Annotated in this window: 45 protein-coding genes and 2 tRNA genes (1 of these 47 running past the window's edge); 22 read left to right on the top strand and 25 right to left on the bottom strand. The window is 65.8% G+C overall.

Going from position 1 to position 57,671, the window contains the following annotated elements; genetic code table 11:
- From A5753_RS15330 to dnaA, 10 genes are all read right to left on the bottom strand, one after another.
- A partial coding sequence (locus tag A5753_RS15330) for a type I polyketide synthase (protein WP_197694706.1) occupies positions 1 to 1,593 on the bottom strand: 1,593 nt, incomplete at its 3' end.
- A gap of 247 nt (positions 1,594 to 1,840) precedes the next feature.
- Positions 1,841 to 1,913 (bottom strand) — tRNA-Ala (locus A5753_RS15335).
- A gap of 145 nt (positions 1,914 to 2,058) precedes the next feature.
- Positions 2,059 to 2,132: transfer RNA gene (locus A5753_RS15340), tRNA-Ile, on the bottom strand.
- 70 nt (positions 2,133 to 2,202) lie between these two features.
- Positions 2,203 to 3,096 (bottom strand): DUF3566 domain-containing protein, encoded by an 894-nt coding sequence (locus tag A5753_RS15345; protein WP_067129580.1) that lies wholly within the window; start codon positions 3,094 to 3,096, stop codon positions 2,203 to 2,205.
- A gap of 89 nt (positions 3,097 to 3,185) precedes the next feature.
- A complete protein-coding gene (gyrA, locus tag A5753_RS15350) occupies positions 3,186 to 6,962 on the bottom strand; it encodes an intein-containing DNA gyrase subunit A (protein ID WP_067129582.1) in 3,777 nt (1,258 codons plus the stop codon).
- 41 nt (positions 6,963 to 7,003) lie between these two features.
- Complete coding sequence (gene gyrB, locus A5753_RS15355; protein ID WP_067129585.1) at positions 7,004 to 9,037, bottom strand: DNA topoisomerase (ATP-hydrolyzing) subunit B; 2,034 nt, start codon at positions 9,035 to 9,037, stop codon at positions 7,004 to 7,006.
- A gap of 256 nt (positions 9,038 to 9,293) precedes the next feature.
- The gene (locus A5753_RS15360) at positions 9,294 to 9,851 is read right to left on the bottom strand and encodes a DUF721 family protein (protein WP_067129589.1); all 558 of its coding nucleotides are present in this window, start codon (positions 9,849 to 9,851) and stop codon (positions 9,294 to 9,296) included.
- A complete protein-coding gene (gene recF, locus A5753_RS15365) occupies positions 9,848 to 11,005 on the bottom strand; it encodes a DNA replication/repair protein RecF (RefSeq protein ID WP_067129592.1) in 1,158 nt (385 codons plus the stop codon). The genes A5753_RS15360 and recF overlap by 4 nt, the downstream gene beginning before the upstream one ends.
- Positions 11,006 to 12,205 carry a DNA polymerase III subunit beta gene (gene dnaN / locus A5753_RS15370; RefSeq protein WP_067129595.1) on the bottom strand — a complete coding sequence of 400 codons (1,200 nt, stop codon included), beginning with the start codon at positions 12,203 to 12,205 and terminating at the stop codon, positions 11,006 to 11,008.
- Positions 12,206 to 12,772: 567 nt separating this feature from the next.
- Positions 12,773 to 14,308, bottom strand: a complete 1,536-nt coding sequence (gene dnaA, locus A5753_RS15375; protein WP_067129750.1) for a chromosomal replication initiator protein DnaA — start codon at positions 14,306 to 14,308, stop codon at positions 12,773 to 12,775.
- A gap of 596 nt (positions 14,309 to 14,904) precedes the next feature.
- Between dnaA and rpmH the strand changes: the two genes are divergently transcribed.
- The 9 genes from rpmH to A5753_RS15410 all read left to right on the top strand — a co-directional run bounded on the left by rpmH (position 14,905) and on the right by A5753_RS15410 (position 21,401).
- Positions 14,905 to 15,048, top strand: coding sequence for a 50S ribosomal protein L34 (gene rpmH, locus A5753_RS23920; RefSeq protein WP_082971338.1), 144 nt, complete (start codon positions 14,905 to 14,907; stop codon positions 15,046 to 15,048).
- 23 nt (positions 15,049 to 15,071) lie between these two features.
- A complete protein-coding gene (gene rnpA, locus A5753_RS23925; protein WP_082971339.1) occupies positions 15,072 to 15,431 on the top strand; it encodes a ribonuclease P protein component in 360 nt (119 codons plus the stop codon).
- Entirely contained in the window at positions 15,428 to 15,775 is a 348-nt protein-coding gene (gene yidD, locus A5753_RS23930; protein ID WP_082971340.1) for a membrane protein insertion efficiency factor YidD, read from the top strand. The genes rnpA and yidD overlap by 4 nt, the downstream gene beginning before the upstream one ends.
- Positions 15,759 to 16,853, top strand: a complete 1,095-nt coding sequence (gene yidC / locus A5753_RS15385) for a membrane protein insertase YidC (RefSeq protein WP_156656121.1) — start codon at positions 15,759 to 15,761, stop codon at positions 16,851 to 16,853. Before yidD ends, yidC begins: the two co-directional genes overlap by 17 nt.
- 83 nt (positions 16,854 to 16,936) lie before the next feature.
- The gene (locus A5753_RS15390; RefSeq protein ID WP_067129605.1) at positions 16,937 to 17,503 is read left to right on the top strand and encodes a R3H domain-containing nucleic acid-binding protein; all 567 of its coding nucleotides are present in this window, start codon (positions 16,937 to 16,939) and stop codon (positions 17,501 to 17,503) included.
- An 80-nt stretch (positions 17,504 to 17,583) separates the two neighbouring features.
- Positions 17,584 to 18,324, top strand: a complete 741-nt coding sequence (rsmG, locus tag A5753_RS15395; RefSeq protein WP_067129608.1) for a 16S rRNA (guanine(527)-N(7))-methyltransferase RsmG — start codon at positions 17,584 to 17,586, stop codon at positions 18,322 to 18,324.
- Positions 18,321 to 19,337, top strand: coding sequence for a ParA family protein (locus A5753_RS15400; RefSeq protein WP_231990087.1), 1,017 nt, complete (start codon positions 18,321 to 18,323; stop codon positions 19,335 to 19,337). Before rsmG ends, A5753_RS15400 begins: the two co-directional genes overlap by 4 nt.
- Before the next feature lie 23 nt (positions 19,338 to 19,360).
- Positions 19,361 to 20,347, top strand: coding sequence for a ParB/RepB/Spo0J family partition protein (locus tag A5753_RS15405; RefSeq protein WP_067129612.1), 987 nt, complete (start codon positions 19,361 to 19,363; stop codon positions 20,345 to 20,347).
- A 268-nt stretch (positions 20,348 to 20,615) separates the two neighbouring features.
- Positions 20,616 to 21,401 carry an acetyltransferase gene (locus tag A5753_RS15410; RefSeq protein WP_156656122.1) on the top strand — a complete coding sequence of 262 codons (786 nt, stop codon included), beginning with the start codon at positions 20,616 to 20,618 and terminating at the stop codon, positions 21,399 to 21,401.
- An 11-nt stretch (positions 21,402 to 21,412) separates the two neighbouring features.
- Here A5753_RS15410 and A5753_RS15415 read toward each other — a convergent pair whose 3' ends face one another.
- The 11 genes from A5753_RS15415 to A5753_RS15460 all read right to left on the bottom strand — a co-directional run bounded on the left by A5753_RS15415 (position 21,413) and on the right by A5753_RS15460 (position 34,818).
- Entirely contained in the window at positions 21,413 to 22,633 is a 1,221-nt protein-coding gene (locus tag A5753_RS15415) for an N-acetylmuramoyl-L-alanine amidase (RefSeq protein WP_067129617.1), read from the bottom strand.
- Between the two features lie 130 nt (positions 22,634 to 22,763).
- Positions 22,764 to 23,117: a thioredoxin gene (gene trxA, locus A5753_RS15420; RefSeq protein ID WP_067129620.1), complete on the bottom strand. Its 354-nt coding sequence runs from the start codon at positions 23,115 to 23,117 to the stop codon at positions 22,764 to 22,766.
- Positions 23,114 to 24,124: a thioredoxin-disulfide reductase gene (trxB, locus tag A5753_RS15425; protein ID WP_067129623.1), complete on the bottom strand. Its 1,011-nt coding sequence runs from the start codon at positions 24,122 to 24,124 to the stop codon at positions 23,114 to 23,116. Before trxB ends, trxA begins: the two co-directional genes overlap by 4 nt.
- Positions 24,125 to 24,219: 95 nt before the next feature.
- Positions 24,220 to 24,990, bottom strand: coding sequence for a hypothetical protein (locus A5753_RS15430; RefSeq protein WP_067129626.1), 771 nt, complete (start codon positions 24,988 to 24,990; stop codon positions 24,220 to 24,222).
- A 69-nt stretch (positions 24,991 to 25,059) separates the two neighbouring features.
- The gene (gene sigM / locus A5753_RS15435) at positions 25,060 to 25,647 is read right to left on the bottom strand and encodes an RNA polymerase sigma factor SigM (protein ID WP_067129629.1); all 588 of its coding nucleotides are present in this window, start codon (positions 25,645 to 25,647) and stop codon (positions 25,060 to 25,062) included.
- A 79-nt stretch (positions 25,648 to 25,726) separates the two neighbouring features.
- A complete protein-coding gene (locus A5753_RS15440) occupies positions 25,727 to 29,374 on the bottom strand; it encodes a lipid II flippase MurJ (RefSeq protein ID WP_369829322.1) in 3,648 nt (1,215 codons plus the stop codon).
- Positions 29,371 to 31,764 carry a hypothetical protein gene (locus tag A5753_RS15445; RefSeq protein ID WP_067129635.1) on the bottom strand — a complete coding sequence of 798 codons (2,394 nt, stop codon included), beginning with the start codon at positions 31,762 to 31,764 and terminating at the stop codon, positions 29,371 to 29,373. Before A5753_RS15445 ends, A5753_RS15440 begins: the two co-directional genes overlap by 4 nt.
- On the bottom strand, positions 31,761 to 32,495 hold the full coding sequence (locus A5753_RS15450; protein WP_067129638.1) for an NUDIX hydrolase: 735 nt from the start codon (positions 32,493 to 32,495) through the stop codon (positions 31,761 to 31,763). Before A5753_RS15450 ends, A5753_RS15445 begins: the two co-directional genes overlap by 4 nt.
- A 113-nt stretch (positions 32,496 to 32,608) precedes the next feature.
- Positions 32,609 to 32,836 carry a hypothetical protein gene (locus A5753_RS25215; RefSeq protein ID WP_067129641.1) on the bottom strand — a complete coding sequence of 76 codons (228 nt, stop codon included), beginning with the start codon at positions 32,834 to 32,836 and terminating at the stop codon, positions 32,609 to 32,611.
- Positions 32,837 to 32,926: 90 nt separating this feature from the next.
- Positions 32,927 to 33,214, bottom strand: coding sequence for a hypothetical protein (locus A5753_RS23935; protein WP_082971345.1), 288 nt, complete (start codon positions 33,212 to 33,214; stop codon positions 32,927 to 32,929).
- A 74-nt stretch (positions 33,215 to 33,288) separates the two neighbouring features.
- Positions 33,289 to 34,818, bottom strand: a complete 1,530-nt coding sequence (locus A5753_RS15460) for a hypothetical protein (protein ID WP_067129643.1) — start codon at positions 34,816 to 34,818, stop codon at positions 33,289 to 33,291.
- A gap of 133 nt (positions 34,819 to 34,951) precedes the next feature.
- Here A5753_RS15460 and A5753_RS15465 point away from each other — a divergent pair, with 133 nt between their 5' ends.
- The 11 genes from A5753_RS15465 to eccCa all read left to right on the top strand — a co-directional run bounded on the left by A5753_RS15465 (position 34,952) and on the right by eccCa (position 50,948).
- Positions 34,952 to 36,394 (top strand): CCA tRNA nucleotidyltransferase, encoded by a 1,443-nt coding sequence (locus tag A5753_RS15465; RefSeq protein ID WP_067129645.1) that lies wholly within the window; start codon positions 34,952 to 34,954, stop codon positions 36,392 to 36,394.
- A gap of 24 nt (positions 36,395 to 36,418) precedes the next feature.
- Positions 36,419 to 36,928, top strand: coding sequence for a pullulanase (locus A5753_RS15470; RefSeq protein WP_067129647.1), 510 nt, complete (start codon positions 36,419 to 36,421; stop codon positions 36,926 to 36,928).
- Positions 36,929 to 36,954: 26 nt separating this feature from the next.
- A complete protein-coding gene (locus tag A5753_RS15475) occupies positions 36,955 to 38,934 on the top strand; it encodes an alpha/beta hydrolase (protein WP_067129649.1) in 1,980 nt (659 codons plus the stop codon).
- 134 nt (positions 38,935 to 39,068) lie between these two features.
- Positions 39,069 to 39,398 (top strand): DUF2563 family protein, encoded by a 330-nt coding sequence (locus A5753_RS15480; protein ID WP_067129754.1) that lies wholly within the window; start codon positions 39,069 to 39,071, stop codon positions 39,396 to 39,398.
- Positions 39,399 to 39,661: 263 nt separating this feature from the next.
- On the top strand, positions 39,662 to 40,222 hold the full coding sequence (locus tag A5753_RS25220) for a hypothetical protein (protein WP_082971342.1): 561 nt from the start codon (positions 39,662 to 39,664) through the stop codon (positions 40,220 to 40,222).
- A 145-nt stretch (positions 40,223 to 40,367) separates the two neighbouring features.
- Positions 40,368 to 40,943: a hypothetical protein gene (locus A5753_RS15485; RefSeq protein ID WP_067129651.1), complete on the top strand. Its 576-nt coding sequence runs from the start codon at positions 40,368 to 40,370 to the stop codon at positions 40,941 to 40,943.
- Positions 40,944 to 42,465: 1,522 nt separating this feature from the next.
- Entirely contained in the window at positions 42,466 to 43,116 is a 651-nt protein-coding gene (locus A5753_RS25225) for a DUF5631 domain-containing protein (protein ID WP_369829323.1), read from the top strand.
- Between the two features lie 90 nt (positions 43,117 to 43,206).
- Positions 43,207 to 44,118, top strand: a complete 912-nt coding sequence (locus tag A5753_RS15495) for a hypothetical protein (RefSeq protein WP_067129656.1) — start codon at positions 43,207 to 43,209, stop codon at positions 44,116 to 44,118.
- A gap of 285 nt (positions 44,119 to 44,403) precedes the next feature.
- Positions 44,404 to 45,240 carry a transglycosylase gene (locus A5753_RS15500; RefSeq protein WP_067129658.1) on the top strand — a complete coding sequence of 279 codons (837 nt, stop codon included), beginning with the start codon at positions 44,404 to 44,406 and terminating at the stop codon, positions 45,238 to 45,240.
- Between the two features lie 2 nt (positions 45,241 to 45,242).
- On the top strand, positions 45,243 to 46,730 hold the full coding sequence (gene eccB / locus A5753_RS15505; RefSeq protein WP_067129660.1) for a type VII secretion protein EccB: 1,488 nt from the start codon (positions 45,243 to 45,245) through the stop codon (positions 46,728 to 46,730).
- A 3-nt stretch (positions 46,731 to 46,733) separates the two neighbouring features.
- The gene (gene eccCa / locus A5753_RS15510; RefSeq protein WP_067129662.1) at positions 46,734 to 50,948 is read left to right on the top strand and encodes a type VII secretion protein EccCa; all 4,215 of its coding nucleotides are present in this window, start codon (positions 46,734 to 46,736) and stop codon (positions 50,946 to 50,948) included.
- Here eccCa and A5753_RS15515 read toward each other — a convergent pair.
- Positions 50,929 to 53,784: an RND family transporter gene (locus tag A5753_RS15515; RefSeq protein WP_067129764.1), complete on the bottom strand. Its 2,856-nt coding sequence runs from the start codon at positions 53,782 to 53,784 to the stop codon at positions 50,929 to 50,931. The two genes, eccCa and A5753_RS15515, sit on opposite strands and share 20 nt — an antisense overlap.
- Positions 53,777 to 54,157: a hypothetical protein gene (locus A5753_RS15520; RefSeq protein WP_067129665.1), complete on the bottom strand. Its 381-nt coding sequence runs from the start codon at positions 54,155 to 54,157 to the stop codon at positions 53,777 to 53,779. The genes A5753_RS15515 and A5753_RS15520 overlap by 8 nt, the downstream gene beginning before the upstream one ends.
- Positions 54,158 to 54,290: 133 nt before the next feature.
- Here A5753_RS15520 and A5753_RS15525 point away from each other — a divergent pair, with 133 nt between their 5' ends.
- Together A5753_RS15525 and A5753_RS15530 are read left to right on the top strand one after the other, a co-directional pair.
- Positions 54,291 to 55,508 (top strand): sensor histidine kinase, encoded by a 1,218-nt coding sequence (locus A5753_RS15525; RefSeq protein WP_067129669.1) that lies wholly within the window; start codon positions 54,291 to 54,293, stop codon positions 55,506 to 55,508.
- Positions 55,505 to 56,161, top strand: a complete 657-nt coding sequence (locus tag A5753_RS15530; RefSeq protein WP_067129673.1) for a response regulator transcription factor — start codon at positions 55,505 to 55,507, stop codon at positions 56,159 to 56,161. The genes A5753_RS15525 and A5753_RS15530 overlap by 4 nt, the downstream gene beginning before the upstream one ends.
- Before the next feature lie 4 nt (positions 56,162 to 56,165).
- On the opposite strand, the gene A5753_RS15535 is transcribed toward A5753_RS15530, so the two are convergent.
- Both A5753_RS15535 and A5753_RS15540 read right to left on the bottom strand, forming a co-directional pair.
- A complete protein-coding gene (locus A5753_RS15535) occupies positions 56,166 to 56,426 on the bottom strand; it encodes a hypothetical protein (protein ID WP_067129676.1) in 261 nt (86 codons plus the stop codon).
- 184 nt (positions 56,427 to 56,610) lie between these two features.
- A protein-coding gene (locus tag A5753_RS15540; protein WP_067129679.1) for an aromatic ring-hydroxylating dioxygenase subunit alpha crosses the window boundary here: on the bottom strand, positions 56,611 to 57,671 show its 3' portion. It continues 280 nt past the right edge of the window; the window shows 1,061 of its 1,341 coding nt (coding positions 281-1,341); its start codon lies off the right edge, out of view — the gene reads right to left on this strand; it ends in the stop codon at positions 56,611 to 56,613.

The following is a 57,671-nucleotide window of genomic DNA, read 5'->3' on the forward strand; positions in this document are numbered from 1 at the left end:
GGGGCCGCGCGGCGGGCGGGCGGCCGTTTGGGCACCCCCCCCCCCCGGCTCGGCGCCCCGCCCGCGGCCCGGCTCCTCTTGGGGGGGGGCTCGCCCCGCGGGCCGCCGGGGGGGGGGCCCACGGCGGCGAGCGAGTGTGTACGCCAGATCCGTTGGCGCAAAGTCCAACGCGTGCAGGTCAGCCCAGTCCGCGAGACCCTCCGCGGTCTGCCGCAGCCCGCTGGCCGACGTGGCCGACAGGGCGAACAGCAGTGGTCCGTCGACGTCGGAACGGGTCGGTGCGGCCATCACGGGTGCTTGTTCCACGATCGCGTGCACATTGGTTCCCGAGAACCCGTACGACGACACCGCCGCCCGTCGGGGGCCGTGGTGACCGTTGCTTGGCCAACGCGTATTATCCTGTGGCACAAAGAGGTTGGTCTCGATCTCGGCCATGTCGTCAGGTAGTCGGGTGAAATGCAGATTGCGTGGAATCACACCGTGCTGCACCGCGAGGATGGCCTTCATCAGCCCCAGCGCCCCCGCAGCCGATTGGGTGTGCCCAAAATTGGTCTTCGCCGATGCCAGCGCGCATGGCCCGTCGAGGCCGTATACCTCTGCCAGGCTTGCGTATTCGATGGGATCACCCACGGGCGTACCAGGACCGTGTGCCTCGACCATGCCTATGGTGCGGGCGTCCACACCGGCCACGTCCAGCGCCGACCGGTAGGCCTCGACCTGTGCCGTCCTCGATGGCGTCACGATGTTCACGGTGTGGCCGTCCTGGTTGGCGGCCGTACCACGGAGCACGGCCAGGATCCGGTCACCGGCCCGGAGCGCGTCCGGTAACCGCTTGAGCATCAGGACGACGCATCCTTCACCCGCCACGAATCCGTCGGCGGCAACGTCGAACGCGCGGCAACGTCCGGTGGGCGACAGCATGCCGATGGCGGAACCCGAACAGGATTTGCGCGGTTCGAGCGACACCGATGCGCCGCCCGCCAGGGCGATGTCGCTTTCTCCGTCGTGCAAGCTGCGGCAGGCCACGTGGACTGCCGCCAGACCGGACGAACATGCGGTATCCACCGTCATCGCCGGACCGCGCAGTCCCAGTGTGTAGGCAATCCGCCCGGAGCCCATGGCGAAGCTGTTGCCCATGTATCCGTACGGTCCCTCCAGCGCGTTGGCCTCGGCATGCACGAATTGGTAGTCGTCATGCATCAAGCCCATGAACACACCGGTGCGCGAGTCGACCAGCACATCCGGGGTCAGGCCGCCGTGCTCCATGGCCTCCCATGAGGTTTCCAGCAGCAAGCGATGCTGCGGATCCATCGCGGTCGCCTCTTTCTCGGTGATGCCGAAGAACTCGGCATCAAAGCCCGCGACGTCATCGAGGAAGGCGCCCCACTTGCACACTGACCGACCCGGCACACCGGCCTGCGGGTCGTAGTACTCGTCGGCGTCCCACCGCTCCGGTGGAACTTCGGTAACCAGGTCGTCGCCGCGCAGCAGCGCCTCCCACAACTGGTCTGGCGAGGTGATGCCGCCGGGAAGCCGGCATGCCATGCCGATGACGGCAGTAAAAGGTGCCTTAGCTACAGGGACCGCAGACATGGCCAATCCTGAGGCAACACCCGATGGCGAACTGGCCCGAACAAAGCCGTTTCCTCCTCCCCGCGAAGGTGGAGTGCGTTGTGGGCTGCCTTGTCGCTGTAGCGACCGGTCAGTTGTCGGGGATGTTAGCCGATCGCCACCATTCCGCGGTGGTATGTAGAAACCCTGGTTGTGCGCGAGACAAGAGTTAACTGGGAGTTCTAATTGGCGGTCCCGTCGCAAAAGAGAGATGTGCGCTTGACACTTGTGGAGCCTAGGGGAATCGAACCCCTGACACCCGCCTTGCAAAGGCGGTGCTCTACCAACTGAGCTAAGGCCCCTCGTGACTGAGTAGCTGACCTTGGTCATCCACAGCCACGTGCCAGACCTCGACTCCACGTCGTGACCACGCCACCGCTGCCAATACGGCGATAAGTCCCAGCGGCAGTGCGAGTCTTACGCAACGTCTTGACGGGCACATGGTTGTGGGCCTAGGAGGACTCGAACCTCCGACCTCTTCGTTATCAGCGAAGCGCTCTAACCGCCTGAGCTATAGGCCCGTACTCGCGTACGGCCGAGCGACGAGATTACCGCAATCTGCGCCCGACTCCCAAAAGCGCAGCATCCACGCTAGTCGCGGTCCGCCAACGTGACCTCGATGCCGCCGATCAGGTCGGTCGTCAGGTTGTAGACGAACGCGGCGATGGTGGCCGCCGCGGTCAGCAGCACGATGTTCACCAGGCCGATCAGGACGGCACCGCCGAATATCGTGCCACTGGACACCAGTTCACCGCTGCTGCCGCTGGTGTTGTTCAGCAAGTCACCAACGTTGCTGTTCAACTTCGACCACACGCCCATGCCGCCGAGCACCAGGTACAGGAATGCGACGGCGATCATCCAGACGAAGAACAGCGCCACCGAGAGCAGCAGCGACACCTTCAACGTGCTCCACGGATCAATGCGGCGGATCTGCATGCTGGCCCGCACCGGGCCGCGTGTCCGGCGTGACACCTGCACCCGATTATCGCGGCTTTCTCGGCCTTCCCGGCTTTCGGCCGTAGCCGGACGTCCACCCGCCGATGAGGCCGGCGACTCCGCAGACCGCTCGGGGACGGGCTTGCGGTGCGGGCCGCGCGGCACCGGGCCGGACAAGTCCGGTAATTCGCTGGCGTAGGCCTCGGTCGGAGAATGCTCACCGCGGGTGGTCGCAGGCTCCGGCTCTTTGGCATGCGACGGGGCACCCGCCCCCGGCGCCGCGGTGCCGGAGATGAATCGGTTCAGCCGGGCATCAACGCCGCCTGCCTGGCTCGATGCTCGCTTCTCGGTGAAGGGCTCGTTCTGTCGAGGCCCCGGGTCCTGGGGCCGGGCGCCACCGCGCTGCCACGGTGGTCCATCCCCGCCCTCTTGGGCACGGCCGCCCTGTGCCGGCGGCACCCCGTGGCGCGCACCGGCGCGTTCGACCGAACCATCCCCGTTGGGGCCATCCCCCTGCTTGGGGGCGCCCGGCTCGTTCGGTGAGGTCACCCCGACTCCTTAGGTCTCCTAGGCAGGCCGCCCAAGCGGTGGCAGTCGCATTACGTCTGGTCGGGCTGAGTCTAATGGCTCGCTACCGACTAACTGTCTGACTGGGCACCGTCGATTTGCTCGACGACTTCGTCCGCGTTCTCTTCGGCGTTGCGGGCGATGGCCAACAGCGTGTTCTCCTCACCCAGGTTCATCAGGCGCACGCCCTTGGTCTGCCGTCCCGCCTTGCGAACCTGGCGCGCCGCGGTCCGGATGACGCCGCCTCCCGAGGTGATCGCGTAGAGCTCGCTGTCCTCATCGACGATCAACGCACCAACCAGCCTGCCACGCCGGCGGTCGTACATCACCGTCAGGACTCCCTTGCCGCCGCGGCCCTGCACCGGGTACTCCTCGATCGCGGTGCGCTTGGCGTATCCGCCCGACGTCGCCACCAGAAGGTAGGTGCCCTCGCGGACGACGTTGAGCGACAACAGGTAGTCGTCGGCGTTGAACCGCATGCCCTGCACCCCGGAGGTGGCGCGGCCCATCGGGCGTAGCGCCTCGTCGGTCGCCGAGAACCGGATGGACTGGCCGTTGGCCGAGACCAGCAGCAGGTCCTCGTCGGCGGAGCAGAGCACCGCGCCGACCAGCTCGTCGCCGTCGCGCAGGTTGACCGCGACGATCCCGCCCGACCGGTTCGAGTCGAAGTCGGTCAGTTTGGTCTTCTTCACCAGACCGTTGCGGGTGGCCAGCACCAGGTACGGGGCGTCCTCGTAGCCGCGGATCTGGATGACCTGTGCGATGCGTTCCTCGGGCTGGAACGCCAGCAGGTTCGCGACGTGCTGACCGCGAGCGGTTCTCGAGGCCTCGGGTAGCTCGTATGCCTTGGCGCGGTAGACGCGGCCCTGCGTGGTGAAGAACAGGATCCAATCGTGCGTCGAGCACACGAAGAAGTGCCGCACGATGTCGTCCTGCTTGAGGCCGGCGCCCTGCACGCCCTTGCCGCCGCGTTTCTGACTGCGGTACAGGTCGGTCTTGGTGCGTTTGGCGTAGCCGGTCTCGGTGATGGTGACGACGACGTCCTCGCGGGCGATCAGGTCCTCGTCGTTGACGTCGCCGTCGGCGGCGATGATCCGGGTACGACGCTCGTCGCCGTACTTGTCGACGATTTCGCTCAGCTCGTCGTGCACGATCCGGCGCTGCCGCTCGGGCTTGGCCAGGATGTCTTCCAGGTCTGCGATCTCGGCTTCGATCTTGGCCAGGTCGTCGACGATGCGTTGCCGCTCCAGAGCTGCCAGCCTGCGCAGCTGCATGTCCAGGATTGCCTGGGCCTGGATTTCGTCGATATCCAGCAGCTCGATCAGGCCGGCCCGCGCGATCTCCACGGTCTCCGACGCGCGAATCAATGCGATGACCTCGTCGAGCGCGTCGAGCGCTTTGACCAAACCGCGCAAGATGTGCGCGCGCTCGTTGGCCTTGCGCAACCGGTAGGTGGTGCGCCGGACGATGACGTCGAGTTGATGCGCGACGTAGTAGCGGATCATCTGGTCGAGCCGCAGCGTGCGCGGCACCCCGTCGACGATCGACAACATGTTCGCGCCGAAGCTGGTCTGCAGCTGGGTGTGCTTGTAGAGGTTGTTCAGCACCACCTTGGCCACAGCGTCGCGCTTGATCTCCACCACGATGCGCAGACCGACGCGGTCACTGGACTGGTCTTCGATGTTGGAGATGCCGGCCAGCTTGCCGTCGCGGACCTGCTCGGCGATCGAGGTGATGAAGTTGTCGTGGTTTACCTGGTACGGCAGCTCGGTGATCACCAGCGAGGTGCGGCCGCGTGAATCCTCTTCTACCTCAACGACTCCGCGCATCCGGACCGACCCGCGGCCAGTGGTGTACGCGTCGTGAATGCCTTGCGATCCGACGATCAGACCGTGGGTGGGGAAGTCCGGGCCTTTGACCCGCTCGCGGACCGCGGTCAGGGTAGCCTCTTCATCGGCCTCGTAATTGTCCAGGCACCAGTAGACGGCCTCGGCCAACTCGCGCAGGTTGTGCGGTGGGATGTTGGTCGCCATGCCGACCGCGATACCGCCGGAGCCGTTGGCGAGCAGGTTGGGGAACCGGCTGGGCAGCACCGTCGGCTCTTGCACACGGCCGTCGTAGTTGGGGATGAAATCGACTGTCTCCTCGTCAATTTCACGCAGCATCTCCATCGCGAGCGGAGTCAGCCGCGCTTCCGTGTTATGGCTGACGAAGCCATTGGTGATGAACGCGTGGTCTTGGGTGTCGACGCGGAGGCTGTAGACCGGCTGCACTCCGGCCTCGGTTACGGCGGCTACTCGGGCGTAGTAGAAGCGCCCGTCCGTCAGATCAGTCGCGACTGCGCGAACATCCGGATCGGCGATACGAGAAAGGATTTGCTCGCCATCGCGCCGCCAGCACGACAAACGGTCGATGTTGTGTCGATTCAACCAATCCTTATCGGTCCATCGGCTGCCGCAGTGCTTGCGGATAAATTGGGCCAAGCCCGGAACGTGGTCGGTGTCCTGTCCGGCGCAGGGTGGCATCGCCGACAGGATGCCGACGAGCTTGTCCTGCTTGACCCCCCCGAAACCGATCTGGCGGGCAAAAAGCTCGGCTTGCGCACGGTTGGTGATGACGACTTTGTACTCACCAACAGCGTGGCGATAACGCTTCGACACCACGCCGAACTCCAGCAGCATCTGCTGGACGTCTTTCGCAAGGCGTTCGCTGCGGGTTGAGTAAGAAACCTGAATCGTATTGCGCGGCAATGCAGAACATGAACCGTCGCCTTCGAACAGCGCTCCGAGGAACACCCGCTTCACCGCAGCAGGTGCGTTCCAGAGCCATTCAGGTACGACCTTCTGCGCCGAGCGCTGCTTGCTCAGCTCAGCGAGGCGGCTCTGCTGCAAAGCGGTCAGGTTGTGGATATCAAGCTCGTGCAGGATCGAGCCTGAGGCGATTCGGCGACTCGACACGTACCGCTGTCCACCGACCACGGCGTCGTATGCCGCGACCACGGTCGCAAAGTAATCGCGATCGAGATTATTGAAGCCGGCACGCTTTTCGGAAACAAAGCCCTCGCTGATGAACGCGCCGAGAAGCAGCGCCTCCATCGTCGGCTGCCAATCAGCCGGGCCCAGCTCGACGGGCTCGTTGCGCTGCAAGACGACATGATCGTCCTGTTTGATCTCTGAGATCAGCTTCCACAGCAGCGTAGGAACACCGCCGACGTCGACGAGGCAGAGCAATGGGTGATTTGCGGTCCCGGTGACCTCGTAGCCCTCCGCAGTCCGAACCGTGTACGTCTGGTGGTCACCCGAGTGGAACAACCGATCGGCCAAGACGGGATTGCCGTGTCGGTCGAGGACTTTCAAGTCCAAGACGTTGTCGGAGTTCGAACGGCATCCAGGAACGACACCGCCGATCCTGACCGCCTGACCGAGCGGCAAACGGACCAACGCGTCGCCAGTGACGCAGTAGCGCATCGCGGCTGGCGGGTCGTTGCCCGGCGAACCGAAGTTGCCCTGCCCGTCGACCAGCGGATAGCGCAGCGACCACGGCTGCGCCATTCGCACCAGGGTGTCGTAGATCGATGCGTCGCCGTGCGGGTGGTAATTGCCCATCGTCTCGGCGACCGAGCGCGCCGACTTGGCGTGGCTGCGGTCCGGGCGGAACCCCGAGTCATACATTGCATAGAGCACCCGGCGGTGCACCGGCTTGAGACCATCGCGCACCTCAGGCAGCGCGCGGCCGACGATGACGCTCATCGCGTAGTCGATGTAGCTGCGCTGCATCTCCTGTTGAATGTCGACTGGTTGGATCCGGTCGACGGAGTCGTCACCTGGGGGCAGCGTGGTGTCAGTCATGTATTCCTCGTTGGTTGGTCAACGGTGGCCGGTCTGATCGCTCAGACGTCCAGGAAGCGAACGTCCTTGGCATTACGGGTGATAAAGCTGCGGCGCGCGTCGACGTCCTCGCCCATCAGGATGGAGAACAATTCGTCGGCGGCCGCGGCGTCGTCGAGCGTGACTTGGCGAAGCACCCGGACGCTAGGATCCATTGTGGTTTCCCACAATTCCTTGGCGTCCATCTCACCGAGACCCTTGTAACGCTGGATACCGTCGTCCTTGTTGATCTTCTTGCCCGCCTTCTGGCCGGCGTCCAGCAAGCCATCGCGCTCGCGATCGGAGTAGGCGAATTCAGGATCGCTTCGCTGCCACTTCAGCTTGTACAGCGGCGGCTGCGCCAAAAACACGTGCCCGTTCTCGATCAGCGGCCGCATGAACCGGAACAGCAGCGTCAACAACAATGTCGAGATGTGTTGGCCGTCGACGTCCGCGTCGGCCATCAGCACGATCTTGTGATAACGCAGCTTGGTGAGGTCGAACTCGTCGTGGATGCCGGTGCCCAGCGCGGTGATGATCGCCTGGACTTCGGTGTTCTTCAAAACCCGGTCGATGCGGGCCTTCTCCACGTTGATGATCTTGCCGCGCAGCGGCAGGATGGCCTGGAACATCGAGTCGCGCCCGCTCTTGGCCGAGCCGCCGGCCGAATCACCTTCCACCACATACAATTCCGACTTGCGCGGGTCGGTGGAGCGGCAGTCGGCGAGCTTGCCGGGCAGCCCGCCGAGGTCCGTGGCGCTCTTGCGCCGGACCAACTCTCGCGCTTTGCGCGCAGCGATGCGAGCCTGGGCCGACGACACGGCCTTATTGACAACGGTCTTGGCTTCGGATGGGTTGGCCTCAAACCAGTGAGTCAGTTGCTCATTGCAGACCTTCTGCACGAACGACTTGACTTCCGTGTTGCCCAGCTTGGTCTTGGTTTGGCCCTCGAACTGCGGTTCGCTCACCTTGACCGAGATCACCGCGGCCAGCCCTTCGCGGATGTCGTCGCCGGTGAGGTTCGGATCTTTGTCCTTCAGCAGCTTCTTGTCTTTGGCGTACTTGTTGACCACGGTCGTCAGCGCGCTGCGGAAACCTTCTTCGTGGGTACCGCCCTCGTGGGTGTTGATGGTGTTGGCGAAGGTGTGCACCGATTCCGAGTAGCCACCGTTCCACTGCATCGCGATCTCGACCTCGTGGCCGGGACCCTTGCCGTCGAAGTCGATGATGCTCTGCTGGATCGGACTTTTGGTGCGGTTGATGTGCTTGACGAAGTCGACGAGCCCACCGGGGTAGTGGAAGGTGCGGTGCTTGACCTTATGTGGCGCAGTGGATTCCGCGGCCTTTTCCTCGGCGGACTTCGGCGCTTCAGCGGTGTCGCTGACGACCTCGTCGACGACCTCCTCCTTGGTCACCCGCTCGTCGGTGAGGTTGATGGTCAGCCCCTTGTTGAGAAACGCCATCTCCTGCAACCGGCGCGCCACGGTCTCGAAGTCGTAGTCGGTGGTCTCGAAGATGTCGGAGTCGGCCCAGAATCTGATCGTCGTTCCGGTCCGCTTGGTGGCCTCACCCTGTTTGAGGGTTCCAGGCACGGCGCGGTCGTAGTACTGCGACCATTCGTGGCCGTCGCGGGCGATGTCCACTTCGAGACGTTTGGACAGCGCATTGACCACGGACACACCGACGCCGTGCAGACCACCACTGACGTTGTAGCCACTGTTCTCACCGCCGAACTTGCCGCCGGCGTGCAGTTGCGTCATCACGACGTCGACGGTGGGGGCGCCGGTGGAGTGCATCGCCACCGGGATGCCGCGGCCGTTGTCAGAGACCTCAACGCTGCCGTCGTCGAGGATGCGGACGTCGACCTTGTCGGCGTAGCCGGCCATCGCCTCGTCGACCGAGTTGTCGACCACCTCCCAGATGAGGTGGTGCAGGCCGCGCTCACCGGTGGACCCGATGTACATGCCCGGGCGTTTGCGGACGGCCTCGAGCCCTTCGAGCACGGTGATCGCTGAAGCGCCGTATTCGTCTTGTGCCTTCTTCTTCTGGGCAGCCACGGTCGGAATGCTCTCCTTGGGGTTTCATGCGGGCGGTTCCAGTCACCGCAACAGTCGCATCCCGTCAGTCTAGCGTGATCGCCCGCCCGCACCGATTTTCTGCCCGCGTTTCTACCCAGCTAACCGCGCCGTGCGGACGATTTCTCTATTCTGGCCGCGTCCCGACGTATGTCGAGGGGGTCCGCGTCGTCCTGGCGGATTTCAGGGGCTGTGGACAAACACTCGTCTGGGGATCCGTGGCCGGCTGTTCGACCCCTTAACCGTAGGTGTCGCGCGGGCCCCTTCCAGCGATATGGCGGGGCCCCTTGCGCCAGGAGGGCGCGGCCGGGCCGGTGATTTTCAGCGACGTCACCACTCCGTTGCCGACGGCCGCCGCGATCTTGGCCAGTAACTGTGACTGGATCATGCGCAATTGGGTGGCCCATGCCGTCGATTCGGCGACCACGCTGAGCACCCCGTCCTTGAGCGCGGTGGGCGCGGCGTGGTCGGCGATCTGGTGGCCGACGACGGTCGCCCAGTTGCCCAGCACGGTGCCCTCGGCGACTTGCGCGGACCAACCACGTTTCTTCGCCAGATCACGCGTCAGCCTGCCCAGAGGCTGGGGATCGCGGGCATCGGGTCCTGGCCCTGACCAACTGCGCCGCCGGCCCGCCACTCGGCGCGGGGAGGGGGCCGCCGCCCGGCCGCGGCCGGCGTCTTTGCCCTGAGCCCGGGCGGCCGCCCGCGCTTCCTCGAGGGTGCGCCGTACCAAATCGATCCCACTGAGGGCATTCGACGGTTCGGTGGGACGCGACCCGTCATCCCCGCCCGTCATGAGCGCATCTCCGATACCCGCCCGGCGCCGCCGTCGCGTAGGTCGACATAGATCTGCCTGGCTTCCCAGCCCGTCGGAATGTCCTCGAGCACCGCCGCGGTGACCAACACCTGCTCGGCCGATTCGGCCACCGTAGCCAGCGCGCGGCGCCGGGCGGCGTCGAGTTCGGCGAACACGTCGTCGAGCAACAACACCGGTTCACTTTCTTCGGTTCGCAGTAATTCGTAGGCGGCCAGCCGTAGCGACAACGCGAAGGACCACGATTCCCCGTGGCTGGCAAAGCCTTTCGCGGGCTGGTCGCCGAGCCGCAATTCCAAGTCGTCGCGGTGTGGACCGACGAGACACATTCCACGTTCCAGCTCCGCGTCGCGGCGCGCTGACAAGGCCGCCAGCAGCGCGCCTTCCAAAACGTCGCGGTCGGCATCGGCGATATCTGCCGCTACATCGGCGCCTAAGCTGGATCGATAGCCGATGGAAGCGACACGTGATCCGGGGGCCAACAACTGATAGGCCTTTTCGACCTCGGGTGCCAACTGGTTCGCCAAATCGATGCGGGCGGCCATCAATTGGGCGCCGTGCTCGGCGAGGCGACTGTCCCAGACGTCGAGCGTGTCCAGTGCGCTCTGGTCACCGCGATAGCGGGCACCGGACAGGGATTTCAACAGCGCCGTGCGTTGGCGCAAGACTTTGTCGTAGTCGGCGCGCACCCCGGCCACCGCAGGCCGACGCACCGTCGCCAGATCGTCGAGGTAGCGCCGCCGGTCAGACGGGTCACCCCGCACCAAGGACAGGTCTTCGGGAGCAAATAACACCGCGCGCAAGACCCCGATCACCTCGCGAGTGCTGCGCACCGGTGAGCGGTTGAGGCGGGCCTTATTGGCCCGGCCCGCGGCGATCTCCAGATCCACCGCGCACTCCCGGCCGTCGTTGACGACGATGGTGGAAACCACCGCGCGGTCAGCACCCGAGCGGATCAACGGCGCGTCCGTTCCCACCCGATGTGAGCCCATGGTGCTCGAATACCACAGTGCCTCAAGGAGATTCGTCTTCCCAAACCCATTGCCTCCGATGAAGACCGTCCGACCGGGCTCCAATTCGATGTCGGCGTGTGCCCAGGACCGGAAATCACGCAGTCCCAAATGCCGGACGTACACCTAGCCAGGCAACCGGACAGGCATCAACAAGTAGACGTAATCGGTCGGTACGGCGCTATACGGGCCCGTTCCGGTGGGGTGGCTGTCGTCGCTCAACACCGGTCGCAGCAACGCCGGCTTGCCCGGAGTCGTGAAACCGAACGACACCCGCTCAGAATGGACCGATCCCAGCCCATCGGTCAGGTACGTCGGGTTGAACGCGATGGTCAGCGGCTCGCCGACAAAATCGACCGCCAGATCTTCCTCGGCCCGGCCGACGTCATCGGCACCGGCCGACAGTCGCAGCGACCCATCGCTGAATTCCATCCGGACTTGGGCGCCCCGGTCGGCAACCAGCGCGACGAGCTTGATGGCCTCCGTCAGCTCCGCCACGTCGATGGTCGCGACTGCCGTGTGCTCGGCCGGCAGCAACTGACGAAATTTCGGAAATTCAGCATCGAGCAAGCGGGTGGTGCTGCGCTTGCCATTACCGCTGATGCCGAGCAATCCGTCCTTGCCTACGCCCGACCCCGCACCCAACGACAAGCGAACCTCGGAGCCGTCGGCGCCAGTTCGGGCGGCTTCAGCCAACGTCTTGGCCGGGACCAGGACCGCAGCTTCGATGTCCGGCGAGGCCGCCGACCAGGTCAGCTCACGAACCGCCAAGCGGAACCTGTCGGTGGCGGCCAAAACCACCGTGTCACCCGAAATCTCCACCCTGATGCCAGTCAGCATCGGCAACGTGTCGTCACGGCCGGCCGCGATGGCAACCTGGCTGATCGCCTCGGCGAACAGGTCCGCGGACAGCGTCCCGGTCTCGTCCGGCAGCGCCGGCAACGTCGGGTAGTCCTCAACCGCCATCGTCGGCAACGAGAACCTCGCGTTTCCGCAGTGCAGGGCCACCCGATTACCGTCGACGTAGAAGTCGATCGGTTTGTTGGGCAGCGCCCGAACGATGTCCGACAGCAGCCGGCCGGATACCAAAACGCTTCCCGGAGAAGCTATTTCGGCTGCAACCTGCGCTTCGGCGGAAACCTCGTAATCGAATCCGGAAATCGTCAGGCCTTCATCGGTCCCCGACAGCAGCACACCGGAAAGCACGGGCACGGCGGGCCTGGACGGCAGGTTCTTCGCCACCCACGACACCGCGTCTGCGAAAGACTCCCGAACCAAACGAAATTTCAAATCGCTGAGGCCAGCCGTTGTCGTCGCCGCGTCCATAGCGTCCCTTCACCTACCCAGCGTTTTCGAATCCATTTGGCTAGCCGCCCCCGCTAGCACGGGGCTCCGCCACGAACGCCGATGGCGGGTAATGCCAACGACGACCGCAACGGCAGTCGAAGAACAACCGTAGATCCTTCGACGCCATCTTGAAAGCTAATCGCAAAGCCCGACAACCCGGGCTGACGAAGACCCGGACGACGGGTGTGCACCGCGCGTCCCCAAGCCTGTATTTCAAAGAAGAACCGATAAAGATATCTCAGTACCAGTATTAAGGCCTGTGCATTCTGGGGACAGCATCGCCTCGGCGCAGCTAGCGCCGCGATCGGGTTGTGCATCGCGCGGCGAGCACCTGTGGGTGACGTGTTGGGCGGGTGGGGACGTACGACGGCTGTGCACGCAAGCGGCGTTACTGCACCGGCGTTTGAATGCGTTGTGCACAGCCCTGCTCACATGTCATCGGTGGGACTGGTGTGACGGGCGTGCGTGAAGTTTTTCGAAAAAAATTACAAACACGAGCGGCCGAACCCGAAAACCGGTGGTTCGGTGCGGTGGGAAGACGAGAACTCAGCGCTTGGAGCGCTGGCGGATGCGAGTGGTCAGTTCCTTGACGTGGTCAAAAACCTCACGCCGCTCGGCCATCTCGGACAAGATCTTGCGCTGCGCATACATGACCGTCGTGTGATCCCGGCCGAATGCCTGCCCGATCTTGGGCAGTGAGAGATCGGTGAGTTCGCGGCACAGATACATGGCGATCTGGCGCGACTGGGCCAGTGCCCGAGTCTTGCCGGGGCCGCGGAGTTCCTCCACGGTGGTGTCGAAGTATTCGGCGGTGGCCGCCATGATGGTGGCCGCGCTGATTTGCATGGTGCTGGCATCGGCGATCAGATCGCGCAGCACAATCTCGGCCAGCGCCTTGTCGATCGGCGTCTTGTTCAGCGAGGCGAATGCGGTCACCCGAATGAGGGCCCCTTCGAGCTCTCGAATGTTGCGCTCGATGCTGCTGGCGATGAGTTCCAGGACGTCGTCGGGGACCGCTAGCCGCTCCATCTGAGCTTTTTTACGCAAGATGGCGATGCGGGTTTCCAGCTCCGGTGGCTGCACATCGGTGATCAAGCCCCACTCGAATCGCGTTCTCAGCCGATCTTCCAGGGTGGCCAGCTGTTTGGGCGGCCGGTCCGATGAGATGACGATCTGTTTGTTGGCGTTATGCAGGGTGTTGAAGGTGTGGAAGAACTCCTCCTGGATACCTTCTTTGCCCTCGATGAACTGAATGTCATCGACCAGCAGCACATCGACGTCGCGGTAGCTGCGCTTGAACGCGACCTTGCGGTCGTCGCGGAGCGAATTGATGAAGTCGTTGGTGAATTCTTCGGTCGAGACGTACTTGACCCGCATGCCCGGAAAGAGCCGCTGCGCATAATTCCCGGCGGCGTGCAGCAGGTGGGTCTTGCCGAGACCGGACTCACCCCAGATGAACAACGGGTTGTACGCGCGGGCCGGCGCTTCGGCGATCGCCAGGGCGGCGGCGTGTGCGAACCGGTTGGAGGCGCCGATGACGAAGGTGTCGAAGGTGTAGCGGCGATTGAGGCTCGTTCCGGCGGCGACTGCCGGATCGATCACATGCGGGCGCTCGGTGAAGTAGTTGGGCCAGCCGGGCTGGTTGTCGTTGACGGTCTCGCTGTTTTCGAAAGCTTCCTCGGTGTCGACGACGGCTTCGTCGGTGGGGAAGGACTGATCGGATCCGGGGAACGGTTCCGTCGGCGGGATGAGCGCATCGTCGACATCGTCGGGCGGGGGTGCGATGCGGACTCCGAGTTGGATCTGCTGCCCGAGTCGGCGGCTCAGCGCATCGGTGATCGGGGCCCGGAGATGCCTTTCGATCTCGTTCTGGACGAAGCTGCTTGGCACCGACAGCAGAGCGAATCCCTCGACGATGGTGAGTGGGCGAACCAGCTTCAGCCACGCTCGTTGCTGCGGCGTGAGGGGAGTGACAAGGGTCATGCGGTTGGCCGCCATGCCGTCCGCGGTTGGTTCCCCGTTGAGTTCGGAAACGACCGCATTCCACACTGTCGTGAAACTGGAACCGGGGTCATCGGTCAACGACGCATCTCCCTGGTTCTCGAACGTCCCGACCCGAGTCACATCACGCTTGGCGACAAAACAACTGTCCACATAGTTATACACAGGTGTGGACAGGATGATCGTAGGCGAGCCACAGCCTATGGCCGGCTCGCGATCTCCGCGCTGGAAGAGAACCTTGAGGGGTCGTCTTGGCAGCTAGTCGATCTACCATCCTCGCTTCGTTGCCGAGCGCTGCTTGTCGTCTAAAACGACTTCGCAGAAGCTAACAGTTTTCCGTTCGGCTGCCAACAGTTCTGCCGTATTCCAATTAGGTCGTTTAGGGTATGTGGGGCTTGCTTCGGCTCGTTATCGTAGCCACGACCACGGCGAGTGTGATCGAAACGGAAATCTTTCTGTACACCTCCGCGCGGCTTCCTTGTGGCAAGCCAGGTTTGACCAGGCGAAGCCTCGTCAGTACCCTCAAACAGTCGCCCGAAAGTCGGCGATACGGCTGCGACCCGAACCACTTGGGGACCGCGCCGGCCAGCAGCACCAAGACCACCTCCGGTCGAACCGCAGACGAGCCGATGCGAAGCGTCTGAGCGGCCGGATGGCAACACAACGAGGAGAACGTCGTGGCCAAGGGCAAGCGGACCTTCCAGCCGAATAACCGGCGCCGAGCCCGCGTGCATGGCTTCCGCCTGCGGATGCGCACACGTGCCGGGCGCGCAATCGTGTCCGATCGGCGCCGCAAGGGTCGCCGCGCGCTCTCTGCCTGATCGCAGCGCCAGGTCTTACAGCGGTGCTTCCCGCACGCAACCGCATGACGCGGTCAAATGACTTTGACGCGACGGTGAAGCACGGGATTCGTCTGGCACAGCCCGATGTCGTCGTGCATCTTCGCCGGGGATCCGATCCTGACGAAACGCGCGACCCGCGCGTCGGATTGGTGGTCGGCAAGCCCGTCGGATCCGCCGTGGACCGGCATCGCGTCGCTCGTCGGCTGCGGCATGTCGCGCGCACCCTACTCGCAGAGCTCGACCAAGCAGACCAGTTGGTGATCCGTGCGTTGCCCAGCAGTCGGACCGCGTCCTCGGCCCGACTCGAGCAGGAACTGCGCCAATGTTTGCGGCGAGTCCCGGCGGCGGGAAGCAAGTCATGACCGCGCCGGCGCGGCTGCGCGCGTTCGCCCGTGCGACGGGAAGGTCGGCGGCGCGCGGCGTGATTTTTCTGATCCAGCTGTACCGGCATATGTTGTCGCCGCTACGCCCCGCGTCATGTCGCTTCGTTCCGACCTGCAGCCAGTACGCGGTCGATGCGCTCAGCGAGTACGGCCTGATTCGGGGGAGCTGGTTGGCCGCGGCCAGGCTCGCCAAGTGCGGACCATGGCATCAAGGCGGATGGGATCCGATACCGGACCGTGCCCGAAGCCACGTGAATTGCCAAGATGTCAGCGACGCCGGGGCTGTCCGAGCGTCGCGAGGGGAGAGTGGATCTTTTGTTTGATTTCTTCAGCCTTGACTTCGTCTACTACCCGGTGTCGTGGATCATGTGGGTCTGGTACAAGTTGTTCGCCTCCATGCTGGGGCCGTCCAACTTCTTCGCCTGGGCGCTGTCGGTGATGTTCCTGGTCTTCAGCCTTCGGGCGCTGCTGTACAAGCCTTTCGTTCGGCAGATCCGTACCACGCGCCAGATGCAGGAGCTGCAACCGCAGATCAAGGCGCTGCAGAAGAAGTACGGCAAGGATCGCCAGCGCATGGCGCTCGAGATGCAAAAGCTGCAGCGCGAACATGGCTTCAACCCGATCCTGGGCTGCCTGCCGATGTTGGCGCAGATCCCGGTGTTCATCGGTCTGTATCACGTGCTGCGCTCGTTCAACCGGACCACTGGCGGCTTCGGTCAGCCCCACTTGTCGGTGGCGCAGAACCGTCTCACCGGAAACTACGTCTTCACCCCGACCGACGTCGGGCACTTCCTGGACGCCAACTTGTTCGGCGCACCGATCGGCGCCTTCATGACGCAGCGCACCGGGCTGGACGCGTTCACCTTCTTCAGCCGGCCGGCCGTGATCGCGGTGGGCCTACCGGTAATGATCCTGGCGGGGGTCGCGACCTACTTCAACAGCCGGGCATCGGTCGCGCGGCAGAGTCCGGAAGCGGCGGCCAACCCGCAGACCGCGATGATGAACAAACTCGCGTTGTACGTGTTCCCGCTCGGCGTGGTGGTCGGTGGGCCGTTCCTTCCCCTCGCGATCATCCTGTACTGGTTCGCGAACAACATTTGGACCTTCGGGCAGCAGCACTACGTCTTCGGGATGATCGAGAAAGAGGACGAAGCCAAGAAGCAGGAAGTGATCCAGCGCCGGGCGGCAAACGCTCCGGCGCCGGGAGCCAAGCCGAAACGGAATCCTAAGGCGGATTCGCCGGCCGGGAACGGTTCGTCGGCGGCCGACAACGACGCCGACGCGCCCGGTTCCACGGCGACGGATTCCGATGTGACCGATGGTCCGGCGCCTGACGCGAGCGGGGGCCCGAGTAACCGCACGCCCCGACCCGGGGCGCGACCGAAAAAACGCAAACGCTGATACGGGCGCAATAGCTATCGGGGGGCGCCCGAAGAGGGCGATCCCAATTGGGCTGGGGCCCACTGGATTGAGGGAGAGAAGACATGACAGACGCCGACACCACCGAGCGCGACGTTGATACAGAGCTCGACACACCATCGGCCGCCGAGGATGCCGCGGACGCTGGCGCGGAGCAGACCGATGATCTGGAGGACCGGTTGGTCGCGGAGGGCGAGATAGCCGGCGACTACCTCGAAGAGTTGTTGGACCTGTTGGACTTCGACGGCGACATCGACTTGGACGTCGAGGGCAGCCGCGCCATCGTGAGCATCGATGGCAGCGACGACTTGAACAAGTTGGTGGGTCGAGGTGGCGAGGTGCTCGACGCGCTCCAGGAACTCACCCGATTAGCGGTGCACCAGAAGACCGGAGTGCGCAGCCGATTGATGCTCGACGTCGCGAGCTGGCGCCGGCGACGTCGGGAGGAACTGGCGGCGCTGGGCGACAAGGTCGCGCGCCGGGTGCTCGAATCCGGCGAGCGCGAAGAGCTTTCGCCGATGACGCCGTTCGAACGCAAGATCGTCCACGACGCCGTCGCCGCGGTCTCCGGTGTGCACAGCGAGAGCGAGGGCGTTGAGCCTGCGCGCCGCGTGGTCGTCTTGCACGACTGACTGACCCACAGAGTTACAGCCGTGTAGTTCCCGTCGTTCGCCGGCCTCTGAAAGTTGACAGTGTGCGCCCCGACTAGAGGATGTTTCACGTGAAACACGGCGAAGCCGCGAATGCCGCGGCGGGCCGCTCGGGGGAGGGCGCCGGGAAAGCCAGCGCCCGGGACGGCGCGGCCGCGATCTTCGGCGAGCGGCTCGGAATCGCGCAGCGGTATGCGGAATTCCTCGCGACCGCGGGGGTGGAGCGCGGCCTGCTCGGACCGCGCGAAGTCGGCCGCATTTGGGATCGCCACATTCTCAATAGCGCGGCCGTCGCCGAACTCCTCGACCCGGGTGAGCACATCATCGACATCGGCAGCGGGGCAGGCTTGCCGGGGATACCGCTGGCGATCGCACGGCCCGATCTGGAGGTCGTGTTGCTCGAGCCGCTGCTGCGACGCAGCGAATTTCTCACCGAGGTCATCAACGAACTAGGGTTAGCCGTCGAGGTGGTCCGTGGCCGCGCGGAGGAACTCGGCGTCCGTAACCGGTTCGGGGAGAGGGATGCTGCGGTGTCGCGAGCAGTTGCATCGTTGGACAAATTGACAAAGTGGAGCTTGCCGTTACTCCGGCCCACCGGGCGGATGCTCGCGATCAAGGGGGAGCGGGCGTCCGATGAAGTTCAACGATTCCGGCGTGTGATGACAGCATCGGGCGCCACTGATGTCAGGGTGGTGACATGTGGCGCGACCTATTTGCGTCCCCCCGCAACCGTAGTTTCAGCGCGACGCGCAAAGTCGCCGCACCACAAACCGGCACGGACCGGGAGGGCCGGAACTCGATGACTGCTCCAGGAGATTTGCCGCCGGCTTCTCAGCCGCCGGGAGAGGTTCACCAAGCGGTGGATCCAGCTCTGGCGCCGGCGAGTGAGGACACCTCCACACCGCCGCAGGCCGCCGCTGCACCGACCGCGACGGCGAATGTTTCACGTGAAACAGTGGACGACTTCGATACCCCCATCGGGGCGGCCGCCGAACGCGCGATGCGGGTGCTGCACACCACTTACCCGCCGCTCCGCAGGCCGTCGCGCCGTCGGGTCTTCACCGTCGCGAACCAGAAGGGCGGGGTCGGCAAAACGACGACCGCCGTCAACCTCGCGGCGGCGCTCGCGCTGCAGGGTCTCAAGATCCTCGTCATCGACCTCGACCCGCAGGGCAACGCGAGCACGGCACTCGGCATCACCGATCGGCAATCGGGGACGCCCTCCTCGTACGAGGTCCTCCTCGGCGAGGTCGCCGTGCATGACGCGCTCCGGCAGAGCCCGCACAATGAGCGCCTGTTCTGCATCCCGGCGACGATCGACTTGGCGGGCGCGGAAATCGAATTGGTCAGCATGGTGGCTCGCGAGAACCGGCTGCGCACCGCGTTGGCCGACCTCGAGAACCTCGACTTCGACTGCGTTTTCATCGACTGCCCACCATCGCTCGGGCTGCTGACCATCAACGCGCTTGTCGCCGCGCCAGAGGTCATGATCCCGATCCAGTGCGAGTACTACGCGCTCGAGGGCGTCTCGCAATTGATGCGCAACATCGAAATGGTGAAGGCGCACCTGAACCCGAAGCTCGAAGTGAGCACGGTGGTGCTCACCATGTACGACGGCCGCACCAAACTGGCGGACCAGGTCGCCGAAGAGGTCCGCCGGTACTTCGGGAGCAAGGTGTTGCGGACCGTCATTCCGCGCAGCGTGAAGGTTTCCGAGGCACCGGGCTACAGCATGACCATCATCGATTACGACCCCGGCTCACGCGGGGCGATGAGCTACCTCGATGCGAGCCGCGAACTCGCCGAGCGCGACTGACCACCATCCGCGAAGGGACGACCATGACGCAGCCGTTACGCAAGAAGGGCGGCCTCGGCCGGGGCCTGGCATCGCTTATCCCGACCGGCCCCGCGGAGGGCGACTCGGGCCCGGCGACGCTTGGTCCGCGGATGGGCGACGCCGCCGCGGACGTCTTGATCGGGGGGCCGCCACCGCAGGACGCATCGTCGATGGGTGCGGTCTATCGCGAAATCGCGCCGGCCGACATCGAGCGCAACCCGCGTCAGCCCCGGCAGGTTTTCGACGAGGAAGCCCTGTCGGAGCTGGTGCACTCCATCCGCGAGTTCGGCCTCTTGCAGCCGATCGTGGTGCGAGCGGTCAAGGACTCCACGACCGGTGCGCGGTACCAGATCGTGATGGGGGAGCGGCGCTGGCGCGCGGCGCAAGAGGCCGGCCTGGCGACCATCCCGGCCATCGTGCGCGAGACCGGCGATGAAGACCTGCTGCGCGACGCCCTGTTGGAGAACATCCACCGGGTGCAGCTGAACCCGCTGGAAGAGGCGGCGGCCTACCAACAACTGCTCGACGAATTCGGCGTCACCCACGATGAGCTGGCCGCTCGGATCGGCCGGTCGCGGCCGCTGATCACGAACATGATCCGGCTGCTCAAGCTGCCGATCGCGGTACAGCGGCGGGTGGCGGCCGGAGTCCTGTCCGCTGGCCATGCTCGCGCCCTGCTGTCGCTGGAGGCCGGCCCCGAGGCGCAGGAGGAGCTGGCCACCCGGATCGTTGCTGAGGGACTGTCGGTGCGGGCAACCGAGGAGGCGGTCACGTTGGCCAACCGGAGTGGCGCGGCCACGCCGACGGCCCCGCGACGCAAGCCCATCCAGATGCCGGGCCTGCAAGACGTCGCCGATCGGCTGTCGAACGCGTTCGACACCCGCGTCACGGTCAGCCTGGGCAAGCGCAAAGGCAAGATCGTGGTTGAGTTCGGTTCGGTGGACGATCTTCAGCGGATTTTGGACGTTATGTCCCCGCCCAAGGCGTGAACTAGGACACCGTGTAATTACGTCACTGTGACACCCGGGCAACTTTTTGTGGCGAGCCCACCCGTACCGGGCGCTCCGGCTCGACGAAACGGCATGCCCAACAACGACTTTCGACCGTAGGGCGCGCGACGGCGGCACGGTGGCGGCCGTTCTGGCGGACCAACCTGAAGGACCAGGCCAAAGCTGGCCCGATTAGGACCACCTCTCCTATCCTGGAGGGGTTGCCGGGTGCAGATGGCTGCAGTACCGCACAGGAGCCAGGAGGCTAGTGTCCGCTCGAATCATGCCGCTACGGCTCGAGGCATTCGAGCAGCTTCCCAAGCACGCACGCCGGTGCGTCTTCTGGGAAGTCGATCCAGCGACCCTCGGTAATCAGGACCACCTCGCCGACCCCGAATTCGAAAAAGAAGCGTGGCTCTCGATGGTGATGCTGGAGTGGGGATCGTGCGGGCAAGTCGCGACCGCGGTCCCCGACGAGCGAAGCCAAGCCGAGCCCCCGTGTCTGGGCTACGTGTTCTACGCCCCGCCGCGAGCGGTGCCGCGGGCGCAGCGGTTCCCGACCGGTCCGGTGTCCGCCGACGCAGTCCTGTTGACGTCGATGGGCATCGAACCCGGACCGGCCGCCGACGACCTGCCGCACGGGTTGATCGCCCGGGTCATCGATGAACTGGTACGCCGCGGCGTCCGCGCGCTCGAAGCATTCGGCCGCACCCCGGCGGCTTCGGAACTGCAGGATCCGCGCCTGGTCGGTCCCGATGTACGGCCGGTGCTGGAAGCCGTCGGCGACTGCTCGGTGGACCACTGCGTCATGGATGCAGAATTTTTGAAAGACACGGGTTTCGTTGTGGTAGCGCCACATACGTACTTCCCGCGGCTGCGGCTGGAACTCGACAAGGGCCTCGGCTGGAAGGCGGAGGTGGAGGCGGCCTTGGAGCGCCTGCTGGAAAACGCACATCTGGAGCAGCCGGTCGGCGCGGGGTCCACGACAGCGGGCGCCGGGTCTACGACAGCGGGCGCCGGGTCTACGACAGCGGATGCGTCCGAATCAGCCTAGGCGGTTGGTAATCAAGAACCGCCGAGTTGGCTGGTGCGTTCCACCGACAGTTCGTGGGCCAGCAGTTCGGCGAACGTGAAGGTGCCAGTAGGGCGATCGTTCTTGCCCAACAGGTAAAGCCGCTTGACCGCGGCGAGGATTCCCTCGGCGATGGCGTCGCGCGTCTGCGTCGAGACCAGCATCGAGCGGTCCCGAGGGTTGGTGATGTAGCCGACGTCGACCTGTACCGTCGGCATCCGAGTCAGGCGCAGCAGATCCCATGTCCTGCCGTGCGTGCGGCAGTCCCGTAAACCGGTGCGCGCCACGACTTCTCGCTGAATGAAGTCGGCGAGGTTGCGCCCGATGGTGGAGACCGAACCGTGCGAGTTGCCGAAGTGAAAAGAAGCCACCCCGTTGGCAGCCGCGCTGATCTGACTTTCGCAGCGCAGGCTGATCATCAGGTCGGCGCCGACGTTGTTGGCGGTGGCGGCGCGTTCGGCATCGAGGGGACTGCGGTTGACCGGTCGCGACAGGAAAGTCTCCATGCCGATCGCGGCCATCCGCCCTTCCAAGCGGCTGCCCAAGTCCCACAACACATCTGCTTCGCTGATCGGTCCCGACGGGCCCTGCATGATCGTGCCGTGGTCCGCTCCGCCACGGCCCGGATCAATGATGATCCGCTTGCCCGACAATTTGGGACCGGATGAGCGAACCAGCTCCTCTTCGCGCAGCGCATGCGGAGATCCACCGGTGACCCGCGAACTCAGGAAACGAAAGGAGCGCAACGTTTCTGGGCCGCAGATACCGTCGGCGGAAAGCCCGTACTCGCGCTGGTACGACATCAACGCGTTGTGGGTCTGTAGCCCGAAGTATCCGTCGACCAGGCCGGTGTAAAAGCCCAGGTCTTGCAGCCGCGCCTGCAGCGTGGCCACGTCGTCGCCGAACAGGGGGGCACCGAATTGGTGATACAGGGTGCGGGCGCCGAGCCGGTACGACGCCTCCTTGAGCGCGCGGTAGGTGGCCTCGCCGACGATGCCGTCCACCAGCAGCCCGCGATACTGCTGAAAGGCACGGACCGCTTGATCGAGTTCGGCATCGAAGAGTTCGAGGGCCACGTGCCGGCCGGTGTTGAGATCGTCCCCGGAGCTATCCAGCAGGCCCAGCGTGACCAGCGTCGCCCGGATCTCGGTCACAGCAGCGCTGTGGTCACCACAACGCAGCGCGTCGCCGTATTCGCGGCGCGGACTCGACATACCAAGGGCCCTCCGGGACTATCGACAAGCTCAGATGTGGGCAACAGCTAACGGTATTGTCGCAGACGCTTCGTAAATTCGGGAAAACCGCAGGCTGTGCGCGGGGCGTGGTGCGGCGAACTAAACGAAATCAGCCGAGGTTGGGAACCGCGTCGGAGAGCTCACGCAGTAGTGCCGCCTTGCCTTTCGCACCGACGATCCGCTTCACCGGTTGCCCGTCTTTGAACAGGATCAGGGTGGGGATGGAGACCACCTGAAAGCTCTGTGCGGTTTCGGGGTTGGCGTCCACGTCGAGCTTGGCGATCGTGAGGTGTTCGCCTCGCTCGCTGGCGATTTCCTCGAGAACCGGGGCCACCATCTTGCAGGGCCCGCACCACGTTGCCCAAAAGTCAACCAGCACAGGCTTATTGCTGGATAGCACGTCGCTAGAGAATGACGCGTCAGAGACTTCTATTGTGGCACCGGCTTTTTCGGCGTCGGTCATTGTGGCGCTCCAATCAATGTGTCGGTACTGCCCGGAAATTCGGTGGCGTCGCCTTGCGCGGCGGCGCTGGCCTCTTCGTGGTCGGCGAGCCAGCGTTCGGCATCGATGGCCGCCGAGCAGCCGCTGCCCGCGGCGGTGATGGCCTGCCGGTAGGTGCGGTCCACCAGGTCCCCGGCGGCGAACACCCCATCGATCGACGTACTGGTGGTGCGGCCGCGCACCAGCACATAACCCTCGGGGTCGGTCTCGAGCACGTCGCGCACCAGCTCCGAGCGCGGATCGTGCCCGATGGCCACGAACACCCCGGTCACCGCCAACGTCGACACCTCACCCGTGCCGGTGTCCCGCAACCGCAACCCCGTCACCGTGGACCCACCCTCGACCGCCTCAACGGCCTTGTTCGTCACGATGGTGATCTTGTCGTTGGCCTTCGCGCGCTCGAGCATGATCCGCGACGCCCGAAACTCCTCCCGCCGATGCACCAACGTGACACTGCGGGCAAAGCGGGTCAAAAACGTCGCCTCCTCCATCGCCGAGTCCCCGCCGCCGATCACCGCGATGTCTTGGTCCTTGAAAAAGAACCCGTCACAGGTCGCACACGACGACACCCCGCGCCCCAGCAGCTCTTGCTCGCCGGGCACCCCGAGGTAGCGGGCGGCAGCTCCCATGGCCAAGATCACCGCGCGGGCCCGCACCGTCTCACCCTCGGCGGTGGTGACGGTCTTGACCGGCCCGTCGAGCGAGACGGACTCGATGTCTTCCATCCGCAGATCCGCACCGAAGCGCAACGCCTGCTCCCGCATCTGATCCATCAACTCCGGACCGGTGATCCCGTCGCGAAAACCCGGGAAATTCTCCACCTCGGTGGTCGTCATCAACGCCCCACCAAACGACGTCCCCTCAAACACCACCGGCGCCAACTGCGCCCGCGCGGTATACAACGCCGCGGTATAGCCAGCAGGACCCGAACCAATAACGATCACGTCATGCACAGTGTCGGCGGTCATGAAAACCTTTCAAGCGATTCGTCTCTGGATCCGTGTAAACGCCAGCGTAGGCACGGCTGTTCCCGGGTGTATCGCACCAGCTGTATGGCACCACATTAAGGGCGGGGGACCTGGGTGTTGGCCAATAGGCCGGTATCGGCGGCGCTGCAGTTGGGCGAGACCGCAAAGACGGCCAGGCTGTGTGGGCTGTCGCCGGGTATCACCAGAACGACGCCGGGGCGGGCGTTGATCTCGACCGCTCGCGCACCCAGGATCGGCGTGGACGCCGGATAGCCGAGGCCCGTGAGGCAGGAGGCGCGTCGCGCCGGGTCGTTGAGCGTTCCGTAGTCGGGACTGCGGTCGAGCAGGCCGAGAATCTCGTTCTGCGAAAGCGGGATCTTCATCGGTGGTGTCGACAGCGTAATGTGCTGGACCTCTCCAGGGGTGTCGGGGACGGGTTCGGGAGCATGCAGGAGCGCGACGGTCCCGAAGCCGATCGCGAAGAACACCGCGCACAGGCCCGCGGCGGCGGCGATGGTCCGGGCCGGACGGATGTGTGGGCGGGCAGAGTGGACTGCCGGTCCGTCCGCAGCACCGGAGGCGGGCTGCGCGGAGCGCAGCGCCGCGGCAATCCGGCCCATTACCTGCGGGGGAGGGTCGGGCGCGGAGGCCGCGTCGGCGCCCACGGCGGCGACGTCGCCGCGGACCCGATTCAACGCACCCAGCACGGCGGCGGCATGGGGGTCGGCGCGGACCTGATTGCGGACGCGGGCGGCGGCCTCGTCGTCGAGGAGGCCAGCCTGTAGATCGGCGAGCAGTTCGACGGTCAGCTGTGGGTCTGAACCCGCATCGCGTTCACCCGGCGCATCGTCGTCCGCTGCATTCATCGGACACAGTGTCCGTCATGCACGCAGCGATGGCCACGCATAGCCCCGCGGGGCCGGCATGTCGAACGGTCAGGGCTGGCCGGCAGCGGCGTCGGGCAGGGCGTGCGTGCCGGCGTTGAGATAACCCAGCAGCTCGGCGAGCCGAACCCGGCCGCGAGCGCAGCGGCTCTTGATCGTGCCTTCGGCGACGCCGAGCAGGCGGGCGGTATCGGCTACCGAATAACCCTGCATATCGACGGCCACCACCGCGGCCCGCTGCTCGACGGGAAGCCGCATCAGGGCGCGCTGCACCGCCAACTTGGTCTCGACCTGAGCGGTGCGATCGGCCACCGGATAGATGTCTTCCAGCGGCACGGTCGGGTGCGCTTTGGTGCGGCGCAGCCGGTCCAGGCAGGCGTTGACGACGATGCGGTGCAACCAGCTGCCGACGGCGGCGTCGTGCCGGAATGCGCCGGCGCCGCGGTGCGCGGACAGCATGGCGTCTTGCAGCGCGTCTTCCGCATCCTCGGGCGTGCGGGTGGTCAGCCGGGCAAGCCGGTGCAGGTGCCGCTGGTGACGGTGAAAGAGCTCGCCGAAGGCGTGACGGTCGCCTGCCACATGGGCTGCCAGCAGTTCGGCGTCACTGCGCTCGTGCTTGGCGTTTCTCCCGAAGCCCACGGCCGGACATTAACCAATTGCCTATGGCGCGGCACTTCACTTGGAACGGCTTATGTGAGTGGGTCGCAGCAGTTGCGGATCACGACGCGGCCTGGACGGTGATCTCCGAAAAACCGGCTTGGCTCTTGCCGTTGGTGGATCCCAGCGTGGAGATCCACACCAGCAGATTCGACGTCGGCGAGCCCGCCCTGACCGGGATCACGTTGTGGCCGGGTTTGAGCGTGAAGCCCGAGGCCAGCACGGTGGTGTCGTTGAGGCTGGACGGCGTCGGCGAGGATGCCGCGCGGATCTCGACCTTGGTCCCGCTACTCGGGGTATCGATGCTGACTTGGCCGACCACAGTAGGGCTGGGCAGCTGCAAGATCAGCCCCTCGCCCTGCTTGAAACTGGGGAAGGGCACAGCGTCGGTGTAAACCTCGGTCGCCCAGGCCGTCGAGGGATCGCCGTCGATGGCCTGCCCGGCCGTCCCCGCGTTGTCGGCGTCGCCGTCGGGGGAGAAGACCGTCGCCTTGGTGGGTTTGACGACGCTTCCCGCGGCCGCGGGCGGCGCGCTCGACGACGCCGGCGCGGACGATGACGACGAGGGGCCGTTCAGTCCGAGCTCGTCCTTATTGAGGCCGCCGCCGACGTTGCCGAAGATCTTGCTCACGATCGACGCCAGCACCAGCAGGGCCACGACGATGACGGCGAGGCCGGCGCCGACCCCGATGAGCACGTTGCGCCGCCGCCGGGCGAAGGCCGCCTGGTCCTGACCGGATGAGATCAAAGCCGTCGAGGGCGAAGGCGAATCGTCGATGGGGCCGAGGACCTCGGTGCGGTCGGCGACCGCGGTGGCCTGCTGAAGCAGGTTCAAAAGCGTTGAGGCGCTGCGTATTCCGCCGTTCTCCTGGACCGCTCGGACGGCGACCGCGGAGATCTGGAAGGGAATATCGCGGTCGAGCGACATAGGCTCGACAGGGTTGCCCGAGGAGTCGCGTTCGGCCGCCGCGAGCCCGCTGCGAGCCCCGCTCTCCACGATGGGCCACCGATTGACCAGCAAGGCGTAGAGCGCGGCGCCGATGCCGCGGATGTCGTCCTGCGGGTTGGCCTCGGGCATGGTCGCCGGGTAGGCCAGCACTACGTCACCTTCGATGCTGACCCGCACCCGGCTGGGATGGTCGATCGACAGCGCGACCCCGGCGCGGTGGGCCGCGTCGGCGGCAGCGGCCAGCGACTGCATGGCCCGCACGGCGCCCACGGGTGAGGGTGCGGTGTCGGCCACCTCCTGCAGCGAGCCACCCCGGATCCACTCCGAGACCACCAGGCCGCCGGAGCCGGTGTGCACGACGTCCAGTACGCGGGCGATACCGGGTTTGTCGATGCGGCTGAGCCGCAGGGTGCGCGACAGGATGTCTTGTAGGACCTCGTCGGGCAGGGCGCCGTCGGGGTCGACGAAGGTCAGCGCCACCTGACGGTCCAGGGCGGTGTCCAGTGCCTGCCAGAACTGCAGCGGCGGGGCGCCGCCGTGGAAAACCAGCAGTCGGTACCGGCCGCCAGCGATGCGGGCGCCGGGGACAAGGTGCACGTCGTCGCCCTTGGAATCCGCCGAGCGGTCGCGCGGGGCTTCGAACGGGGGCTGTGCATGCCGGGAGCCGGCAATGTCACCGTTGGCTTGGTCCGATGGGCGCGGCGGAGTGGACGTCCTTGGCTGGTCGCCGGCGGGAATGTCGGGCTGGAAATCGTCGGCGATCGGCCGCGGCAGCGGAGTACCTGAGCCTGCGCCAGGCCCAGAGCTGGGGGCTGCGCTCTCCATCGGGCGGTCGGTCACCTCCGGTCCTTTCGCTAGCCGGGCTCGGTTTGCCCGCTCCGGAGGCCTGCGCCGAATCGGCTCCTGGACCGCACTTACCCCAGGCGGGGACGAATTCCTCTGCTCAGGGTACGTGACCGGCCGTCGATGAGACGATCGATCCTTGGCACTCGGCTTGCGCGGGCGCGGTCCGCGGCCCGTGATGCGGTACCGCAGGGCGTCCAGCGCCGCCCGTGCCTCGGGGACCTCTGCGCGGAGCATGACCGCCGCCGTGATCGGCAGCATGATCAACCCCAGTACCACCAGGCGGAGCAGGGAACCGGCGCCGCCGTGGCCGGTGAGGGTGTCCAGCCCGAGCAGGCGGTCCACCACATGGGCGATCAATCCGGCCAGCATGGATGCGGTGAGCGTCACCAGGATCGTCCGGACTTCGCCGACGCCGATCAGCTGGCCACCAGCCGGCAGTAGGGCGCGTCGCAGCAGGACGTAGCCGATGACGGCGCCGGCGAGAAATCCCACGCCGTTGGCCAGCCCGAGAAACCCGGCCACCAGCTTGGGGTCGTCGGTGAGGTGCGGCGCCAGCACCGAGCCGAGGATCTTGACGGCGGTGATGACCAGGATGATGACGATCGGCGTCCACGGCTGTTCGCGCGCATAGAACACCCGCAGCTGCAGAAGCACCAGTCCGTAGGGGATCAGCGTGAAGGCCGAGAGGGTGATCGCGGCGCCCAGGTATCCGGCGTCGACGTTTCCGAAATGTCCGTAGGCGAACAGGGCGCTGCCCATCGCGGGGCCGCCGACGGTCATGAACGCCACGATCGGGATGAGCGTGATCAACGTCAGCCGGGTGGCCAACGACAGGTCACCGAGCACCGCCTCGGTGTCGTCGGCCGCGGCGTTTCGGCTCAGCCGCGGCATGACCACGGTCAGGACCGTCACGCCGATCATGCCGAACGGCAGCATCAGCACCAGCCAGGTGTAGTTGTAGATCGCGGGGCCCGATGCCGCTGCGGTGCTGGCGATCTGGTTGCCGACCACCAAGCCGAGCTGGCTGATCAGTACGTAGAGCACCATGGCGGTGGCCATGGTGCCGAAGCGCTTGAGCCGCTGGTCGATTCCCCACAGGGGGCGCAAGTCGACGCGTTGGCGTTGCAGCGCCACCAGCAGCAGCCCGGTTTGGGCGAACACGCCCAGCGTGGTGCCGACAGCGAGCACCAGCAGCTTGGCGTTGCCCATCCGGACGGGATCGACCGACAGCTCACCGGGAACCAGCGCGTACACCGCCAGCGTGATCAGCGCGACGACGTTGTTGACGACCGGCGCCCACGCCGTGGGCCCAAATACGTTGCGAGTGTTCAGGATCGCCATGAACACCGATGTCAGCCCGTAGGCAAGGACCTGCGGAAGCAGCAGGTAGGCGAAGGCGATGGTCAGCGGCTCGTTGACTTGCGGGTTGCGGCCCAGCATCAACCGCACCAGCAGCGGGGCCGCCACCACCGACAGCGCGGTGGCGAAGATCAGCAGCGTCGTCGTCAACGTGACCAGGCGTCGCACGAACGCCGTGCCGCCGTCAGGGTCGCTCTGCTCGGCGCGCGCCAGCACCGGCACGAAGATGGCGGTGAACGTCGCCTCCAGCACCAGCGCCGCGACGAGGTTGGGGAGCTGGTTGGCCACCGAGAACGCGCTGGACAACGCGGCGCCGAGGATCGCGGCCAGCAGCACCACCCGGGCGAAGCCGGTTAGCCGGCTGATCAACGTGGCGAAGGCCATCGCCCACGACCGCGATACCAGCGCCGCGTCAGACAGCTCGGGGCGTCGACGATCGATTTCGGCGGCGACGGGCGGCAGCGGACCGGTCGGCGGCGAGCCCGCCACGCGCGAATGCCGCGACGGCTCGGGCAGGCGCCGGTGTGGTTGAGCCTGCCGAGGGGTGGGGTTCATACTCGGTGCTCTTGTTCGACCCGGTCATCGGCGGGGTCGGCGGCGTGCCGGACATCGGGTGGGTCGGGCCGGTCCAGGTCGGCTGGGTCGGGTTGGCCACGGAAGCGGTGCCACAACCGTCGTCCGGCCAGCAAGATCAGGACCGCGGCGGCGGACAGCGTGATCGCGAACAGGACCTTGCCGTACGCGTTGGAATGCACGGACAACCGCACCGGCTCACCCAGTCGCAAACCGTCCGGGGTCCGCAGGGTCGCGTCCACGGCGACGCGCTGGGTGAAGTTCACTTCGACCGGAATGCGCAGCGGCAGGTAACCCGGCGGCAGTTCGATCTGGCCGATGTCGGTGACGTTCATCCCCGGTGGCGCATCGACGTGCAACCGCACCCGAATCGGAACGGCCAAGCCGTTGTGCAGCGCCAGCGGCAGCGGACTGTGCTCGGTGGCCAGGGTGTAGGAGCCGCCCGGATTGACGATCGTCACCGCGCCGAACAGGTCGTTGATCGTCTTGCCGACCACCACCAGGCGCTGCTGGGCCAACCCGTTGCGGGTGTCGGGCGGTTCGGACTGGCTCAGCGCGCGCAGCATGTCCTCGCGCAGGGGCGCGGTGTACTGGACGCCGGTCAGGCCGGTGCGGTCGTCGGTCATCAGCGATGACGTCAACCCCCACAGCCGGCCGACCTGCCCGGTGATGCCGGCGGTGACGTCGTCGGTGAACTGCCCGGGTGCGGAGGCGTAGGCGCCCACCTCTCCCTGCAGATCGACGCGGGCTTGTGCAACCTGATTGGCGTCGGCGACCACGGCCGTCAGCGGGCGTGGCGCCGCCAGACCGGAGCGGATGGTGGTGGTCAGCGCGGTCAGGATGACCTGGGCGTCGTCGGCCTGCAGATTCCACGTCGACGGCGGAACCAGGATCTGGGTGCGGGGCTCGTCGCGGTCGAGCGCATGCCAGAAGATCGAGCCCAGCGCGTCCTGCCGACGCGCGGTCGCCGAGTCGTGTCCCAGGCGAACCGTCAGGGACGAGTCCAGGTATGTCGGCACCCCGGGGGTGGTACCGGCTCCGGCCAGCGCGGCGCCGACGGCCGGGTCGAACGGCGCGACCATGACCTGTGGGGACAACCGCCGCGGTGCGGTGTCGACGCCGCTCCCGGAGGAGCCCTGCCCCTCGGCGGCCGATAAGTCGGCCGCGGCGATGGCGACGGTGTTGTCGTTGGCGCTGAGCAGCTTGACCGTGCGGCCGGTCAGCGGACCATCCGGCACCAGCGTGGCGCCGCGGATGGACGACACGTCCAGAATTTTGTCGATGATGCTATTGGCGCTGGTGGTGGCGATGCCGCTCAGGCCGGGATCGTTGACGCGCTGGACGGCATCGAGATCGGCTTGCGCGTAGGGCAGCGGGGCCACACAAGTCCGGTGCGCCAGGGCGCGTAGGCGGTTCAGCCATTCAGTCGCGGCGACCTGGCCGCCACCCGGGTGGGTGGGGGTGCCCGGCAGTTGCGCCGAGTCGTCGGGGGAATTGGACACGACATAGCCGGCGGTCATCGCGTTAACCGTGACCAGTAGATCCGGGTCGATCGCCAGGCACAGCGCACGACCGACGGCGCCGTCGGGGTCAACGTCGTGACTGGTGGCGACTTCGGCCGAGGCCAGCAGGATGTCGAGGCGGCCGCCGGCGGCCAGCGACGTGGCCAGGTCGTCGTCGACCAGCCGCACCGGGATGGTTCCGCCCGGCACGCCGGGAGCCAGCCGAGGGCGGTCGGCCAGCGGCCAGAGCATGGTGGTCAGCACCGGTTTAGAGGTGTCGGGAGCGACCGCGGAGCCCACGTCGTCGGCGCGGTCGGGCGGCACTCCCACCACGGGCAGCAGGAATCGCGCGTTGTCCAACCGGGCGGGTGCGCCGTAGTCCGGTGTGCCGTTCACGTTGACCAGGACGGGGTAGATGCCTGGCTTCTCCGCTCCCAGCGACGGTTTGGTCAGGGCGCGCAGCGGTGCCGACAGGGTGAAGCCGACTTCTTGTCCGCGCTGCAGTTCAGGAGCCAGTGTGAGGAAATCCGCGGCGGCCTGATATCCATCGGTGTCACCGTCCAGGGTGGTGCGCAAACCGGCGGAGGACGTGACGGGGCCCGCGTGCTCGAGGCGAACCATGACGTCGCGGACCGGCCGGTCGCCGATGTTGGTCACCATGCCGCTGACGGTCACGACGGGCGGACTGGTCGTGGTGACCACGTCGGGAGTGACTTGATCGATGCGGACCCGCACGAACGGCGTCACGCCCGGTTCACCCGCCGCCGCACGCGGCATCACCGGCGCGGTGAACACCGCAAATCCGGCCACGATGGCGAGCGCGGCGGCGATACGCACCAAGCCGGCCCACCGCAGACGCGGAGCTGTCACGGGCCGGGCCCGTGGCCGTTCTTCCGGCCCGTGGCCGGTTTGTCAGAGTGCCGCGTCCGCGAATGGGTCTGCGGGCGGCGCCGCGGCGAGCTGGGCGGCAGCGGGGGCAGCGACGCCGGACCGCCGCTTTGCAGCTTGTCGATCAGCTCGTCGGCCACGCGGGCCAGGCGGCGTTCGTCGGCGTAGGCCAGCCGGGACGGCAATTCGCCCATCGGCACCCAGGCCACCTCGGCGACTTCGAGATCCTCGTCGGACAACTCGCCGCCGGAGAAACGCATTAGATAGTGATGCACCGTCTTGTGGACGCGACGGCCATCGGTGACGAACCAATAGTCGATGCGGCCCAGCGCGGCCAGCACGCTGCCCCGGATGCCGGTCTCTTCGGCTACTTCTCTTATAGCGGTCTGCTCGGCGGTCTCGCCGAGTTCGATGTGCCCTTTGGGCAGCGACCACAGCATCCGCCCGCGCCGGTCGATGCGTCCGATCAAGGCGGCGACCTGAGACTCGCGCGGTCCGTCGAGACCGTCGATGACCAGGCCTCCGGCCGAGGTTTCGTGGACGGTCCGCAGCTGCTCCGGTCCGCCGCGAGACGCCCGGGATCGGCGCGGTTTGGTGGCTGTCGAGTCTCCGGCCGCTTGACCGGTGGTCTGCTTCTCGGACGAAGCCGCGGCGCCACGGCCCCGGCGCCGCCCCCGGCGCCGACGCGGTTTGCCTTGTTCGCCGTCCGACACCCAAGCGATAGTAGCTGGCACGGCATATTCTCCTGGAGATACTCGCCGCGGGCTGAGGCGCGAGGTGCCGGCGCGGGATCAGGTCCCGTCCAGTGCTTAGCCCTTAACTTCGGTCAGATGGGGCCTATCGCGTGGGCGACGATAAAAGCCGGAACGAAGATCAGGATTGAGATTGGTCCTGACAGGCTGCCAATCATCATTCCGCGGCCGACCTGCCCCCATCTGCCTGGTGCCCTAGCAATAAGCGCGCTGACAGCCACGTATGCCAGCGTTGCCGGAAGAACGAAGATGAGGAACGGCCACATCGACACGGCGATAAGCCAGGTGATGAGGCCGACCACTAAGAGGTGGGCTATGGCTATGGCAAATGTGAGTGGCCCGTATTGATTGTCTGGTCTGCCCGCATGGGGTCTGTCAGTCATTGGTTGCCTTCAGCGCAGGAATAGGTAAGCGAAAACTGTTCCGCCGATAAGCACAACCGCCGAACAGCTCGAAATGCTGATGCCAAGTCCACGATTGCGCGGTGCTGGCGACCTCAGGAACGCGACGCCGACTAGCAGCGCCGCGAGGGTTGTGCTGACAGTTGAAGCCAGCATCCATGCGCGCTCACCGGCGTATGCACTATGAGTTTCGAACGGCCACTTGCCCAGCAACCACATCACTACAAGCAGCGCTGCCAGTATCAGTTGGACGATAAAAGGTGCCGACCATGTTGCCATGCGCCAGACGCGGGCATCGAGTGGTGGCACGCGGTTGAACGAAGGCATCTGAGTAGCTTCCTGTCAGCGGACGATCAGGCTGGGACTGCTGCTCCGCTTGGCAACGAAGGAACCGACGGCGGGTGGGTTACTGGGCCGAACTCCGTCGGCGGCAGCGGCGCGGGCACGTCGTATTGAAGGTTCCAACCTCCGCTATCGAACGGCGCGAACGCCCTGCCGCCCAGTGGGCCGACGTCGTGGTGGAAGGGAAGGTTAAACATCGGCCCCGCCGAGTTACCCGCCTCAGCTGGGTCGATCAGTACGGTACGGGTGCTGCCACCTGGAAAATCCTGATAAACCTCGAGTGAAGGGTAATCAGTGCGGGTGCCATTTACTTGGACGCCTCCCGCCCCTGGGGTGAATACCAGATCACCGTTGACGGTGATCGTGTGGTTCGCCAATGGACCGTGCGGGTCGGCTGTGAATCCCGGTGCGAACGGATTGCCGGCATCGTACTTTATCCGAACCGACCCGTCGGCTAACTGAGTCACGCTGCCTTTCGGTGTGCCTACCTTGACCGTCCCGGGCGCCCCAGTCGAAGTCTCTTCGACAGAAGGGTTTTGACGCAGAATGACAAGCCCGTTTTCGTAGTCGATGTAGGTCGTTACCTTGGTGTCCTCGGGGTCGAAATGTTGCTCAGGCCGGCGGTTGTTGCCGAGGTCCCGGTTACCTGAAAGAGAACTCGTCACGTCCCGCTGCTCGATCCACTGCGAGACGCGCACGACTCCCTGTCCGGAGACTGGACGAATCTTCACCACCTCGATCTGCGATTTGGCGCCCTTGAACTTCGGATCATAGGTCTGCGGATCTAGAGCTGCGGCAGTTTCCCAGTCGGCCGCTGACGTGGGTTCGCGACCGAAGACCCGCTTGAACGCCTCGATCTGGTTGTGCCGTCGTTCCTCATCATTGACGTGCTGCGGGGGCCCTTCCGGGATGTTGCCGCCGAGGGCCTGGATCGGTGGCTGATATCCGTCCTGGTTGCGCAGGTTAGCCAGCGAAGTTTGCAGCTGCCGAGAGTACTTTCCGCGGATGTCGTTGAGCTTGCTCAGCGACGCCTTGGTGTCGTTGACGGCATGCTTTTCGAGTCCATCGATGTAGTGCTCTACCAATTGCCTTTCGGAGGCCGTTAGCCGAGTGTCGTTCTCGAGCTCGACTGCCTCACCAATTTGGTCGTCAAGCCCTTGGAGCGCTGCTTCGAGCGACGAAATCTCGCCCTTTCCGGACCGCTGGGCCTCGGCTAGTGCGGCCGCGATGGTTTCCATATCAGCACCGATTCTGGGCAACTGAGCTGCTTGTACCCCGAGTGAGTTCGTGGCCCGTTGTACCTCGGCCGAGTCGTTGATTGGATTCTCGCCGCTCTCGCGCGTCCAGGCTTTGTCGAAGCGATTCCGCGCCAGGTTGAATGCGGCTTCCGCTTCCCCTGTGGATCGCCCGGCGTCGTGAAACGCTTTTGCGAGGTTTGAGATCTGGGCCGGCTGCCCGCTCTGCAACGTGTCGTTGATCTTCCACGGGTCTCCACCCGCGAACATGATCAGCGCGCCCTTGCTTATGTATCGGAGATGCACCGCATCGTCCCGCCGCTCACCCTTCTTGTCGCACGTAACGCTACTGACGCGCAGCAGCGGGTCAATTCACCTTCGTGACGTGCGAGGCTCCTCACAGGGGCTTTTCGCCCGTGGCCGACTAGGCTGATCGAACGTGCCAGACGCCGCCCAGGATGCCGACCTGCTGACCGCCGCCGCGGTCGCCCTGAATCGGCATGCGCCCATGCTGGCCGAGCTCGGCTCCGCTTTCGCCGCCGCCGGCCACGAGCTCTACCTCGTCGGCGGTTCGGTACGAGATGCGTTGTTGGGCAGACTGAGTCCCGACCTGGATTTCACCACCGACGCACGCCCCGAACAGGTGCAACAAATCCTGCGCCAGTGGGCCGACAACTTATGGGACACCGGGATCGAATTCGGGACCATTGGCGTCGGTAAGGGCGACCACCGCCTGGAGATCACCACCTTTCGCGCCGACACCTACGACCAGATGTCCCGGAATCCCGAGGTGCGATTCGGCGACCGCCTCGAGGACGACCTGGTGCGGCGCGACTTCACGGCCAACGCGATGGCCGTGCGGATCACGCCGCACGGGCCCGGTGAATTCCTGGATCCGCTGGGCGGTTTGGCGGCGTTGCGCGCGCGGGTGCTGGACACGCCTGCCGCGCCGGAGGTGTCCTTCGGTGACGACCCGTTGCGGATGCTGCGCGCGGCGCGGTTCGTTTCGCAACTAGGATTCGGTGTCGCGCCGCGTGTCCGCGAGGCGATCGAACAGATGGCCCCGCAGTTGTCGCGGATCAGCGCCGAACGGATCGCCGCCGAGCTGGACAAACTGGTGCTCGGCGAGGATCCGACGGCCGGCATCGATCTGCTAGTGCAAACTGGCATGGGTGAGGTGGTGCTGCCCGAGGTCGGCGGCATGCAGATGGCCATCGATGAACATCACCAACACAAGGACGTCTACGAGCACTCACTGACCGTGCTGCGCCAGGCGATCGCGTTAGAGGACGACGGCCCGGACTTGGTACTGCGTTGGGCCGCGCTGCTGCATGACATCGGCAAGCCCGCGACTCGGCGCCACGAAGCCAACGGCGGTGTGAGTTTTCATCACCATGAGGTCGTCGGCGCCAAGATGGTCCGAAAGCGCTTGCGGGCGTTGAAGTATTCCAAGCAAATGGTCGAGGACGTCTCGCAACTGGTGTATCTGCATCTGCGGTTTCACGGCTACGGCGACGGGAAGTGGACCGATTCCGCGGTGCGCCGCTACGTCACCGATGCCGGTCCGCTGCTGCCCCGACTGCACAAGCTGGTGCGAGCCGACTGCACCACCCGCAACAAGCGCCGCGCCGCGCGGCTGCAGGCCAGTTACGACCGGCTCGAGACGCGGATCGCCGAGCTGACCGCGCAGGAGGATCTCGCACGGGTACGTCCCGATCTGGACGGAAACCAGATCATGGAGCTGCTCGGCATCCCGGCCGGTCCCCAAGTCGGCGAGGCCTGGCGGTTTTTGAAGGAACTCCGGCTGGAGCGCGGACCGTTGGACAACGAGGAAGCGACCGCAGAGTTGTTGGCGTGGTGGAAGTCTCGGGGGAACGAGTAGCGGCATCCACGCGTCCGAATATGCATGGACTACTGTCTCGCTGGCGATAACGGCGCCGTCTTCTGGCACGGGCAACCCGACCTCGACCTTGACCACGATGGTCGCTTCGAATCGATCGGACTGGATTTCGATCACGACGGATTACGCGACGACGCACTCGCCGATCTCGACGGCGATGACCTCGTGGACCATGTTGTCGTTGATATCGACAACGACGGCACCCCCGAGGCGTACTTCACCGACGACGGCTCCGGGACGTGGGCTGTGGCCATGGACGGGGGCGGCGGCCAACTGCGCTGGTTCGGCCTCGACGGGGTCGAGCACACCGGCGGTCCACTGGTCGACTTCGACGGCGACGGGCCCGCCGACGCCCGCCTCGTCGACACCGATGGCAACGGGCTGGCCGACCGTGTCCTGCGATCCGACGACAACGGTGTGACCGGATATGTCGACACCGATGGCGACGGCAAATGGAACGTCCGCCTGACCGACACCGACGGCGACGGTCTCGCCGACGGCGCGAGCTCGCTGTGAGGGTGGTGCTGACCTAGCCAGGTGTAATGCTACTGCGCCACATCAGCATTCCATTTCTCGTTGCCGAAGCCGGCGGAGATCCCTGGTCAACCGACGCCAGCCTGCAAGCCGGCCGCCCAGCGCAGATCGCGGCTTTAGCCAAGGCCTTCCGAGACGCCGGGGTATGCACGGCGGAGGCCAGCCTCACGTTCGAGACCGCCCGCCGTCGATTCGAAGCATCGTGGAATCACCAGAATGGCGAGAACCCGATCAACGACGCCGACGAGGTGCAGCGCGTGGCCCGGTCAATGAGCATGCAGACCGAGCAATTACCCAAGATCGCAATCGAATTAGAGAATATTGCCGCCGCGCTGGCCGAAGCTCAACGAACCTCCGCGTGGTATCTCGCCGCGCTGGAGTACGACCTAGAGAACATCGACGACGAGCTTTGTGATGCCCTCGCAGAAGGCGATCAGTGCGCAGCTGACGATCTGCGCGGGGACGGGGTTACCGAAACGAAAGCGATAGTGCTGGTGCTCAGGCAGATTCGTGATCGGTATTCGGCCGGGCTTGCAGCCGCCATAGGGGACCTACGTGTCGAGGGGGTCGACCCGGCAGACGTTCAAGGCGTCGACGAACTATCGATTCCGTGGGCGGGCAACAGCTCAGAGGAGGTCAGGCGATGGTGGGAGTCGTTGAGTGCCAACCAAAAGCGGCTGTTGATAGACCAGCGCCCGCGCGAGTTGGGCAACCTGAACGGCATGCCGGCCGACGTGCGCGACGCCGTGAACCAGGCGGCAATGAAAGACGACTTGCGCAAGGTCGAAGACGCCGCCCGACAGCGTGGGCTGGTCCCCTCGGCGCTCCGCGAGGACGCGCTCAATAACCGGAAGTCGGATGTGTTCACCAACCCCGGTGATTACAAGTTGTGCGCCACAGACATCGCCCGATACCAGAACGCGGTGAAAACAAACGACTTTCTCGAGCGCGACAAAAGGTCCGACCTACCGGAGGGGCTTCCCGTCATGCTGTGGGCCTACGACCCGCTGGCTTTCAACGCCAAGGGCAGGGCAGCCATCGCGATTGGCAACCCGGACAAGTCCCGCAATACGGCCGTCATGGTCCCGGGCACCAACAGCAGCGTGCGGGGAGGGTGGATGTCCGACGGGACCGACGACGCGATCAACCTCTACGAACAGTCAATGAAAGCCGACCCCAGCCATTCGACGGCGGTGCTGGCCTGGATGGGTTACGACGCACCCGAATTCGGCCAACCGCGTTGGCAGCAGGCCATCACCGATCCCTCTGAATTGGAACAGGTCGGCACCCCGTGGCGGGCGAGGCAAGCAGGGGCGCTGTTGGCCGCCGATGTCAACGGCCTGGCCGCGACACATGGCGGACCGACTCCAGCACATGTCACAGTCCTAGGACATTCCTACGGCGCCACAACCGTTGCCGATGCGTTCGCGAACAGCGGCATGCGCGCCAACGACGCAGTGCTAACCGGTTGCCCAGGAACCGATTTGGGGCATCGCGCCGCGGACTTTTCTCTCAACGGCGGCAAGCTGTATGTGGGCGCCGCGTCGACCGATGCGATCAGCTGGATCGGTGAGGCGGGCGGCGGCCTCCCGAATGGACTGAACGAGACGCTAGGCGGGCCGGTGGGACCGTTGGCCGGGCTGGGCAGCGACCCAGCGCATGCGGGTTTCGGGGCGGTACGGTTTCGTGCCGAAGTCGCGGGCTCACACAGCGTCATGCCTTGGTTCACCGACCACTCGCGCTATTACGACGTGGGCAGCGAATCGCTGCACAACATCACCGAGATCGTCATCGGGCACGGCGATCGCCTGGTCGGCGAAGGCATGCTGGCGCCGGACCGGGCCGCAGCGCGTATCGCCCTTCCTTTCCAGTTGCACACCCCCTTGGGGACGGTTTCGCTGCCGCATGTCGAAATCCAGGTGCCCGTGACTGTCGATCCCGAATGGGATCGGCCCGCGCGGTCGGTCACCAACGGCCATGGGTTCTAGGGGTTTCTGTGCTGTCGGCCCGGCCCGTTGGCCCCCGATCCGTGGGGTGAATTGACCGCTCGCGGCGTCGCATTTAGCCTGATCAAGAGGTGTAGGCGGCGTTGAGACCGTGTAACGCTTTGGAAGGAGTGCCGGTGTTCGTCGATACGGATCTTTTGCATTCCGGAGGCAATCAGTCCCACCGCGCAGGAGGGCACGCCCAGGACGGGGCGGATCAGTTGGCCGGCGGAACCGTGGCATCGGGCATGTTCGGTGACTTCGCTGCGGCCGACGCCTTTCACGGCGCGGTCTCGGCCGCGCACGGGCAGCACGTAAAAATCCTGCAGGGCCACAGTGAGACGCTCACGGGTGTCGGCACCAAGGCACATCACGCGGCCAACGGGTTCACCAGCATGGACAACAACAACGCCGACGACATGAAGGCGCTGCGACCGAGTTCCGGTCCCTCGGTACAGAGCGTTTAGAGAGTGCCGTGACGGAGGACCCACCTTCACATCTGGGTGCGGGGCCCTATGTTGGGCCGCCGGTAGGGCAGTGGGCGCTGAGTCATCGCGCGCCGCAGCCCGTTCACGGATGAAGCAGAGATGCGGGAATGGCGGCGGTTGATCCCACGGCGACCCGCGCCGATTGGTTGTCAGTTCGGTGCGCTGCTCTCTCATTTAGCAGTTTGCGTACACAATCATCGATAGACCATTTAGAAGGACGTCAACAGATTTGAGGAGGACGCATGGTGGGGGATTTGCCTCCAGCTCCGAGAGAGGGGCCGACCACTGGCCCGCCCAGTTCAGCGCCGCGGGCACCAGCCTTTCCTGCGCAGCCGCGCCCTCGGGCATGGCCGGCGATCGCCCTGGCCGCGATAGCCGTCCTGCTGGGCATCGCGGCCCTCGTTATCGCGTTAACACGACCTACGAGCAATCAGTCAACAGCCTCCTCGACCGCGTCGACGACGCCTTCGTACACTGCCGACCAGACGACCGCTGCACATCAGAAGTTGTGCGACGCTTACAAGCTCGCTGCGCGTGCAGTGCAAATAGAGACGAATGGCACGAATCAGGCGTTCGCAGGAATTGCGACTGTGAATGGCGCAGTGATGTTGGAAAACGCTGTGAACAATAGTCCAGGTCTCCCACCGAGCGAACGCACCGCGGCCCTTGCGCTGGCAGAGTCCTACAGCAACGTCGCGGCTACATCTAGTTTGGCGAGCGGCCAAGACCCGGCTTGGCAGTCAGCGCTCAACGAGGCCAACACTAAGGATGCTGCGATGAAAAAGGTATGCGGGGCCGCATGACTTTCGCCGCGCCATCGTCTCCGCGACGCGTCCAGCGGCTTGCAAATGATTGAAAGTTGCGACGTGCAGTGAATTGCTGACATCCGGTTGCCTGTTCCACTATTACAACGGGCCAAGGCGCCATGGCAGGTTGCAAGGTTTGCACATGAGGTCTGCGGACCAGAGGAGGAAACGAGTGGGAGACCTGCCTTCGAGCCAAGGTGAAAGGTCATCAGCCTCGCGACCCAGTGGAAATCGGCCACCACCGCATTTCCCACGGCCAGCATCTCGTCCACGTCCGTGGATGGCGATCGCGGTAGTTGTGACTGCCGCTTTGGCTGTTGCTTCATTAGTCGTAGCACTGAAGCGACCGACAGCGCCAAGACCGGTCGCTATCGCTGCGGCGCCGTCTTATAGCCCGGCTGAAATTGACGCAGCGCAGAAAACGCTTTGCGACACGTACCGGCTGGTAGCGCGAGCGGTGGGAGTGGACACCAGCGGCAATGACAAGGCATTGGCCCGTATCGCCGATACCAATGGCGCCGTGATGCTCGACATGGCGTCGGCAGCTCCTGCTCTTGATAACAACCATCGAGACGCCGCCCGCGCCTTGGCAACGGCCTACGGGACCGTGACTGTTATGGGCAATAGCTCCGTCGCGAGCGATGCGGAATATCGAGCTGCCTTAGACGACGTCATCGCGAAGGACTCGGTAATGAAAAAGGTATGCAGTGGCGGTTGATCTTCCGCCTGGTAAATGGTCGGCAGCGCTCGTCGGTGCATGGTGGCCAGCGCCGTCCACGACTCTGCGCGCAGGCGCACAACACTGGAGTCATGCTTCTGCGGAGCAGCAAGGATATTCGCAACACCTGCGCAATCTTTGGACGAAGATCGCGGCTCACAACGAGGGTCACACGGCCGACGATCTTATTTCCCGATATCAACAGGGTGAGAAGTTTCACCTGGATCTCGCGGAGAAGTACCAGACGAAGGCGGCGTCCTTCAATTCAGGCGCGGACGCTATCGATTATTTGCGCAGCCGCCTGTCGGAGATAGCGAATACGGGCAATAAAGAGATAGATGAAATCCTTGCCTCGAAGAAGCCGCCGCCCGAGCAATTAGCGGAAGTGCAAGCTGTCCAGGCGCGCTGCAATGCCGAAGCGGCGAACGCCAGCCGGGATGCGGCCGACAAGATGATGGCGGCGACGCAGAAGATTCTTGATGCTGAAGGTATTGGTGGTAATGCTCGGAGCTGGGCCGCAGCAAACGGCTTCAGTGTAGGGGACGTTTCGGCTCCGCCTCAGCTAACAAGTGCCGACTTGCATTCCCCGGGAGGCACGCCGGGTGGTTCCTCGGCTGTGGGTGGTGGCGGAGGCCATGGTGGCGACGCGTCAGGCGGAGCCGGTACGACTGGTCCATCGCCAGGGCCCGCGGTCGGCGGGCTGCAGGGACATGGCGTACAAGCGTCGGGCGTCGGCGGTACCGCTGGGCCATCACCAGGAGGGCCAGCGGTGAGCGGCGCGCAGGGCCACGGCGTCCAGTTCCCCGGCGCGCCACCAGCAGCCCCCTCAACAGGCGTCCAGATGCCCAGCGGTGGTGGGCCCGTATCGCCCGCAATGCCAGGCGTACACAGCGGGGCGCCAATCTCGACCTCACCAGTCGGGATGGGGCAGGGCCTCCAGCCCGATTTGGGCCAAGCCTTCACCTCCGGCTTAGCAACGGGACAAGCCACGGGCCCTGGCGGGCAAGCGTTTACGGCGGGGCCGCTACAAGCGATGGATTCCGGGATACCTCAAGCTCCACCAACCACACCTGCAGGCACACCGACCGTACCCAGTGCGGGAGCATTCATCCCGACGGGTACACCGGTCGATGCGCCCCCGGCACCGTCGCCCGCGCCGGTAGCCACAGGGGGAGCCACATCAGTTGCGCCCGTAATGACCGGTGGCTCATGGTCGTCGCCCGCGCCGACCCTCGGTGGCACCTCGTCGATCCCCTCTGGTCCGCTGCCCGCCTACGGTTCCGACCTACGCCCGCCAGTCGTGGCGCCCCCGTCGGTGCCTTCTGCGCCCTCCGGTCCCGTGTCGGGTGCGCCGGTAGCGTCTTCGCCGGCATCATCCCCCTCTGCGGGCGGGGCAGGCGGGCCTCTTGTATCTCCGGTGGAACGGACGGCCTCCGGAGCCGCAGGCCAGGCCGGCGCGGGGTCATCCACGATGGTTGGCGCATCGGCAGCTTCAGCGGCGACGGGCGCGACTGCTGGCACCGTGTCAGCAAGGACGGCCGAGCAACAGCGGTTGCAACGCCTCGTCGATGCGGTAGCTCGCCAAGAACCGCGCCTGTCGTGGGCGGCGGGGCTGCGCGACGACGGCATCACGACGCTGCTGGTCACCGACCTCGCCGGTGGGTGGATTCCGCCGCACGTCCGGTTGCCTGCCCATGTAACGCTGCTCGAGCCGACAACGCGACGTCATGATGCGAACGTGGTGGACTTGCTCGGCGTCGTCACGGTCGCAGCTGCCCACTACGCCAACACATATGTCGGCGAACCGGGTCCCGACGAGCCCGCGCTCAGCGGTGACCGGCCTGCCCGCTCGGCTGCGCCTCAGGTCGATGAGCTCGGACCGACCCTGGTCGATGCCGTGCGCCGGCGGGATGGTCTACCACGTATCGCCCAAGCCGTCGCGGCACCGGCAGTGCGAAAAACCGGTGTGCTAGACAGCGAAACCGAGATGTTGCGCGAATGCGCCGCAGCAGTTCAGCATTCGGTACTAGCGGCCTATCCCAATCACGACCCAGCGGTGGTCGGAGATTGGATGCTTTTGGCGGCCATCGAGGCGCTGATCGATGGGCATGAGTACCTCGCGAACTATCACTTGGCGTGGTTTGACGCGATCAGTCGTCGGAGTGGCCACTAGGGCCGACTTTCGACCTGAATACCGATTTCGCGGCGTTGTGACAAAATGGGCCTAGATCCGATTGCTTGTGCTGAGGGGTGGAGGTGAATTTTGGGCGGCCCAGGGCAGAACATAAAACTGTCTCCCGGTACAACGCATGACGGGATCCCCGCAGCGTTACCAGGGGCTGGCCCAGTTCCGCCCGGCGGCACATCATTCGCCGACGGTTGGCAGGGGGCCTTAGGCGGAGCGGGAAATGCCGGCGTTCCCAAAGACGCAGCAGACGCCGCCGCAGCAGACGCGGATCGCCGCGCCCACGCCGCTGATGCGGAAGCCAAGTTCCCAGCCAACGAGGCAAATAGCCAGCAGGACATGCAAATGGTCCAGCAGATGCTGCAGAGCGTGACCGGTGCGATCGGCGGGGCGATCGGAGGCATCATGGGGCCGATGACGCAGCTGCCCCAGCAGGCAATGCAGGCTGGTCAAAGCGCCCTGCAGCCGCTGATGAGCGCGATGCAGGGCGCCCACGGCGCCGGGCTTGCCGACAGCGCGCATCTGGTCGACAGCGTGGGCAGTGGCGGCGGCTCCGGACTGGGCGGCGGCTCCGGACTGGGCGGCGGCGGTGGAGGCCTCGGGGGCGGCGGCACCACGCCGGCCAGCTCACTGGGGCCACCCCCGGTCCCGACGTCGTCCCCGCCAACCACGCCCGCAGCCGCAAAGGCGGCCATGATGCCGCCGGCCGGTGGGATGCCCGCCATGCCCGGGCAATCCGGCATGACCGGCATGCCGATGATGCCGCCGGGGGCGATGGGTGCCGGTGGCGAAGGCGGCAACAAAGACAAGCCGGTCGAAAAACGGGTCACGGCCCCCGGTGTGCCCAACGGCCAGCCGGTCAAGGGCCGTTTGACCATCCCGCCGAGTACCCCCGGCAACAAATCCGGGGAGGCTAAGCCGACTGTGGTCACCAACCGGCCCAATCGCCGCATCGTGATCATGCCGTCCGATGACGAGCCGAAAGAATAGGCCTGCTTACCAACCCACCGGAAGGTGAGTGGTCGGAAGGTTCGCCCGGCAGTAAGGTCGCTACGTAATCGCGGCCGGCCGATCCCAACGCACACATCAAGTTGGGTTGCCCGTTATTGACACTGCAACTGTCGATACGTGCACTATTGGTACGTCTGCAGCGACCGCGGAATACGCGGCCAGGAGGGTGTGGGAGTACGAGCGCGAAGTGTCCGGCAAGGATGCGGCGCCACGAGGGCGCACAGGTGAATCACGGCGGGGATCGCGGTGACCGATCCACTAAGAATGCGAGCGATCACGGCGCTGTCCCGCGCCCACGATCTGTTCGCGGGCTTCCCCACAGACCACGGCATCGATGAAGCACAGGCCCGCGCCGAGGCGCTCACGCATCGCACCGCTGGGTTGCCCAGCGCGGCGGCTATTCGGTCGGATTCTTCGATAGAGCAGTTGGCGCGGTCGGCTCATGCAGACCGGATGCTGGGACAGATCATCACCGCGGCGCGTGCCGATCACACGCAGGGCCACGCGGCGACGCGATCGGTGCTCGACGCCGCCTTAACCGACACGACGCCGGCCGCCGACACGCCGATGGGCCGACGCGAGGCGGTCGCCCGGATGGCGGCGCGGTTGCGGACCCAACACCGCCACGTCACCGGATCGCGCCGGCGGGCAAAGCTGCTCGCGCGCAGACTGCGACGCCTGCACTACCTTCGAGGGCGGTCGATGCACAGCAATCAGGCCAGCGGACGCCAGGCCGTGTTGGCAGCCATCCGTAAAGCCTTGGACATCAAGGGTATTCACGACCCTGCCGCGCGCGCTCGCTGGGAGCGTGGCATGGATTTGGTGGCCCGCCGCGAATCCAACTACAACGCGAACGCGGTTAACGACTGGGATTCCAACGCGGCACGGGGCACACCGAGTAAGGGCGCCTGGCAATTCATCGCGCCGACCTTCGCGGCGTATCACCAGCCGGGCACCTCGCGCGAAATCCACAATCTGGTGGCGCAGGCGTGCGCGTTCATCAACTATGCGATGGGCCGCTACGGGGTGGCCGTCGACGCCTCGAATTTGGCTGATCGGATTCAGCAGGCCGATCCTCACCGAGCACCCAAGGGGTATTGAGCATGCCGCTGAGTTTGTCCAACCGTGACCAGAACTCCGGGCACCTGTTCTACAACCGGCGGCTGCGCGCGGCGACCACCCGCTTCTCGGTGCGCATGAAACACGACGACCGCAAGCAGACGGCCGCGCTGGTGTTGTCGATACTCTTGGTCGCCATCGCGTCGGGCTGGATGCTGCTGCTGAATGTGCTGAAACCCACTGGCATCGTGGGTGATTCCGCGATCATCGGCGACCGTGATTCCGGAGCGCTCTACGCCAGGATCGACGGCCGGCTGTACCCGGTGCTGAATTTGACGTCCGCGCGGCTGGCCACTGGGACGGCGAATCAGCCGACGTGGGTGAAACCGGCTGAGATAGCGAAGTATCCGACCGGGCCGCTGGTCGGTATCCCGGGTGCGCCGGCGGCGATGCCGGTTCATCGGGGGGCGACGTCGGCGTGGGCGGTGTGTGACACGGCGGGACGACCGCGCAGCCCCGAGCGCCCAGTGGTGACTTCGATCGCCGGACAGCTCGACGGCTTCGACCGCGCCACACCGCTCAGTGATGACGCCGGGGTGTTGGTCACGTTCGAGGGCAACACCTATGTGATCTGGGGCGGTAAACGCTCGCAGATCGATCCGTCGAACCGGGCGGTCACGCTGAGCCTGGGGCTGGACCCGGGAGTGACGCTGCCGGTGGAGATTTCGCGGGCCCTCCACGACGCATTGCCGGCGACCGAGCCGCTCGGCGTGCCCGCGGTGCCTCTGGCGGGCACGCCTTCAACGTGGGTCTCGGGCTCACAGGTCGGTGCGGTGCTGCAGGCCCAGACCGCCAGCGGCGGCAAGCAGTTTTACGTTCTGTTGCCCGACGGCATCCAAAAAATCACCAGTTTCGTCGCCGACCTGTTGCGCAGCGCCAATTCCTACGGCTCGACGGCGCCCCGCGTCGTGGCGCCCGACGTGTTGGTCAACATTCCCGAGGTGTCCTCGCTTGCGATGGACTACTACCCGACCAAGCGCCTGAATTTCATTGACAGCGCGGCGGATCCGACCACCTGTGTGGGATGGGAGAAGGGCTCGACCGATCCGCAGGCGCGCGTTGTGGTCTACAACGGTCGCGGACTTCCCACCCCGTCGTACCTGGACAACCGCATCGTCCACCTGGTGCGTGACGACCGCGACCCGGCCTCGGTGGTCGCCAACCAGGTGCTGGTGTTGCCGGGCGCGGCCAACTTCGTCACGTCGACCAGCGGTGTGGTCACCTCCGACTCCCGGGAATCGTTGTTCTGGGTTTCCGACAACGGGGTGCGGTTCGGCATCACCAACGACGACACGACGTTGCGCGCGCTCGGGCTCGATCCGGGATCGGCGGTTCAGGCCCCCTGGCCGCTGCTGCGGACCTTCGCCGCGGGCCCGGCGCTGTCAAGGGAGGCAGCGCTTTTGGCGCGGGACACCGTCCCGGCGCTCGGCAAGGTGGCTGTGGTGACGACATCGGCGAAGCCGGGAGGCTAGAGAATGTCCAAGAAAGCGTTCCCCATCAACCGCGTCAAGATCGAGCCGCCGAAACCGGTGCGGGTAGCACCCAGCGCGCCGATCGCGCTGCCGGAACGCGAGCCCCGGAACATCTGGGTGATGATCGGAGTGCCGGCGCTCATCGTTGCGCTCATCGGCACCATCGTCATGCTCTACGTCTCCGGTGTGCGCAGCCTGACCACTGGCTTCTTCCCCCTGATGGGGATCGGCGCCTTCAGCATGCTGGCGTTCTCCGGCCGCTTCGGTCGTGCCCGCAAGATCACCTGGGGCGAAATGGAGAAGGGTCGTCGTCGCTATCTTCGGGACCTCGACGGCAACCGCGACGAGATCCAGACCGCGGTATGCGCGCAACGCGAATGGCAGAACTTGGTGCACTCCGATCCCCGCGGGCTCGGCGCCATCATCGGCGGCCCCCGGATGTGGGAACGCGGGCGCGGCGACGCCGACTTCCTGGAGGTGCGGCTCGGCACGGGCGTGCAGCACGCACCGGACTCGGTGCTTTCGGTGACGTGGCCCGACATTGCCTCCGATGAGGAGCTCGAACCCGTCACCGGGCAGGCACTCCGCGATTTCATCCTGGAGCAACGCAAGATTCGCGACATCGCCAAGGTGGTCAACCTGCGCTCGGCGCCCGGATTCAGCTTCGTCGGCGAGGATCTCGACCGGCTACGGTCGTTGATGCGCTCGGTGCTGTGCTCGCTGGCGGTGTTCCACAACCCGCGCGACGTGAAGTTCCTGGTGGTGACCCGCAACCCCGAGGTGTGGTCGTGGATCGTCTGGCTGCCGCACAACCTGCACGACGAGCTGTTCGACGCGTGCGGGTTTCGGCGCCTGGTCTTCGCCACGCCCGAAGAACTCGAAGAGACCCTCGGCGCTGAGCTGCACATGAAGGGCAAGCGCGGCGCCTGGACTCCGCTGGCCGCGGCCAGCCCTACCGCGATGGGCTCGACACTGGAAACCGGCGCCGACACGGTCGATCTCGGCCCGCACCTGGTGATCATCGATGACAACACCGGCAGCCCCGACGCGTGGGAGAGCGTGGTCGGGCAGGTCGGTAAAGCGGGAATCACGTTGCTGCGCATCGCCTCACGCATCGGCACCGGCGTGGGCTTCGCCAACGACCAGGTGTTCGACCTCAGCGAACGTCACAGCTCGCCCAACGGTTCGGTCAACGGCGAAGTAGTCCTGCATCGCAACGGTTCTGACGCCGAGGGCGAAGACGACCGCCCGGCGCCGCTGCTGCGGGTGCGCAACAAGTTCTTCGCCCACGCCGACCAGCTCTCCGTGCACCGCGCCTACCGGTACGCGCGGACGATGGCCCGCTGGTCGCCGACCAGCCGCAGCGAGATCGCCGACTCGGTCAGCGGCGCAACCGAACTGCTGCGGGCCCTGGGCATCAGCGACCCCCGCGACCTGGACGTCGACCGCCTGTGGGCCGAGCGGCGGGGACGCGGCGACGAGCGTTGGTGCGAGGTGCCCGTCGGCGCCAAGCCCAACGGCGAGCTGCAGAACATCACGATCCGCGCGAAAGACTTCGGCGGCTTCGGGTTTCACTCCGTGGTCATCGGTACCAGCGGCTCGGGGAAGTCAGAGTTCTTCCTGTCGTTGGTCTACGGCATCGCGCTGACCCACTCCCCGGAAACGTTCAACGTCATCTTCGTCGACATGAAGTTCGAATCGGCGGCGCAGGACATTTTGGGCATTCCCCATGTGGTGGCCGCGCTGTCGAACCTCGGCAAGGATGAGCGGCACTTGGCGGAGCGGATGCGCAGGGTCATCGATGGCGAGATCAAACAGCGCTACGAGCTGTTCACTTCGGTGGGTGCCCGCGACGCCAACGACTATGAAGAGATCCGGCTTGCCGGGCGCGATCTGCCCCCGGTACCGGTCCTGCTCGTCATCGTCGACGAGTATCTGGAACTGTTCGCCAACCATGAAAAATGGATCAATCTCATCATTCACATCGGCCAGGAGGGCCGCGGCGCCAACGTGTTCTTCATGCTGGGCGGGCAGCGGCTGGACCTGTCGTCGCTGCAAAAGGTGAAGTCCAACATCGCGTTTCGCATCGCGCTGCGCGCCGAGTCCGGTGATGACAGCCGCGAGGTCATCGGCTCGGACGCCGCTTACCACCTGCCGTCGAAGGAAAACGGTTTCGGTCTGCTCAAGGTGGGGCCGCGGGATCTCGAACCCTTCCGCTGCTTCTATCTCTCCGCCCCGTTTGTGGTGCCGAAGGCCAAGGAGGTCGCCACCACCGTCGACATGACGTTGACCAAGCCGCGGTTGTACAACTGGCAGTTCCAGCCGCTGGACGCCTCCGACGCCTCGGCATTGGAAGCCGCCGCCGCCGTCGACTCCGAGCCCGACGAATTCCTCTATTACGACGACGGTTTCAAACGCAAGAAGGTCGTCGATGTGCTGCGCGAATCGTTGCGCGATGTGCCTCACCGCTCACCGCGCCGGCCTTGGCTGGAGCCGCTGGAGGAGCCCGAGTCCATCGACGCCCTGGTCGCTGGATACCGCGGCAAACCGTGGCACGTCGACTACGGGCGCAACCCGGGGCTGATGTTCCCGGTAGGTGTCATGGACATCCCCGAAGAGTCCAAGCAGATTGTCCATGCGGTGGATGCGTTGCGCAGCAACGTCATTGTGGTAGGCGCCAAGCAGCGCGGCAAGACCACCACGCTGATGACGCTGATGTGCTCGGCCGCAACCATGTACAGCCCCTCGCGGGTGACGTTCTTCTGCATCGGCGGCGCGACCCTGGCCCAGGCCGCCTCGCTTCCCCACGTCACCGACATTGTCTCGCCGAAGGACGCCGAGGGCATCGAACGCATTTTGAGCAGCATGGACGCGTTGATCGACGCCCGCGAGGACTCCTTCCGGCGCCTCAAGATCGACCTCGACGGCTTCCGCGAACGCCGCTTCGCCCCGGGCAGCGACGGACTGGGCGGCACCGACGCCAACGACCCCTTCGGCGATGTCTTCGTGGTGGTCGATGACTACGACGACCTGTACTCGAAGGACACCGTGCTGGGCGACCGCATCATCTCGCTCAGCAGCCGCGGCCCCGAATACGGGGTGCACGTGATGTGCAGCGCCGGCGGCTGGATTCATGGCCAGCGACAGAGCCTGCTGCAAAACGCCACGGCGCGAATCCAATTGCGGCTGGCCGACCCGAGCGAAAGTCAGATGGGCCACTCGTCGCTGGAGTCACGCGACGCGGCGCGGCGGACGCTGAACCGGCCGGGCTTCGGTCTGACCGATAGCCTGCACGAGTTGCGGGTGGGTGTTCCGGCCCTGGCAGATCCGAACACCGGCGCGATAGTGAGCATCGTCGACGTCGGGGCCCGCATCGCGGAGGTCGCGGGAGTCACCAAGCACGCCACCCTGCAGCGACTGCCGCAGCGGGTGACGCTGAAGGCGATCCTGGAGTACGAGGCCGCGCGCCCCAGCGGGGACGACCTCTCGATCGCCTTCGCCATCGGTGAGCGTCACGAGTTGGGGCCGGTTCCGATCAAGCTGCGCGAGAGCCCCGGCTTGATGATCTTGGGACGCCAAGGCTGCGGAAAAACCTTGTCGCTGGTCGCCATTGGCGAGGCGATCATGAACCGATTCAGCCCGGAGGAAGCGCAGCTGACGCTGATCGACCCCAAGACCGCGCCGCACGGTCTGCGTGATCTGCACGGACCCGGTTACGTGCGCGCCTACGCCTACGACCAGGACGAGATCGACGAGGTGGTCACCGCGCTGGCCCAGCAGGTGCTGCTGCCCCGGCTGCCTCCGAAAGGCCTGAGCCAGGAGGAGTTACGCGCACTCAAACCGTGGGACGGACCGCGCCACTTCGTCCTCATCGACGACATCCAGGACTTGCGCCCGGATCAGAGCTACCCGCCCAAACCTCCGGTGGGCGCGGCGCTGTGGAAGCTGATGGAGCGCGCGCGGCAGATCGGCCTGCACGTCTTCACCACCCGCAACAGCGCGAACTGGGCGACGCCGCAAATGGATCCGTGGATGCGCTTCCAGAACTCGGCGAAGGTGGCCCAGCTTTACATGGACAACGACCCGCAGAACCGGATCAACCGCAACGTCCGGGCGCAGACACTGCCGCCGGGGCGTGGCCTACTGGTGAGCGTCGACGGCGACGTCGAGGGCGTACTGGTCGGGTTGCCGTCTTCGGTCATACCGCCCCAGCAGTAACCGGTTGCGGCTCGGGCGTTTTCACGCCCGGTGCGACGGCGCGGCGGGGCAGCGGGCTCGGCCACCAGAACCACCGTCCCAGCAGGGCCACGATGGACGGCACGATGAACGCCCGCACCACCAAAGTGTCCAGCAACAACCCGACCGCGACGGCCGTGCCGATCTGGGCGACGCTGAGCACGCTGCTCGTCAACAGGGCGAGCATGGTCAGCCCGAAGATGATGCCGGCGATCGTGACCACCCCGCCGGTGCCGCCGAAGGCCCGGATGATCCCGGTCTTGAGGCCCGCCGCGGCTTCGTGTTTGATGCGCAGCGCGAGCAACAGGTTGTAGTCCGCGCCGACGGCGATCAGCGCGATGAACGCGAAAGGCGCCACCGCCCAGTGCAGGTCCTGATGCAGCAGGTGCTGCCAGATCAGCACGCTGGCGCCGAGGGCCGAGGCGTAGGAGGTGACGACGGTCCCGATGACGACCAGCCCCGCTACCGGGCTGCGCAGCATGGCCGTGACGATCAGGAAGATCAGCACCAACGCGGCGCCCGCCAGCAGCGTGGCATCGCCGGCGACGAAGCGCTGCAGGTCGGCGGTCACCGGGCCCACGCCGGCGAGGTCGACCTCGGTCGGCGTCAGGGTGCCTTCTTTGGTGGCCTCCTTGATGGCGGCGCGCACCTGGCCTGCCCGCTTGGCGCCGTCGGCACCCCACTCCGCCCCGTCGCCGTACACCAGCAGGTAAGCGGCACGCCCGTTTCCGGAGATCAGGTGGCCCAGGGCCGTGGTGTAGCGCGGGTCGGTCAACGCCCGCTGCGGCATGTAGAAGTCGGCCGCTGCACTGCCCTGGAACTGCGTGGCGATCTCGTTCAGGTAATCGGTCAGCTGGTGCATTTGGGGGCCGAGCGTATCGGACAGACTCAGCAGGTCGTGCGTCGCCGAACGCGCTCGTCCCAGAGCATCTTTCATCGACGCCACGCTCTGCGGCAGGGTCGCCATCGCGGTGGCGGCCGTGCTGGATCCGCTGGTGAGTTTCGCCGCACCCGAACCCAGGCGGGTAGACGTCTGCACCAGGCTGTCGACGGGCTGCAGGACACGGTCCACCGTCGAGCAGATCGCATTGGTGGCGCAGTCGGGGGTCCTTCCGACGAAGTCGCGCAGCGGGTCGAGGTAACCCGACACCGTCGTGACATTGCTCTGCAGTCCGTCCATCCCGGCCCGCATATCTTGCGCCGCGCCGGACATGTCGGCCAATCCGGAACTGCCGCCGCGCAATCCGGTGCTCAATCCGTCGACCGCAGACTGGGTCTGCGCCAGCGCGGTGTCGAGTTCGGAGACCCGCTTGAGGCGCTGGGTCAGCGAATCCATGGTGTCACCGAACTGACGGCCGAGCACACCGGCCTGATAGCTCAACGTCGCCTGTTCGGGCACCTTGCCGTCCGGGCGGCTGGCGGACTGCACCGCGCGCACACCCGGTACGGCCATGACGTGACGGGTGATCCGCTCGATCGCGATCAGCCCGGCCGGATTGCGTAGGTCGTGGTCGGCCTCGACGGCGATGACGTCTGGCAGCAGCGCGTTGGCCGCGAAATGCCGGTCGGCGCTGGCATAGCCACGGTTGGAGTCGGTGGACGACGGCGTGGCGGCGGGTTCGTTGAACCCGACCCGCATGCTGAGCAGCGGCAGGGCGGCCAGCAGGGTCAACGCCAGCGCGGTGACCAGGATCGGTCCGGGCCAGCGCGCGACCGCCGTTCCGACGCGGCGCCAGCGGCGCGCGGTTCTCGAGGGCCGCGGCTCGAGATATCCGCGGCGGATCGCCAGGCTCATGAGCGCGGGCGTCAGGGTCAAGGCCGCCACCATCGTCGCGAGAATGCCGATGGCGCAGGGCAATCCGGCGCTGCGGAAAGATCCCACCTTCGCGAAGACGAGGCACGCCAGCGCCACCGACACGGTCAGTGCCGATCCGATCACCACGGGCGCGATGGACCGGTAGGCCTGCGTCAACGCCTGGGCCGGGGCCACGCCGTGGCGCCGGCCTTCGTGGTAGCGACCGACCAGGAAGATCGCATAGTCGGTACCGGCCCCCAGTGTCATGGCCGCCATGAGTGCCACCGAAAACAGCGAAACCTCAACTACATTGGACTGACCCAGGGCCGCAACGACGGCACGGGCCAGTGCCAGGGCGAGTCCGACCGAGATCAGCGGGATCGCCGCTGCGACGGGTGATCGGTAGACCACCAGCAGCAACAGCAGGATGAGGCCGATGGTGGCGGCGGTGATCCCGAGCATCTGCCGATCGATCGCGGAGAATTCGTCGACGATCGTGGCTCCGGGACCCGTGACATGGACTGCGAGACCGGCCGGCGGTGAAAGTCTGTGGACGGTACCGCGCACGGCGTCGACCGAGTCGCGCGCCTGCGCGGTGCCGAGCATGCCGGCCAGCCGCACCATCACGCTGACCGCCTTGCCGTCCGAACTCTGCGCGCCGGCGGCGGTGGCCGGCTGCGACCACAAGTCTGTCACCGCGTACACGTGGCGCTGATCCGAACCGAGTGATGTCGTCAGCGCGTCGTAGAACTGGCGATCCTGCGGTGTGAGCCGCTGATTGCGCTCCAGCACAACGTAAACGAAGTTGTTGCTGGGCGTCTGATTGAACAACTGGGCGGCCCGGGCGGCGCCCGTCGCGCTCGGTGCGCTGGGCGGCATGAAGGACCGGGCATGGGAGTCCACGACCCGCTCCAGTTGTGGCACCGCCACATTGGCGATTCCCGCCGCCAGCACCCAGAGGCCGACGATGAGGACCGCGTACCGGCTGGTCAGTCGCGCAAGGTTGCCCAGACGGTCATGCAACGGTCTGCCGATCATTGGTGGGCCCGCCGAACAACCCGACGGCCACATGCTCACCGCGCGTAAGCGAGCGCACGCGCACCGAGCGACGGGTGCCGATCTTCACCAACGCGTGCAGGCCGGGATGGGCTGCCTCGAGATCGGCACGCACCTGTTCGGCCGATTCGCCCACGTGGGCCGCCTGATCCAGCTTGGCCACCAGCATCGTGATCCAGCGGTGGCCCAGCGAAAGCATCAAGCCCTCCTCGTCGCCGAACAGCTCGGACACCTCGGATGAGTTGTCGATTAACGCAAGTGCCGCCTCGGGGTCCGTCTCGGCGGCTCGTATCACCTCGGCCATGAAGGCCATGCGGTCGTGCAGCAGTGTCCATGTCATGACTCGACGTTAGGAAAGCAGCGGCCCGCGGCGCGTCGTGCCGAAGTGCAGTCTTTGCCTCCTACCACGGGCGGAGGCGGGTGCCGACCGCAGGAGGATGTGATGAGGCGCCGAGCTCTTCTAGGATTGGACGATGTTGCATGCCGCAGCGGATCACCTGCGGGAACTGCTTCGCCGACGCAGCGAGCTGATTCCCGTCGGTATCACCTGGGCGGCGCTGATCTCTGTCGATGTCGCCCTCGTGCTCGGCGGCGTGATCGGGACGCTGCAGCGGCCCGCCGCCGACCTCCCCGCGGCGCTGACGGCGTTCGCAATCGCCCTGTCGCCCTCGTTGGCGTTCTTGGTCTTCAACATGAAGATGACCCCGGGACCGTTGTGGGCCACCTGGTTGGCGTCCTCCGCGCTGACACTGTTTGGTACGTCCACACCCATTCACGCCGATTTCGCACCGGCGTTGTTGGTGCTGATGGTCTTGGTCGTCGCGACGTTGGCGTCGGTCCTGGGCGGATTGCTTGCCGCCGTGTCGGCGGCCGCGCTGTTGCTCGCCGCGTCCGCGCTGCACCGCCTGGACGCGGTGGTGCTGTACCTGGGTTTCATCGGCACGGGGTGGCTGCTCGGTTACCTGATGCGTACCCAGCGGCTGCTGCTGGCGGAACAGATTGAGGCACAGGACATGTTGTCCGAACACGCCGCCGCCGACGAGCGTCGCCGCATCGCGCGCGAGGTGCACGACGTCATCGCCCATTCGCTGAGCATCACCCTGCTGCACGTGACCGGTGCGCGCCGCGCCCTGCAGCAAGATCGCGACGTCGATGACGCGGTCGACGCCCTGGAGCAGGCCGAGCGGCTCGGCCGCCAGGCGATGGCCGACATCCGTCGTACCGTCGGACTGCTCGACAACTGGCCGACCAAGACCGCGCAGACCGCGCCCGAGCCCGGCATCGACGACATCGCGGTGCTGGTCGAAGGTTTTCAGCGGGCCGGCCTGGCCGTCGCGCTGTGCGTCGAAGGACCCACCGATCACGTGTCGGCGGCGGTCGGCCTCGCGCTGTACCGTATCACCCAGGAGTCGCTGGCTAACATCGCCAAGCATGCGCCGGAGTCGAAAGCCGGTGTCGTGTTGGATATTTCACCGGCGTCGGCGAGACTGGCGGTCACCAATCTGCTGCCGGCGGCGGTGGCGGCTGCGCGATCGCCCGAAGGGCGCGGCTTGCGCGGCATGCGCCAGCGGGTCGAGTTGCTCGGTGGCGCGATCGACGCCGGCCCCACCCGCGACGGCTGGTCGGTGTGCGCGGAAATCCCGCTGCACGAAGGCGATGCCGCCTGGCGCCCCTGGTGGTGCAAGGGATGATCGACGCGACGCCCGAGATCACCGTGCTGCTCGTCGACGACCAGGATCTGGTGCGGTCGGGCCTGCGCCGGATCCTGCGCCGCAAGGACGGTTTCGTCGTCGTCGCGGAATGCGAGGACGGTGACGAGGTGCCGGCCGCGGTGGCCGAGCACCGGCCCGACGTCGTCGTGATGGACCTGCGAATGCGCCGCGTCGACGGGATCGAGGCGACGCGCAGGCTGGGCGCCAAGCCGCCGGTGCTGGCCCTGACCACCTTCAACGAGGACGAGCTGTTGTCGGGAGCACTGCGCGCCGGCGCGGCCGGCTTCGTGCTCAAAGACTCGTCGGCCGAGGAGTTGATCCGCGCGGTGCGGGCGGTCGCCAGGGGTGACAGCTATCTCGATCCCGCGGTCACCTCGCGCGTGCTCACCACGTACCGCAAGGCCGCACCCGGCCCCCGCGGCACCGCGATCGGCGAGCTGACCACCCGCGAGCTCGACGTCCTGACGTTGATCGGCCAGGGACTGTCGAATACGGAGATCGCCGACAAACTGTGCATCTCCGGCGTCACCGTCAAGAGCCATGTCGGGCGCATCTTCGGCAAGCTCGAGCTGCGCGATCGGGCCGCCGCGATCGTCTACGCCTACGACAACGGCATCGTCGCGCCGCGCTGAAGGCCTACAACGGCGCCGATTGATCCGCCAGGTTCAGCAGAACGTAGGCCATGCACATCAAGAAGTTCAACACCACCAGGATCAGGCCCGCGAACATCAGCGAACGGGCGCCGCGCTTCTTGAGCCGCTTGTAGCGCGCGGCGCGTGATTCGCGGTCGAGCTGGATCGCGATCAACGCGAAGTTCACGTTGATCATTTCGTGCGCGGCCAGCGGTGCGCCCGCGAGCATTTCGCGCAGCCGCTCCGGTGCAGTTCGAACGCCCACCCGATTGAAACTGTGGCACAGACGGCGCTCCCGCCGTCGGCGGAGCGTGTGATACGGCAGCCGAAGGTGCCGCGCAAGTTGCCCTCGGTCGCCCCCCCAGGGGTAAGACGGGGTCATCACAAGCGGGATTCTAGATCGCTAGGCGCCACTTTCGCGCCGTGAACGCGAATTATGTTGCGAGATATCACCTCGGCGCGCCGCCGCTCATTAGCTGGGACGCGGGCAGCTCGAGATAGCGCTCCAGGTTGCGATGCATGTTGATCACGCGGCGTTCCTCGCTAGACAACACCAGGTGTGTGAAGCCGGGTTGATGCATGCCGCGTTGCACGCCTGGAAGCACCGTGATGTCTTGAGTGAGGACCACGCCCGGCTGGGCCGCATCAGCGGCGACGCGGACATCCGTCGGCTTGGTGCGCGGCGCACCCGGCGGCATCCGCGTCATCAAGAACATGACGAGCTCGCCCTTGTCGGGGGAGGGGTCGGAGGCGGGCCGCGAGCACATGACGGTCAGGTGATCGGCATTCGTCAGAAGCGTCATGTTCGGAAACACGTTGTACTGATGCAACCGGGTCATCCGATCGGTATCGGCCCAGTCGAGGCCGACTCCGCGGCTCGCGGCGAATTCCCGGGTCCGGTCCGCGATCAGGTCGGCAACCGTCTGCCCGGGCCGGCGTTCGGCGGCGGGGAACGGTGTGCCTTCGGCCGCGCCCATCAGCGCACCCTGCGTGTAGACGTAGGCGTCCCAGACCTCTTCATCGGACAGGGCGCCCTCAAAACGTGGGCTTTGCACACCGTAGGGCTGGTCCGATTTCCCGGTGTGGCCCCAAATCTGTTGCGGCGCATGAATATCGTCGACGCAACGCAGCAGCTCGGGATGCAGGGTCTGTATGTGGTACGTCTCGCTGTAACCGTCGGCGATGGTCTTCCAGTTGGCATCGACCTCGACGGTGAGCGTGGCGTAGCAGCGGAAATCCTCCAAATGGCACCAGGCGATGTCGTCGGGCACCGCCTCCAGGTATTCGGTCAACGCGACCGCGCCCGGGTCGAGGTTGACGAAGACGAGCCCGGCCCAGGTCTCGACCCGCGCCGGTAGCAGCGGAAAATCGGACAGCCTCAGCGAGCCGAAGCCCTTGCGATTGGGCACCCGTTTGAGCGCCCCGCCCAGGTCCCAGGTCCAACCGTGATAGCCGCATTTGAGTTCGCGCAGGCCCGAACCGGATCCGGTGCACAGCGAATTGCCGCGAT

This window comes from Mycobacterium sp. 852002-51971_SCH5477799-a (genome assembly GCF_001667145.1).
Taxonomy (GTDB): domain Bacteria; phylum Actinomycetota; class Actinomycetes; order Mycobacteriales; family Mycobacteriaceae; genus Mycobacterium.

Excerpts from the sequence above, each read along its gene's own strand:
- gyrA (WP_067129582.1), bottom strand. The coding sequence starts at position 6,962 with ATGACTGACACCACGCTGCCCCCAGGTGACGACTCCGTCGACCGGATC.
- A5753_RS15360 (WP_067129589.1), bottom strand. The coding sequence starts at position 9,851 with ATGACGGGCGGGGATGACGGGTCGCGTCCCACCGAACCGTCGAATGCC.
- dnaN (WP_067129595.1), bottom strand. The coding sequence starts at position 12,205 with ATGGACGCGGCGACGACAACGGCTGGCCTCAGCGATTTGAAATTTCGT.
- yidD (WP_082971340.1), top strand. The coding sequence starts at position 15,428 with ATGACCGCGCCGGCGCGGCTGCGCGCGTTCGCCCGTGCGACGGGAAGG.
- A5753_RS15390 (WP_067129605.1), top strand. The coding sequence starts at position 16,937 with ATGACAGACGCCGACACCACCGAGCGCGACGTTGATACAGAGCTCGAC.
- rsmG (WP_067129608.1), top strand. The coding sequence starts at position 17,584 with ATGTTTCACGTGAAACACGGCGAAGCCGCGAATGCCGCGGCGGGCCGC.
- A5753_RS15400 (WP_231990087.1), top strand. The coding sequence starts at position 18,321 with ATGACTGCTCCAGGAGATTTGCCGCCGGCTTCTCAGCCGCCGGGAGAG.
- A5753_RS15405 (WP_067129612.1), top strand. The coding sequence starts at position 19,361 with ATGACGCAGCCGTTACGCAAGAAGGGCGGCCTCGGCCGGGGCCTGGCA.
- A5753_RS15415 (WP_067129617.1), bottom strand. The coding sequence starts at position 22,633 with ATGTCGAGTCCGCGCCGCGAATACGGCGACGCGCTGCGTTGTGGTGAC.
- trxA (WP_067129620.1), bottom strand. The coding sequence starts at position 23,117 with ATGACCGACGCCGAAAAAGCCGGTGCCACAATAGAAGTCTCTGACGCG.
- trxB (WP_067129623.1), bottom strand. The coding sequence starts at position 24,124 with ATGACCGCCGACACTGTGCATGACGTGATCGTTATTGGTTCGGGTCCT.
- A5753_RS15430 (WP_067129626.1), bottom strand. The coding sequence starts at position 24,990 with ATGAATGCAGCGGACGACGATGCGCCGGGTGAACGCGATGCGGGTTCA.
- A5753_RS15440 (WP_369829322.1), bottom strand. The coding sequence starts at position 29,374 with ATGAACCCCACCCCTCGGCAGGCTCAACCACACCGGCGCCTGCCCGAG.
- A5753_RS23935 (WP_082971345.1), bottom strand. The coding sequence starts at position 33,214 with ATGGCAACATGGTCGGCACCTTTTATCGTCCAACTGATACTGGCAGCG.
- A5753_RS15470 (WP_067129647.1), top strand. The coding sequence starts at position 36,419 with ATGGACTACTGTCTCGCTGGCGATAACGGCGCCGTCTTCTGGCACGGG.
- A5753_RS15475 (WP_067129649.1), top strand. The coding sequence starts at position 36,955 with ATGCTACTGCGCCACATCAGCATTCCATTTCTCGTTGCCGAAGCCGGC.
- A5753_RS25220 (WP_082971342.1), top strand. The coding sequence starts at position 39,662 with ATGGTGGGGGATTTGCCTCCAGCTCCGAGAGAGGGGCCGACCACTGGC.
- A5753_RS15485 (WP_067129651.1), top strand. The coding sequence starts at position 40,368 with ATGAGGTCTGCGGACCAGAGGAGGAAACGAGTGGGAGACCTGCCTTCG.
- A5753_RS15500 (WP_067129658.1), top strand. The coding sequence starts at position 44,404 with ATGCGAGCGATCACGGCGCTGTCCCGCGCCCACGATCTGTTCGCGGGC.
- eccB (WP_067129660.1), top strand. The coding sequence starts at position 45,243 with ATGCCGCTGAGTTTGTCCAACCGTGACCAGAACTCCGGGCACCTGTTC.
- eccCa (WP_067129662.1), top strand. The coding sequence starts at position 46,734 with ATGTCCAAGAAAGCGTTCCCCATCAACCGCGTCAAGATCGAGCCGCCG.
- A5753_RS15520 (WP_067129665.1), bottom strand. The coding sequence starts at position 54,157 with ATGACATGGACACTGCTGCACGACCGCATGGCCTTCATGGCCGAGGTG.
- A5753_RS15525 (WP_067129669.1), top strand. The coding sequence starts at position 54,291 with ATGTTGCATGCCGCAGCGGATCACCTGCGGGAACTGCTTCGCCGACGC.
- A5753_RS15530 (WP_067129673.1), top strand. The coding sequence starts at position 55,505 with ATGATCGACGCGACGCCCGAGATCACCGTGCTGCTCGTCGACGACCAG.